The sequence below is a fragment of the Pseudomonas sp. JL27(2026) genome (assembly GCF_056933555.1).
This window is the reverse complement of record NZ_CM167794.1, coordinates 5759439-5817109: the sequence shown is the minus strand read 5'-3', so window position 1 is coordinate 5817109 and position 57671 is coordinate 5759439. Positions and strand designations below refer to the sequence as shown.

General features: G+C 59.1%; 50 protein-coding genes and 2 pseudogenes (2 of these 52 cut by a window edge). 30 read left to right on the top strand and 22 right to left on the bottom strand.

Annotated features, from left to right (window positions below):
- Window positions 1–501, bottom strand: partial view of an aminotransferase-like domain-containing protein gene (locus tag AC1Z1G_RS26675; protein ID WP_483623517.1) — the start only. It extends 933 nt beyond the left edge of the window; 501 of the gene's 1434 nt are visible here — the first part of the coding sequence; its start codon is at window positions 499–501; its stop codon lies beyond the left edge, outside the window.
- Between the two features lie 177 nt (window positions 502–678).
- Here AC1Z1G_RS26675 and AC1Z1G_RS26670 point away from each other — a divergent pair, with 177 nt between their 5' ends.
- Window positions 679–924 (top strand): DUF1127 domain-containing protein, encoded by a 246-nt coding sequence (locus AC1Z1G_RS26670; RefSeq protein ID WP_483623516.1) that lies wholly within the window; start codon window positions 679–681, stop codon window positions 922–924.
- A 158-nt stretch (window positions 925–1082) separates the two neighbouring features.
- On the opposite strand, the gene AC1Z1G_RS26665 is transcribed toward AC1Z1G_RS26670, so the two are convergent.
- Window positions 1083–2396 carry an NAD(P)/FAD-dependent oxidoreductase gene (locus tag AC1Z1G_RS26665; protein WP_483623514.1) on the bottom strand — a complete coding sequence of 438 codons (1314 nt, stop codon included), beginning with the start codon at window positions 2394–2396 and terminating at the stop codon, window positions 1083–1085.
- A 148-nt stretch (window positions 2397–2544) separates the two neighbouring features.
- Here AC1Z1G_RS26665 and AC1Z1G_RS26660 point away from each other — a divergent pair, with 148 nt between their 5' ends.
- Window positions 2545–2898 carry a YkgJ family cysteine cluster protein gene (locus AC1Z1G_RS26660; protein ID WP_347902697.1) on the top strand — a complete coding sequence of 118 codons (354 nt, stop codon included), beginning with the start codon at window positions 2545–2547 and terminating at the stop codon, window positions 2896–2898.
- A 150-nt stretch (window positions 2899–3048) separates the two neighbouring features.
- Here the strand turns inward: AC1Z1G_RS26660 and AC1Z1G_RS26655 are convergent, their stop codons facing one another.
- Entirely contained in the window at window positions 3049–3537 is a 489-nt protein-coding gene (locus AC1Z1G_RS26655; RefSeq protein WP_003177284.1) for an Lrp/AsnC ligand binding domain-containing protein, read from the bottom strand.
- A gap of 156 nt (window positions 3538–3693) precedes the next feature.
- Here AC1Z1G_RS26655 and dadA point away from each other — a divergent pair, with 156 nt between their 5' ends.
- The 6 genes from dadA (at window position 3694) to AC1Z1G_RS26625 (ending at window position 9816) form a co-directional block, all read left to right on the top strand.
- Complete coding sequence (gene dadA / locus AC1Z1G_RS26650) at window positions 3694–4998, top strand: D-amino acid dehydrogenase (protein WP_483623512.1); 1305 nt, start codon at window positions 3694–3696, stop codon at window positions 4996–4998.
- Complete coding sequence (locus AC1Z1G_RS26645; RefSeq protein WP_483623510.1) at window positions 4970–5323, top strand: RidA family protein; 354 nt, start codon at window positions 4970–4972, stop codon at window positions 5321–5323. Before dadA ends, AC1Z1G_RS26645 begins: the two co-directional genes overlap by 29 nt.
- 91 nt (window positions 5324–5414) lie before the next feature.
- Window positions 5415–6488 carry an alanine racemase gene (alr, locus tag AC1Z1G_RS26640; protein WP_483623508.1) on the top strand — a complete coding sequence of 358 codons (1074 nt, stop codon included), beginning with the start codon at window positions 5415–5417 and terminating at the stop codon, window positions 6486–6488.
- Window positions 6489–6616: 128 nt separating this feature from the next.
- Complete coding sequence (locus tag AC1Z1G_RS26635; protein WP_483623507.1) at window positions 6617–7165, top strand: cupin domain-containing protein; 549 nt, start codon at window positions 6617–6619, stop codon at window positions 7163–7165.
- A 182-nt stretch (window positions 7166–7347) separates the two neighbouring features.
- Window positions 7348–7761, top strand: a complete 414-nt coding sequence (locus AC1Z1G_RS26630) for a c-type cytochrome (RefSeq protein ID WP_347902692.1) — start codon at window positions 7348–7350, stop codon at window positions 7759–7761.
- 132 nt (window positions 7762–7893) lie between these two features.
- Entirely contained in the window at window positions 7894–9816 is a 1923-nt protein-coding gene (locus AC1Z1G_RS26625; protein WP_483623505.1) for an acetyl-CoA hydrolase/transferase C-terminal domain-containing protein, read from the top strand.
- Window positions 9817–9946: 130 nt separating this feature from the next.
- On the opposite strand, the gene AC1Z1G_RS26620 is transcribed toward AC1Z1G_RS26625, so the two are convergent.
- Together AC1Z1G_RS26620 and rep are read right to left on the bottom strand one after the other, a co-directional pair.
- Window positions 9947–10519, bottom strand: a complete 573-nt coding sequence (locus tag AC1Z1G_RS26620) for a xanthine phosphoribosyltransferase (protein ID WP_347902691.1) — start codon at window positions 10517–10519, stop codon at window positions 9947–9949.
- A 197-nt stretch (window positions 10520–10716) separates the two neighbouring features.
- Window positions 10717–12726 carry a DNA helicase Rep gene (gene rep, locus AC1Z1G_RS26615; RefSeq protein WP_483623503.1) on the bottom strand — a complete coding sequence of 670 codons (2010 nt, stop codon included), beginning with the start codon at window positions 12724–12726 and terminating at the stop codon, window positions 10717–10719.
- A 263-nt stretch (window positions 12727–12989) separates the two neighbouring features.
- On the opposite strand from rep, the gene AC1Z1G_RS26610 reads away from it, so the two are divergent.
- On the top strand, window positions 12990–14663 hold the full coding sequence (locus AC1Z1G_RS26610; RefSeq protein WP_483623501.1) for a putative bifunctional diguanylate cyclase/phosphodiesterase: 1674 nt from the start codon (window positions 12990–12992) through the stop codon (window positions 14661–14663).
- A gap of 141 nt (window positions 14664–14804) precedes the next feature.
- Here AC1Z1G_RS26610 and AC1Z1G_RS26605 read toward each other — a convergent pair whose 3' ends face one another.
- A complete protein-coding gene (locus AC1Z1G_RS26605; RefSeq protein WP_483623500.1) occupies window positions 14805–16202 on the bottom strand; it encodes a NorM family multidrug efflux MATE transporter in 1398 nt (465 codons plus the stop codon).
- 158 nt (window positions 16203–16360) lie between these two features.
- On the opposite strand from AC1Z1G_RS26605, the gene AC1Z1G_RS26600 reads away from it, so the two are divergent.
- Window positions 16361–17281, top strand: coding sequence for a LysR substrate-binding domain-containing protein (locus tag AC1Z1G_RS26600; RefSeq protein WP_483623498.1), 921 nt, complete (start codon window positions 16361–16363; stop codon window positions 17279–17281).
- Window positions 17282–17470: 189 nt separating this feature from the next.
- Window positions 17471–19447 carry a methyl-accepting chemotaxis protein gene (locus AC1Z1G_RS26595; protein ID WP_483623496.1) on the top strand — a complete coding sequence of 659 codons (1977 nt, stop codon included), beginning with the start codon at window positions 17471–17473 and terminating at the stop codon, window positions 19445–19447.
- Between the two features lie 102 nt (window positions 19448–19549).
- Here AC1Z1G_RS26595 and AC1Z1G_RS26590 read toward each other — a convergent pair whose 3' ends face one another.
- Window positions 19550–20473, bottom strand: a complete 924-nt coding sequence (locus tag AC1Z1G_RS26590) for an ABC transporter six-transmembrane domain-containing protein (RefSeq protein ID WP_483623494.1) — start codon at window positions 20471–20473, stop codon at window positions 19550–19552.
- A gap of 114 nt (window positions 20474–20587) precedes the next feature.
- Here AC1Z1G_RS26590 and AC1Z1G_RS26585 point away from each other — a divergent pair, with 114 nt between their 5' ends.
- Window positions 20588–21226, top strand: a complete 639-nt coding sequence (locus AC1Z1G_RS26585) for a TetR/AcrR family transcriptional regulator (RefSeq protein ID WP_483623492.1) — start codon at window positions 20588–20590, stop codon at window positions 21224–21226.
- On the opposite strand, the gene AC1Z1G_RS26580 is transcribed toward AC1Z1G_RS26585, so the two are convergent.
- Window positions 21174–21908 carry an ATP-binding protein gene (locus AC1Z1G_RS26580; protein WP_483623490.1) on the bottom strand — a complete coding sequence of 245 codons (735 nt, stop codon included), beginning with the start codon at window positions 21906–21908 and terminating at the stop codon, window positions 21174–21176. The two genes, AC1Z1G_RS26585 and AC1Z1G_RS26580, sit on opposite strands and share 53 nt — an antisense overlap.
- A gap of 99 nt (window positions 21909–22007) precedes the next feature.
- Here AC1Z1G_RS26580 and AC1Z1G_RS26575 point away from each other — a divergent pair, with 99 nt between their 5' ends.
- The 5 genes from AC1Z1G_RS26575 (at window position 22008) to AC1Z1G_RS26555 (ending at window position 27924) form a co-directional block, all read left to right on the top strand.
- Entirely contained in the window at window positions 22008–22628 is a 621-nt protein-coding gene (locus AC1Z1G_RS26575) for a TnsA endonuclease N-terminal domain-containing protein (RefSeq protein ID WP_347928337.1), read from the top strand.
- The gene (locus tag AC1Z1G_RS26570; protein ID WP_483623488.1) at window positions 22628–24550 is read left to right on the top strand and encodes a Mu transposase C-terminal domain-containing protein; all 1923 of its coding nucleotides are present in this window, start codon (window positions 22628–22630) and stop codon (window positions 24548–24550) included. Before AC1Z1G_RS26575 ends, AC1Z1G_RS26570 begins: the two co-directional genes overlap by 1 nt.
- On the top strand, window positions 24547–25434 hold the full coding sequence (locus tag AC1Z1G_RS26565; protein ID WP_483623486.1) for a TniB family NTP-binding protein: 888 nt from the start codon (window positions 24547–24549) through the stop codon (window positions 25432–25434). The genes AC1Z1G_RS26570 and AC1Z1G_RS26565 overlap by 4 nt, the downstream gene beginning before the upstream one ends.
- Window positions 25395–26498 carry a TniQ family protein gene (locus tag AC1Z1G_RS26560; protein ID WP_483623484.1) on the top strand — a complete coding sequence of 368 codons (1104 nt, stop codon included), beginning with the start codon at window positions 25395–25397 and terminating at the stop codon, window positions 26496–26498. Before AC1Z1G_RS26565 ends, AC1Z1G_RS26560 begins: the two co-directional genes overlap by 40 nt.
- Window positions 26499–27015: 517 nt before the next feature.
- The gene (locus AC1Z1G_RS26555) at window positions 27016–27924 is read left to right on the top strand and encodes a hypothetical protein (RefSeq protein ID WP_483623482.1); all 909 of its coding nucleotides are present in this window, start codon (window positions 27016–27018) and stop codon (window positions 27922–27924) included.
- On the opposite strand, the gene AC1Z1G_RS26550 is transcribed toward AC1Z1G_RS26555, so the two are convergent.
- From AC1Z1G_RS26550 to AC1Z1G_RS26530, 5 genes are all read right to left on the bottom strand, one after another.
- Window positions 27888–29714, bottom strand: a complete 1827-nt coding sequence (locus AC1Z1G_RS26550) for a hypothetical protein (protein WP_483623480.1) — start codon at window positions 29712–29714, stop codon at window positions 27888–27890. The two genes, AC1Z1G_RS26555 and AC1Z1G_RS26550, sit on opposite strands and share 37 nt — an antisense overlap.
- 118 nt (window positions 29715–29832) lie before the next feature.
- Window positions 29833–30222 carry a hypothetical protein gene (locus AC1Z1G_RS26545; protein ID WP_347928332.1) on the bottom strand — a complete coding sequence of 130 codons (390 nt, stop codon included), beginning with the start codon at window positions 30220–30222 and terminating at the stop codon, window positions 29833–29835.
- Between the two features lie 131 nt (window positions 30223–30353).
- On the bottom strand, window positions 30354–32681 hold the full coding sequence (locus AC1Z1G_RS26540; RefSeq protein ID WP_483623478.1) for a S8 family peptidase: 2328 nt from the start codon (window positions 32679–32681) through the stop codon (window positions 30354–30356).
- Between the two features lie 188 nt (window positions 32682–32869).
- A complete protein-coding gene (locus tag AC1Z1G_RS26535; protein ID WP_483623476.1) occupies window positions 32870–33859 on the bottom strand; it encodes an AAA family ATPase in 990 nt (329 codons plus the stop codon).
- A gap of 66 nt (window positions 33860–33925) precedes the next feature.
- A complete protein-coding gene (locus AC1Z1G_RS26530; protein WP_483623474.1) occupies window positions 33926–34567 on the bottom strand; it encodes a DUF6088 family protein in 642 nt (213 codons plus the stop codon).
- 507 nt (window positions 34568–35074) lie between these two features.
- On the opposite strand from AC1Z1G_RS26530, the gene AC1Z1G_RS26525 reads away from it, so the two are divergent.
- The 8 genes and pseudogenes from AC1Z1G_RS26525 to AC1Z1G_RS26490 all read left to right on the top strand — a co-directional run bounded on the left by AC1Z1G_RS26525 (window position 35075) and on the right by AC1Z1G_RS26490 (window position 46546).
- The gene (locus tag AC1Z1G_RS26525; RefSeq protein WP_483623472.1) at window positions 35075–35494 is read left to right on the top strand and encodes a hypothetical protein; all 420 of its coding nucleotides are present in this window, start codon (window positions 35075–35077) and stop codon (window positions 35492–35494) included.
- Between the two features lie 410 nt (window positions 35495–35904).
- The gene (locus AC1Z1G_RS26520) at window positions 35905–36423 is read left to right on the top strand and encodes an Hcp family type VI secretion system effector (protein WP_347904712.1); all 519 of its coding nucleotides are present in this window, start codon (window positions 35905–35907) and stop codon (window positions 36421–36423) included.
- A 72-nt stretch (window positions 36424–36495) separates the two neighbouring features.
- Window positions 36496–38451, top strand: coding sequence for a type VI secretion system Vgr family protein (locus AC1Z1G_RS26515; protein WP_483623470.1), 1956 nt, complete (start codon window positions 36496–36498; stop codon window positions 38449–38451).
- A 29-nt stretch (window positions 38452–38480) separates the two neighbouring features.
- Window positions 38481–38930 carry a DcrB-related protein gene (locus AC1Z1G_RS26510; protein ID WP_483623469.1) on the top strand — a complete coding sequence of 150 codons (450 nt, stop codon included), beginning with the start codon at window positions 38481–38483 and terminating at the stop codon, window positions 38928–38930.
- 44 nt (window positions 38931–38974) lie between these two features.
- Complete coding sequence (locus tag AC1Z1G_RS26505) at window positions 38975–43192, top strand: RHS repeat-associated core domain-containing protein (protein WP_483623467.1); 4218 nt, start codon at window positions 38975–38977, stop codon at window positions 43190–43192.
- Between the two features lie 12 nt (window positions 43193–43204).
- Window positions 43205–43555, top strand: a complete 351-nt coding sequence (locus tag AC1Z1G_RS26500) for a hypothetical protein (protein ID WP_483623465.1) — start codon at window positions 43205–43207, stop codon at window positions 43553–43555.
- 96 nt (window positions 43556–43651) lie between these two features.
- Window positions 43652–44055: pseudogene (locus AC1Z1G_RS26495) on the top strand (IS5 family transposase); the annotation flags it as partial.
- Between the two features lie 391 nt (window positions 44056–44446).
- Window positions 44447–46546 carry a hypothetical protein gene (locus AC1Z1G_RS26490; protein ID WP_483623463.1) on the top strand — a complete coding sequence of 700 codons (2100 nt, stop codon included), beginning with the start codon at window positions 44447–44449 and terminating at the stop codon, window positions 46544–46546.
- A gap of 300 nt (window positions 46547–46846) precedes the next feature.
- Here the strand turns inward: AC1Z1G_RS26490 and AC1Z1G_RS26485 are convergent, their stop codons facing one another.
- The 3 genes and pseudogenes from AC1Z1G_RS26485 to AC1Z1G_RS26475 all read right to left on the bottom strand — a co-directional run bounded on the left by AC1Z1G_RS26485 (window position 46847) and on the right by AC1Z1G_RS26475 (window position 49075).
- A complete protein-coding gene (locus AC1Z1G_RS26485) occupies window positions 46847–47671 on the bottom strand; it encodes a GIY-YIG nuclease family protein (RefSeq protein WP_483623462.1) in 825 nt (274 codons plus the stop codon).
- A gap of 55 nt (window positions 47672–47726) precedes the next feature.
- Window positions 47727–48572 (bottom strand): annotated as a pseudogene (locus AC1Z1G_RS26480) (YifB family Mg chelatase-like AAA ATPase); the annotation flags it as partial.
- 239 nt (window positions 48573–48811) lie between these two features.
- A complete protein-coding gene (locus AC1Z1G_RS26475) occupies window positions 48812–49075 on the bottom strand; it encodes an accessory factor UbiK family protein (RefSeq protein WP_483623461.1) in 264 nt (87 codons plus the stop codon).
- Window positions 49076–49474: 399 nt separating this feature from the next.
- On the opposite strand from AC1Z1G_RS26475, the gene glnK reads away from it, so the two are divergent.
- The 4 genes from glnK to sutA all read left to right on the top strand — a co-directional run bounded on the left by glnK (window position 49475) and on the right by sutA (window position 52250).
- Window positions 49475–49813 (top strand): P-II family nitrogen regulator, encoded by a 339-nt coding sequence (glnK, locus tag AC1Z1G_RS26470; RefSeq protein ID WP_002555808.1) that lies wholly within the window; start codon window positions 49475–49477, stop codon window positions 49811–49813.
- Between the two features lie 33 nt (window positions 49814–49846).
- Window positions 49847–51184, top strand: coding sequence for an ammonium transporter (locus AC1Z1G_RS26465; protein ID WP_483623459.1), 1338 nt, complete (start codon window positions 49847–49849; stop codon window positions 51182–51184).
- 214 nt (window positions 51185–51398) lie between these two features.
- Window positions 51399–51824, top strand: a complete 426-nt coding sequence (locus AC1Z1G_RS26460; protein WP_483623457.1) for a secondary thiamine-phosphate synthase enzyme YjbQ — start codon at window positions 51399–51401, stop codon at window positions 51822–51824.
- Between the two features lie 102 nt (window positions 51825–51926).
- Entirely contained in the window at window positions 51927–52250 is a 324-nt protein-coding gene (gene sutA, locus AC1Z1G_RS26455; protein ID WP_347902679.1) for a transcriptional regulator SutA, read from the top strand.
- A 183-nt stretch (window positions 52251–52433) separates the two neighbouring features.
- On the opposite strand, the gene AC1Z1G_RS26450 is transcribed toward sutA, so the two are convergent.
- The 6 genes from AC1Z1G_RS26450 to lptM are packed head-to-tail and all read right to left on the bottom strand — an operon-like array spanning window position 52434 to window position 57014.
- A complete protein-coding gene (locus tag AC1Z1G_RS26450; protein WP_483623455.1) occupies window positions 52434–53138 on the bottom strand; it encodes an HAD family hydrolase in 705 nt (234 codons plus the stop codon).
- Window positions 53135–54034 (bottom strand): tyrosine recombinase XerC, encoded by a 900-nt coding sequence (xerC, locus tag AC1Z1G_RS26445; RefSeq protein WP_483623453.1) that lies wholly within the window; start codon window positions 54032–54034, stop codon window positions 53135–53137. Before xerC ends, AC1Z1G_RS26450 begins: the two co-directional genes overlap by 4 nt.
- Before the next feature lie 2 nt (window positions 54035–54036).
- Window positions 54037–54762, bottom strand: a complete 726-nt coding sequence (locus AC1Z1G_RS26440) for a DUF484 family protein (RefSeq protein ID WP_483623451.1) — start codon at window positions 54760–54762, stop codon at window positions 54037–54039.
- 13 nt (window positions 54763–54775) lie between these two features.
- On the bottom strand, window positions 54776–55606 hold the full coding sequence (gene dapF / locus AC1Z1G_RS26435; RefSeq protein WP_483623449.1) for a diaminopimelate epimerase: 831 nt from the start codon (window positions 55604–55606) through the stop codon (window positions 54776–54778).
- Between the two features lie 4 nt (window positions 55607–55610).
- Window positions 55611–56858, bottom strand: coding sequence for a diaminopimelate decarboxylase (lysA, locus tag AC1Z1G_RS26430; protein ID WP_483623447.1), 1248 nt, complete (start codon window positions 56856–56858; stop codon window positions 55611–55613).
- A gap of 9 nt (window positions 56859–56867) precedes the next feature.
- On the bottom strand, window positions 56868–57014 hold the full coding sequence (gene lptM, locus AC1Z1G_RS26425) for an LPS translocon maturation chaperone LptM (RefSeq protein WP_347902674.1): 147 nt from the start codon (window positions 57012–57014) through the stop codon (window positions 56868–56870).
- 334 nt (window positions 57015–57348) lie between these two features.
- Between lptM and cyaY the strand changes: the two genes are divergently transcribed.
- Window positions 57349–57671, top strand: partial view of an iron donor protein CyaY gene (gene cyaY, locus AC1Z1G_RS26420; RefSeq protein WP_347902673.1) — the 5' portion only. 10 nt of this gene lie beyond the right edge of the window; 323 of the gene's 333 nt are visible here — the first part of the coding sequence; the start codon lies at window positions 57349–57351; its stop codon lies off the right edge, out of view.

The window sequence follows — 57671 nt, the reverse complement described above, 5'->3', positions numbered from 1 at the left end:
GCCCAACTGGCAGCCGGAGTCCAGCAGCAGGCGCACCAGTTGTTCACGCAGTTCGAGGGTGCCGTAGATGTTGTCGTAATACAGGCCGGGCATGTCCTGGCGCCGACTGATCCGCGCGAGGCCGCGCAACAGCGGTTTCATGGTCGGCGTGGTGATGTCCGGCATGCCACGGCCCAGTTGCACCACGTCTTTGCGCGGCACGGCGCGGATCAGCTCCAGCACCTGGTCCCATTGGGAGATATCCACCGGGCGCTGGGCCGGCCGGCCAATGACCGGCAGCTCCGGCAACTCGCGCCCGACCGGTACGAAGTAACCGGACTTGGGTTTGGGCGTTGCCAGCCCGCCGTCCTCCAGCACCCGGTAGGCCTGCTGCACCGTACTCAGGCTGACCCCGTGTTCAACGCTCAGCGCCCGCACCGACGGCAGTCGGTCGCCGGGGCGGTAGAAGCCCTGTTCGATGCGTGTGCCGAGCAATTCGGCGAGGTTCACGTAGAGCGTCATGGTACTGCCTCGGCAAGTGAAATCAGGGAACCGGTACAGATGAAGTCGAAACCGATGATTCAGAACGTCAGGCGAGAATCTGTATGGAAATAATGCAGTCTCTTTGAATCTGTAATGCTTTTTGACGTCCGCGCATCATGGAAGCTCTGGTTATCCAAGTAAACAGGAGCGACAAAAATGAACGGCTTGAGCGATGTGCGGCTGACGTTACACAGCCAGGAACTGGTGGCAGGACAGGACAAGGGCTCCAGCGCGACCTGCGCTCGCAACGCCCCGACCGGTCTGGGCCGCTGGGCTCTGCTGTGGCATCACCTGCACACCCGCAAGGCCTTGCTGGAGCTGACGCCCGAGCAGTTGGACGACATCGGCTTGAGCCGTGAGCAGGCGCGGGAGGAGGGCCTGAAGCCGTTTTGGCGAATCTGAGTGTTGTGGTGTTCTTTAGAGCCATTCGCGAGCAAGCCCGCTCTCACATTAGATCTTCAGCGAACACAGATTTTGTGTTCGACAACGATCAAATGTGGGAGCGGGCGGGGCGGTGTGCCGATGCTCGCGAAAGTGTCGGCACAGACATCACAGATCTCTCAGACCCACTCTTTCATCCGGTGCCACAACATCCCCAGCGCCAGCAATGGCGAGCGCAGATGCTTGCCGCCCGGGAAGGTGATGTGCGGCACTTGGGCGAACAGGTCGAAGCCACGGCTTTGCTGGCCGCAGATCGCTTCGGCCAGCAGCTTGCCGGCGAGGTGGGTGGCGTTTACCCCGTGGCCCGAATAAGCCTGGGCGTAATACACGTTCGGATGCTGCTGGAGCCGGCCGATCTGCGGCAGGCGATTGGCGCCAATGCCGATCATCCCGCCCCATTGATAGTCGATCTTCACCCCGGCCAACTGCGGGAACACCTCGAGCATTTTCGGCCGCATGTAGGCGGCGATGTCCTGCGGGTCGCGACCGGAGTAATGGCAGGCACCGCCGAACAGCAAACGCCGATCGGCCGAGAGCCGGTAGTAATCCAGCGCCACGCGTTGATCGCAGACCGCCATGTTCTGCGGCAGCAATGCGTGGGCCTGGGCCTCGCTCAAGGGTTCCGTGGCAATGATGTAGCTGCCGGCGGGCAGCACTTTGCCGCTGAGCTCAGGGTTGAGGTCATTGAGGTAGGCGTTGCAGCCCAGCACCAGAGTCTTGGCGCGGACCGAGCCCTGGGCAGTATGGACCTTGACCTCGCTGCCGTAATCGATGCGTGTTACGGCGGATTGCTCGAACAGTTGCACGCCCAGTTGTTGGGCGGCGGCGGCTTCGCCCAGGGCCAGGTTCAACGGATGCAGATGGCCCGAGCCCATATCGATCAACCCCCCGACATAACGTGTGGAACCCACCACGCTGTGCATTTCGTTGGCTTGCAGCAGCCGGACTTCGTGGCGATAGCCGAGGCTGCGCAGTTCGGCGGCGTCTTCGGCAAAGCCTTCGAGGTCGCGGGGTTTGTTGGCGAGGTCGCAGTAGCCCCAGGTCAGGTCGCAGGCGATCTGAAAGCGTTCGACGCGCTGTCGGACGAGTTCCACCGCTTCCAGGCCCATGAGTTTCATCTCGCGAACGCCGTCGGTGCCGATCACGTTGGCGAACTGGTCGAGGCCATGGCCCACGCCGCGAATCAGTTGTCCGCCGTTGCGGCCACTGGCGCCCCAGCCAATCTTGTGGGCTTCCAGCAGCACTACGCTGAGGCCGCGTTCGGCCAGCTCGATTGCCGTGTTCAACCCGGAGAACCCGCCGCCGACCACGCACACGTCCACGACCCGTTCACCTGTGAGCACCGGATGGTCGGGCTGTGGCAGGCTGCTGGCGGCGTAGTAGGAAGCGGTGTGCTGGTGGCTCGGGACAGGTTGCTGAGCACGGGCATTCATGTGCGTAATCCTGATTATTGTGTGTGAAAAATTTGACGGAGCATAAGCCGGACCTTCTGCCAGGGGCAACACTGGTCGGCCAGCGCTGTCTGCCTTGCGTCTTTTAAGGCAAAATCCCGCCCCGTTCACTTCATCGGTACTTGCTTCAATGAGCTGCAACCGCCAGAAAATTCGTACGCTGCGGCAGCAGATTCCCTCGTTCGAGTGCGTGCCCGGCTGCCATGACTGCTGTGGGCCAGTGACGACGTCACCTGAAGAAATGTCCCGCCTGCCGCGCAAGACCAAGGCCGAGCAGGATGCGGCGATGGATGAACTGAACTGCGTTCACCTGGGCCCCAACGGCTGTACGGTGTACGACGAGCGCCCGCTGATCTGCCGATTGTTCGGCACCACGCCAACCCTGCCATGCCCCAATGGCCGCCGTCCGGTGGAGATGATTCATCCACGGGCCGAAAAACAGATTCATGAGTACATGGCCAGCACCCGGCAAGTATTGGTCTAGAAGCGGATCGAGTCGCTGCTTTCGCGAGCAAGCCCGCTCCCACACTCAAACTCTGTCGTACGCAACTCTGTGCCCACTGAAGATCTAATGTGGGAGCGGGCTTGCTCGCGAAAGCTATCCTCCGGACGACAATTTATTCAAGGCTGGCCCTCAATCCGGAATCGGCAGGCTCAGGCTCTCTTTCACTTCTTCCATCACGATGTAGCTCTTGGATTCACGCACATGCGGCAGCTTGAGCAGGATGTCGCCCAGCAGTTTGCGGTACGAGGCCATCTCGGAAATCCGCGCCTTCACCAGGTAATCGAAGTCCCCTGACACCAGGTGGCATTCCAGCACGTGAGGCAGTTTCAGCACGGCCCGTCGGAATTCTTCGAAGGTGTCGCCGGACTTGTAGTCGAGGCTGATTTCCACGAACACCAGCAGGCTCCCCTTGAGGTGCTGCGGGTTGAGCCGGGCGTTATAGCCCATGATGATTCCCTCGCGCTCCAGGCGCCGGACCCGCTCGGTGCAGGGCGTGGTCGACAACCCGACCTTCTCCCCAAGCTCCGTGAACGAGATCCGACCGTCTGCCTGAAGGATGCGCAGGATGTTGCGGTCGATCTTGTCCAGCTCTCGTTTGGTTTGAGTGTTCGTCCGCATAGGGGATGCTCCTCCGTGAAAAGGTTTTTTGCCGAGAATTGTCGCCAAATATAGGCACTTATATAGTGAAAAGCACTGGCCAATGTTTTTTACACTGCGCGCATCTGTGCTATGAACAATAAACGTCAGCGGTAAGCCGCGATGAGGGATATGAAAATGCGCGTTCTGGTCTTGGGTAGCGGCGTTATCGGTACCGCCAGTGCCTACTATCTGGCTCGGGCCGGTTTTGAAGTGACCGTCATCGACCGTCAACCAGCCGCGGCCATGGAAACCAGCTTCGCCAACGCAGGCCAGGTGTCGCCGGGCTATGCCTCGCCCTGGGCCGCGCCGGGCGTACCGCTCAAGGCCATCAAGTGGCTGTTGCAGCGCCACGCACCGCTGGCGATCAAGGCCACCGCCGATATCGGTCAATACCTGTGGATGGCGCAGATGCTGCGCAACTGCACGGCCAGCCGTTACGCGGTGAACAAGGAGCGCATGGTCCGTCTGTCCGAGTACAGCCGTGACTGCCTCGACGAGTTGCGTGCCGAAACCGGTATTGCCTACGAAGGCCGCAGCCTGGGGACGACCCAATTGTTTCGCACCCAGGCGCAACTCGATGGCGCGGCCAAAGACATCGCCGTCCTCAAGGAGTCCGGCGTACCGTTCGAACTGCTCGACCGCGCCGGCATTGCCCGCGTCGAACCGGCCCTGGCCAGTGTCACCGACATCCTCGCCGGTGCCCTGCGCCTGCCGAACGACCAGACGGGCGACTGCCAGATCTTCACCACGCGCCTGGCCGAAATGGCCACGAAACTGGGTGTGGAGTTCCGTTTTGACCAGGATATCCAGCGCCTCGACTTCGCCGGCGACCGTATCAACGGCGTGTGGATCGACGGCAAGCTGGAAACCGCTGACCGCTACGTCCTGGCACTCGGCAGCTACTCGCCGCAGTTGCTCAAGCCGCTGGGCATCAAGGCGCCGGTGTACCCGCTCAAGGGTTACTCCCTGACTGTGCCGATCACCAACCCGGCGATGGCCCCGACTTCGACCATTCTCGACGAGACCTACAAGGTCGCGATCACCCGTTTCGACAATCGCATTCGTGTGGGCGGCATGGCTGAAATAGCCGGTTTTGACCTGTCGCTTAACCCGCGTCGACGCGAAACCCTGGAGATGATCGTCAACGACCTTTATCCTCAGGGCGGCGATCTGGCCCAGGCGAGTTTCTGGACCGGCCTGCGTCCGACCACGCCGGACGGTACACCGATTGTCGGTGCGACCCCGTTCAGCAACCTGTTCCTGAACACCGGTCACGGCACGCTTGGCTGGACCATGGCGTGTGGTTCCGGTCGCTTGCTGGCCGATCTGATGGCGAAGAAAACGCCGCAGATCAGTGCCGAAGGTCTCGATATTTCCCGTTACGGCAACACCCATCAGGAGTCCGCAAAACATGTCAATCCAGCGCCAGCTCACCAATGAGCGCATGAGCCAGATCGTAGTCCACAACGGTACCGTGTACCTGGCAGGACAGGTCGGCGACGATATGAACGCCGGGATTGAACAGCAGACCCGTGAAACCCTCGCCAACATCGAGCGTTTGCTGGACCTGGCTGGCACCGACAAGAGCCGTCTGCTGTCGGTCACGATCTACCTCAAGGACATCGACGCGCATTTCGAAGGCATGAACAGTGTCTGGGACCAGTGGTTGCCAAAAGGTGTGGCCCCGGCCCGTGCAACGGTCGAGTCGAAACTGTGCGAGCCGCAAATTCTGGTCGAGCTGTCTGTCGTGGCCGCTCTGCCTTAACAACGATCCCTCTCCCGGCGCTACTGGCGGTTCACGCCACCGGTCAGCGCCGGTTTTTCTTCCCTCCATGACCGCCTAGAAGTCTGCCGCCATGCGTCCTGCCCGTGCCCTGATCGACCTTCAAGCCCTGCGTCACAACTACCAACTGGCCCGAGAAGTGACGGGGGCCAAGGCCCTCGCTGTTATCAAGGCCGATGCCTATGGCCATGGCGCGGTGCGCTGCGCCCAGGCCCTGGAGGCCGAGGCGGACGGTTTTGCCGTGGCGTGCATCGAAGAAGCGCTGGAGCTGCGTGCCGCGGGCATTCGTGCGCCGGTTCTGCTGCTCGAAGGTTTTTTCGAGGCCGACGAACTGCCGCTGATCGTTGAGCAGGATTTGTGGTGCGTGGTGCATTCGCTGTGGCAGCTCGAAGCTATCGAGCAGGCTGCGCTGAGCAAACCGATCACGGTCTGGTTGAAGCTCGACTCGGGCATGCACCGTGTCGGCCTGCATCCGGCGGATTATCAGTCGGCGTATCAGCGCCTGCTGGCCAGCGGCAAGGTCTCGAAGATCGTGCTGATGAGCCACTTCGCCCGCGCCGATGAATTGCACAGCAGCAGCGCTGCCGAGCAGGTAGCGGTGTTCGAAGCGGCGCGCCAGGGCTTGTCGGCGCAGGTCAGCCTGCGCAATTCGCCGGCCGTCCTTGGCTGGCCAGACGTGCCCAGCGACTGGGTGCGCCCGGGCATCATGCTCTACGGCGCCACGCCGTTTGAAGAGAGCAACGCCGTGGCTGACCGTTTGCAGCCGGTCATGACCCTGGAGTCAAAAGTCATCTGCGTACGTGAACTGCCGGCGGGCGAGCCGGTGGGGTATGGCGCAACGTTCATCACCCAGAAGCCGATGCGCATCGGCGTAGTGGCCATGGGGTATGCCGACGGCTACCCGCGTCAGGCACCGACCGGCACGCCGGTGCTGGTGGCCGGGCAGCGCAGCCAGTTGCTCGGGCGGGTGTCGATGGACATGTTGTGCGTCGACTTGACCGATGTGCCGCAGGCGGGCCTCGGCTCGACAGTCGAGTTGTGGGGTAAAAACATCCTGGCCAGCGACGTCGCCGCCGCCGCGGGCACTATCCCTTATCAGATTTTCTGCAACCTGCGCCGGGTGCCACTGCTCTATTGCGGGGCTTGAGGCTAAGCGAGCGTTACCGAAAGTTGCCTTCCTGAACAGGATTCAGGACCAAGTGTTGTAAATACTGAACGCTGTCGCCATGATACCGCTCATTATCCCTACAACCTGAATCCTGGGAGGCTAATGCATTGGACGTCGGTGAACGACTGCAATCCATCCGTAAACTGAAAGGTCTTTCCCAGCGTGAACTCGCCAAACGCGCGGGCGTCACCAACAGCACCATTTCGATGATCGAGAAAAACAGCGTCAGCCCCTCGATCAGTTCGCTGAGGAAGGTGCTTGGCGGCATTCCCATGTCCATGGTCGAGTTCTTTTCCGAAGAAATCCTTCAGGAAAAACCGACTCAGATTGTCTACAAGGCCAATGAGCTGATCGACATTTCCGATGGTGCAGTGACCATGAAGCTGGTCGGCAAGGCCCATCCGAGCCGGGCGATTGCATTTCTCAACGAAATCTACCCGCCAGGCGCCGATACCGGTGATGAAATGCTCACCCATGAGGGCGAGGAGACTGGCATTTTGGTGGAAGGCCGGCTGGAATTGGTCGTCGGGCTGGAGACATTCGTGCTCGAAGCCGGTGACAGCTACTATTTCGAGAGCACCAAGCCGCACCGTTTCCGAAATCCGTTCGATGCGCCGGCGCGACTAATCAGCGCAGCCACGCCCGCGAACTTCTAAGAAAGAGGCGTCCTGCAAGGTTTGCAGCGATGCCCGCAGTATTATTTCGCCATACAACAAGACCCCTTCGACTTTAGGGTTGTTTCAGTGTGGCGGGCTAACCGTTATACTTGCGCCCGCCTGCGAAACCGTGGCCGTGGGCGTGACTAGCCACCATTGAGGGTGTACGCGTGAACCTAATTATGAAAATGCTGGCCGCACCAGCAACCGTATTGGCCCTTTGGGCAGTCAGCGCTCAAGCTGCGACCAACGACGATATCGCTAAACGCCTTGAACCAGTCGGCCAGGTCTGTGTGCAAGGTCAAGAGTGCAAAGGGATGGAAGTCGCTGCTTCGGCAGGCGGCGGTGGGGCGAAAACCCCTGACGAAGTGATTGCAAAACATTGCAACGCTTGTCATGGCACTGGCCTGCTGGGCGCACCGAAAATTGGTGACGCTGGCGCCTGGAAAGAGCGTGCCGACCATCAGGGCGGCTTGTCCGGCCTGTTGGCAAAAGCCATCACCGGTCTGAACGCAATGCCGCCGAAAGGCACCTGCGCCGATTGCTCGGATGACGAGCTCAAAGGTGCAATCCAGAAGATGTCTGGCCTGAAATAAGCCTCATCTTCATCGAAAAAGCCGCTTACGAGCGGCTTTTTCGTGCCTGCGATTTGAGCGAAAGGCTGTTCATCGCGGTCAAGACGCGGCAAAGTCGGTCCCACCCCACTCATGGAAAGCCTGGAGGGTCTGATGGTGCAGTCGGTTTCAATCGAGCAAGCGGTCGACGACGTGCTCGCACGTTTGCCCGCACATATTCACCTGGGTATGCCGCTGGGCCTGGGCAAGCCCAACCGCTTCGTCAACGCGCTGTATCAACGCATCGTGCAACTGCCCGAGCGGCGGCTGACGGTGTACACGGCGTTGAGTCTTGGGCGTCCGGCGTTGGGCGACGGTTTGCAGCGGCGCTTTCTCGAGCCCTTCGTCGAGCGGGTGTTCGGTGACTACCCCGAGCTGGATTTTCTCGCGGCCCTGCACCGTGACAGCCTGCCGCCGAACATCCATATCGAGCAGTTTTTCATGCAACCCGGCAGCCTGTTGCACAGCGCCCAGGCCCAGCAGGACTACGTCAGCAGCAACTACAGCCACGCCGCGCGGGACATCAACGCAGCGGGTTTGAACCTGGTGGCGCAACTGGTGGCCCATGATCCGCAACAGCCGGATCGCCTGAGCCTGAGCTGCAACCCGGACATCACCCTCGACCTGTTGCCGATGATCGCCAAGCGCCGGGCCGCCGGGGAAACGATCCTGATGCTCGGGCAGGTCCACAGCGCTTTGCCTTACATGCCGGGCAGCGCTGAAGTCGAGCGTGATGCCTTCGACCTGCTGATCGACGAGCAGGAACACAGCACGCTGTTTTCCACGCCGAACATGCCGGTGGGGTGTCAGGACCATTTCATTGGCCTGCACGCCAGCACGCTGGTGCGCGACGGCGGTACCCTGCAGATCGGCATCGGCTCGATGGGCGATGCGCTGACCGCCGCGTTACTGGCGCGCCAGGCCGACAACGATGGCTATCGTTCGCTGCTGACTGATATGGACGTGCAGCACTGGGCACCCTTGATCAGCCGTGAAGGTGGTGTGGAACCGTTTGCCAAAGGGCTTTATGGTTGCAGCGAGATGTTCGTCAACGGCCTGCTGGCGCTGGCCGATGCCGGGGTCGTGCGGCGCAAGGTCTACCCGAGTGTCGCCCTGCAACAGCAAGCCAATGCCGGCACCCTCGATCCAGCGTCCCAGGCGGGCGGCATCTCGGTGCATGGCGGGTTTTTCCTCGGGCCGCGCAGCTTCTATCAACGACTGCGCGAGCTGCCGAAAAGCAAACTGGCCGAGTTCGACATGACCGCCATCAGCTACATCAACGAGCTCTACGGTCAGGAAGAACTCAAGCGCTTGCAGCGTCTGGACGCGCGTTTCATCAACAGCGCGTTCACCATGACCTTGCTCGGTGCCGGGGTGGCGGATCAACTGGAGGACGGGCGCGTGCTCAGCGGTGTGGGCGGGCAGTACAACTTTGTCGCACAGGGTCATGCGCTGGAAGGTGGGCGGTCGATCCTGATCCTGCGCAGCTGGCGCGAGGCGGGTGGTGACGTGAGTTCGAACATTGTCTGGGAATACGGGCATTGCACCATTCCCCGACACCTGCGCGACATTGTGATTACCGAGTACGGGATTGCCGACTTACGCGGCAAGTCCGATGCGAAGGTGATCGAAGCGCTGCTGAACATCAGCGATTCACGCTTCCAGGCTGGTTTGATCGAGCAGGCGCAGAAGGCCGGTAAGCTGGCCAAGGATTTCGTCCTCGATCCGCGCTTTGCCGACAACACCCCGCAGCGTTTGCAGGCCATTGCAGCGCGTCATCCGCACTTGTTCCCGGAATATCCGTTGGGCAGCGATTTCAGCAGCGAAGAGCGGGATTTGTTGCGGGCGCTGAACTGGCTCAAGAGCAAGTTCAAACTCACGGAGATCCTGGAGCTGGGCAAAGCCGCACTGGATGCCCCCGAACCGTCCGACTATCCGGCTCACCTTGAGCGCATGCAGCTGACCAACCCGCAAGGGCTGAAGGAGGACCTGTATCAGCGATTGCTGCTGGCAGGCTTGAAGGCCACTGCACTTTAACGATCTGCACAAACCAAATGTGGGAGCGGGCTTGCTCGCGAAGGGGCCGTGTCAGCCAACATCGATGTTGACTGATACTCCGCCTTCGCGAGCAAGCCCGCTCCCACAGGGGGATATGCGGTGTGGCGGGTTATTCGATAAAGGTCACAACGCCGCCGGCCAGGGACTTGACCCGTGCCAGGGATTCGACGCGGTAGCCTTGCGAGTCCAGCTCGGCACGGCCGCCCTGAAACGATTTCTCGATGACGATGCCCAGGCCCGCCACGGTTGCGCCAGCCTGCTTGATGATCGAAATCAGCGCCTGCGAGGCCTTACCGTTGGCCAGGAAGTCGTCGATGATCAGCACGCGGTCGCTGCTGGTCAGGTGACGCGGGGAGATGGCCACGGTGCTTTCGGTCTGCTTGGTGAACGAGTACACGGTCGCCGACAGCAGGTTTTCAGTCAGGGTCAGGGACTGGTGCTTGCGGGCGAAGATCACCGGCACGCCCAGGTTCAGACCGGTCATGATTGCAGGTGCAATGCCCGATGCCTCGATGGTGACGATCTTGGTGATACCTGAATCCTTGAACAGCGCGGCGAATTCGTCGCCGATCAGCTTCATCAAGGCCGGGTCGATCTGATGGTTCAGAAAGGCGTCGACCTTCAGGACCTGATCGGAAAGCACGATGCCTTCTTCGCGAATTTTCTTGTGCAGTGCGTCCATGAAGCTTTCCTCTACTGGCGCCCAGGCACTGTGAAAACTACTACGTTCGGTAATCCTGCGTTAAAAACAGGCTCGGAATGCTCATTTACAGCCAGTAAACTCCGCTTCCTCGCCTGTTTTTGCCTTGTCTTACCTTCGCTCGCTACGTTTTCACAGCGCCTGGCGTACGTCGATATTTAGTTAAAAAGTAATCAATTCTAGCGCTTTAGCATCGCGCGGATATCCGCCAATGCGGTATTGCCGCGAACGGCTTTGACTTCGGTCGGTGTGTCGTCGTTGCCTTCCCACGCCAGGTCGTCCGGCGGCAGCTCATCAAGGAAGCGGCTCGGCGCGCAGTCGATGATCTCACCGTACTGTTTGCGCTTGGCCGCGAAGGTGAAGGCCAGGGTCTGACGGGCGCGGGTAATTCCCACGTAGGCCAGGCGGCGTTCTTCTTCGATGGTGTCGGCTTCGATACTGGAGCGGTGCGGGAGGATTTCCTCTTCCATGCCCATGATGAACACGTAGGGGAACTCCAGGCCCTTGGAAGCATGCAAGGTCATCATCTGTACACCTTCGGCGCCGTCTTCCTCTTCCTGCTGACGTTCGAGCATGTCACGCAGAACCAGCTTGCCGATGGCGTCTTCGACGGTCATGTCGCCGTCTTCGTCTTTTTCCAGGGTGTTCTTCAGCGCCTCGATCAGGAACCAGACGTTCCCCATGCGGTAATCGGCGGCTTTGTCGCTGGAGCTGTTGGTGCGCAGCCAGTTCTCGTAGTCGATGTCCATGACCATGCTGCGAAGTGCCGAGATCGGGTCTTCGCCGGCGCACTGCTCGCGCACCTTGTCCATGAAGCGCTTGAAGCGTGACAGGCGATCGGTGAAGCGCGTATCCAGATGCTCGCCCAGGCCGATTTCGTCAGTGGCGGCGTACATCGAGATTTTGCGTTCGGTGGCGTAGTTACCTAGCTTTTCCAGGGTCGTCGAACCGATTTCCCGGCGTGGGACGTTGATCACGCGCAGGAAGGCGTTGTCGTCATCCGGGTTCACGATCAGGCGGAAGTAGGCCATCAGGTCTTTCACCTCCTGACGTCCGAAAAAGCTGTTGCCGCCCGACAGGCGATAAGGAATCTGGTGATGCTGCAGCTTCAGCTCGATCAGCTTGGCCTGGTAGTTACCGCGATACAGGATCGCGAAATCGCTGTACGGGCGGTCGGTACGCAGGTGCAGGGTGAGGATTTCCACGGCCACGCGCTCAGCTTCGGCGTCTTCGTTGCGGCAGCGGATCACCCTGATCTCGTCGCCGTGGCCCATTTCGCTCCACAGTTGTTTTTCGAACTCGTGAGGGTTGTTCGAAATCAGCACGTTGGCACAACGCAGGATACGGCTGGTGGAGCGGTAATTCTGTTCAAGCATGACCACTTTCAAGGACGGATAGTCGTCCTTGAGCAGCATCAGGTTTTCCGGGCGGGCGCCGCGCCAGGCGTAGATCGACTGGTCGTCGTCGCCCACCACGGTGAACTGGTTGCGTGTACCAATCAGCAACTTCACCAGCAGGTATTGGCTGGCGTTGGTGTCCTGGTACTCGTCCACCAGCAGGTAACGGACCTTGTTCTGCCACTTTTCGAGGATGTCGGCGTGTTCCTGGAACAGCTTCACCGGCAGCAGGATCAGGTCGTCGAAGTCCACTGCGTTGAACGCCTTGAGCGTGCGCTGGTAGTGGGTGTAGACGATGGCTGCGGTCTGCTCCTTGGGATTGCGTGCGTTTTCCAGGGCTTCAGGCGGCAGGATCAGGTCGTTTTTCCAGGAGCCGATCATGTTCTTGATTTCGTCGACGCCGTCGTCGCCTGCGTACTCCTTCTGCATGATGTCGGTCATCAGGGCTTTGACGTCGGTCTCGTCGAAGATCGAGAAACCGGGTTTGTAGCCCAGCCGCACATGCTCCTTGCGGATGATGTTCAGCCCCAGGTTGTGGAATGTGCACACCGTCAGCCCGCGTCCTTCACCGCCCTTGAGCAGGGTGCCGACCCGTTCTTTCATCTCGCGCGCGGCCTTGTTGGTAAAGGTCATGGCGACGATGTACTGGGCGCGAATTCCGCAGTTTTGGATCAGGTGGGCGATTTTGCGGGTGATCACGCTGGTTTTGCCGGAGCCTGCACCGGCGAGCACCAAAAGAGGGCCGCCGACGTAGCTCACGGCTTCTTGCTGCCGGGGATTGAGTCGGGACATACGGAAATAGGAAGTCGTTTGCGAAAAGGGCGGGCATTTTAACAGGCTGGACGGATTCTGCCGCCTTCTCCGACTTGTGACGCAGCACGCGATCTAAATTTGCCGGTTTTGATACTTTCCCGCAGGATGCGGGGTGAATTTGCGTCTAATGTTCGATTCAGAGCGGTACAAAATAGTGTTTGATAATCAATAGCATTTGTCATTGTCTATCAGCGCGTCATAATACCCGCCGCCAACCTCTTTGCAGAGTCTAGGGAGCTAGCTTGTCTACGCCTGTCGAACCCTTGCGTTTGCTGCTACTGGCCGAAGAACCAGCGTGGGCAGCGTTGTTGCGCGAGTGTCTGGCTCCAATGGGGAGCTCGGCCGTGTTGATCAGTGCGCCGACCTGGGAGTCGGTCAGCAGTCTGTTTACGGACAACCGCAGTGCGGTTTTGCTGACCACTGCGACACTCCAGCCAGACCCCGGCCGTTGCAGCCTGCCAACGGTATTGTTGCTCAATCACGAACCCGCCACGCCACCGGACGGTGTCAGCGACTGGCTGGTACGCGATGCACTGGATGTGGACACATTGCGTCGGTGCCTGCGCCACGTGCGCGAGCGCGGCGTACTGGAAAACACCTTGCAGCGCCTGGCCGAACAGGACCCGCTCACCGGCATCGCCAACCGCCAGGGTTTCCAGACCCTGCTGGCAGCGCGCCTGGCAGAGAACGAAGGGCGCGGCCTGGCCCTCGGTCACCTCGACCTCGATAACTTTCGCCACGCCAATGATGCCTTGGGTCACCAGGCCGGTGACCGGCTGATCCTGCAAGTGGTCTCGCGGCTCAAGAGCCAGCTGGAGGCCGGCGATCAACTGGCGCGCCTGGGCAGCGACGAGTTTGCCTTGCTGATCGACACCCGCCGCGCCCCGCAACGCGCCGAATGGATGGCCGAGCGCATCACCGAGGCCATGGCCGAACCCTACTGGGTCGACGGCGAAAGCCTGTTGATCGGTTGCAGCCTGGGCATTGCCCACGCACGCGCCCAGGCCGGTGCCGACCCGCTGATGTGGCATGCGCACATTGCGATGCAGCAAGCCAAAAGCACGCAGGGCTGCACCTTTCACATCTTCAATGAACGCATCAATCGCAACGCCCGCAGCCTCGCCGACCTCGAAAGCGAGTTGCGCCGGGCGTTGCGCCGCGATGAGCTGGAGCTGCATTACCAGCCGCGCCTGAACCTGCACGACGGGCAAATCGTCGGCCTTGAAGCGCTGGTGCGTTGGCGCCATGGCGAGCGCGGCTTGTTGCCGCCCAGCGAGTTTGTGCCGTTGGCCGAGCAGAGTGGCTTGATTGTGCCGCTGGGCTATTGGGTGATTTCCCGGGCCCTGCGTGACATGCAGGCGCTACGCGAACGCGGCCTGCCGCCGCTGCACATGGCGGTGAACCTGTCGTTCCGTCAGTTCCAGGACAGTCAGTTGCTCTCGACCCTGAGTCGGCTGATTGCCGAGCGCGGGGTAGAAGCGCAATGGCTGGAGTTCGAACTGACCGAAACCGCCGTGATGCGCCGCAGTGATCTGGTCAAGCAGACCATGGATGCGCTGGGTCGCTTGGGCGTGCGGTTTTCGCTGGACGATTTCGGCACGGGGTTTTCATCCTTTGTGCACCTCAACAGCCTGCCGATTGCCTTGCTGAAGATCGACAAGAGTTTTGTCGGCGGCATGGAGCAGCGTGAAGAGAACCGCAAACTGGTGCACGCGATGATCAACCTGGCCCACAACCTGAACCTGGAAGTGGTCGCCGAGGGCGTCGAGACGCCGGAGCAGCTGGATTTGCTCAGGGGCTATGGCTGCGATCAGGTGCAGGGTTACCTGATCAGCAAACCCTTGCCGTTGGCGGAGCTGGTTGAGTATTTGACCTTTGGTTCCAGCCAGCAGCCGATGCTGGAAATCGTGAGCTGACCACAAACAACCTATGGGAGGCTGTGTGGCGAGGGAGCTTGCTCCCGCTCGGCTGCGAAGCAGTCGCAAAGGTTTTGGGGCCGCTCCGCGACCCAGCGGGAGCAAGCTCCCTCGCCACACAAACCCGCTCCCACAGGTTCATCAATCCGGCTGAGTCATCTGAAAACCAGCCTGCGACGCCGGCTCACGCGTGATCATCCGCTTCACCTTCCACTCAAATGCCAGTGTCAGGCTCACCGCCGCACATGCCAGCCCCAGTGCCAGGCCCCACCAGACGCCGGTTGGGCCCCAGTTGAGGTGGAAGGCCATCCACCATGCGGCCGGTGCGCCGATCAGCCAGTAGCAACCGAGGCCGACCAGGAACGTGGTCTTCGCGTCTTTCAACCCGCGAATGCACCCCATGGCGATGGTCTGGGTGCCGTCGAAAAACTCGAACCACGCCGCCACCATCAACAGGCTCACGGCCAACTCAATGACCTCGCGGAACGCCGGATCATTGTGGTCCAGGAACAGCCCCACCAATTGGTTGGGCAGAAGCCAGAAGACCATCGCGAACCCGAGCATCGCCGCGCCGCCAAAGGCAATTCCGACGCGCCCGGCCAGCCGTGCGTCGAGCAGTTGCCCGGCACCGTAATGCTGGCCGATGCGCATGGTGATCGCATAGGAAAGCCCGGCCGGAATCATGAACGCCACCGAGACGATTTGCAGGGCGATCTGGTGTGCTGCCAATTGCGTGCTGCCCATGGTGCCCATGCACAGTGCGGCAAATGCGAACAACCCGACTTCCACCGCGTAGGTGCCGCCAATCGGCAGGCCCAGGCGCCACAGCTCCCTCAGGTACTGGTGGTTGGGCCGCGACAGGCCTTTGCGCAGTGGATAGGCGTCGTAGGCCGGATGCCGGCGAATATGCCAGGCTAGGCCCAGCGCCATGCAGTTGGCGACGATGGCCGTGACCAGGCCAATCCCCATCAGGCCCATTTTCGGCAGGCCGAACATGCCGGTAATCAGCGCATAGTTGAGCAGGAAGTTGGCCACGGTCCCGACGAGGCTGATGACCATCACCGGAGTCGCCCGGCCGATGGCGCTGGTAAAGCCGCGCAAGGCCATGAAACTCAGGTAGCCGGGCAGGGCGAACGGCAGAATCAGCAGGAACTGGCCGGCTGCCTGCACGTTGGTTTCGGTCTGGCCGAACAGCAGCAACACCGGTTTGAGGTTCCACAGCAACAGGCCCGCCACCAGCGCCATCAGCCATGCCAGCCACAACCCTGCTTGAGTCAGGCGGGCGGCGCCTTCGATGTCACCGGCACCCTGACGGATCGCCACCAGCGTGCCGACCGCCGCGATCACACCGATGCAGAAAATCGACACGAACGAATAGGTCGCCGCGCCCAGACCTCCACCGGCCAACGCCTCCGGGCTGAGTTTGGCCATCATCAAGGTGTCGGTGAGCACCATCAGCATGTGCGCCAACTGCGAGGCGATCAGCGGCCCGGCCAGCCGCAGGATGGCCCAGAGTTCGGTACGTGCCGGATGCTGCATGATCATCACACTCGTAAATTCACAGGGACGGGGAAGGGCTGATTCTCGGCGCTCTGCCGGGATTGCACAAAGGGATAAAAAAGATTGGTGGCATGATTAAAACTCATGCTTGAAGGTTTCTGATAGGGTTTGTGGGTCGCGCTATAGGAGCCTTCCTGATGTCTCGTCGTCTTCCACCGTTGTATGCCCTGCGTGCTTTTGAAGCCGCTGCGCGACACAGTTCGTTTACCCGCGCCGCGGAAGAACTGTCGATTACCCAAAGTGCGGTCAGTCGGCATGTTCGTACGCTCGAAGAGCATTTTGCCTGTCGGCTGTTTCAGCGCAGCGGGCGTAATCTGCAGCTCACCGATGCCGCACGGTTGCTCCTGCCCGGCGTGCGCGAAGGCTTCGGTGCACTGGAGCGTGCCTGCAATACCTTGCGCGCCGAAGATGACATCTTGCGCATGAAGGCCCCGTCGACCCTGACCATGCGCTGGCTGCTGGCGCGGCTCAGTCGCTTCCGGCATTTGCAGCCAGGCAACGAGGTGCAATTGACCAGTGCCTGGATGGATGTCGACTCGGTGGACTTCAACCACGAGCCTTTTGATTGCGCCGTCTTGCTGAGCAACGGCAGCTTTGCGCCGGACTGGGAGGCCAGCTACCTGTTCCCCGAGGAACTGATCCCGGTGGGTGCGCCCAATCTGCTGAACGACCAGCCTTGGGACGTCGCCCGGCTGGCCAGCACCGAGCTGTTACACCCGACCCCGGATCGTCGCGATTGGCGCAGTTGGCTGGAGCGCATGGGGTTGTCGGAGCAGGTGTCGCTCAAGGGTGGGCAGGTGTTTGACACGCTGGAGCTGGGGATGATTGCCGCCGCGCGGGGTTATGGCGTGTCGATGGGCGACCTGCTGATGGTGGCCGAAGATGTGGCGCAGGGTCGCTTGAGCCTGCCGTGGCCGACGGCGGTTGCCAGCGGTTTGAGCTATTACCTGGTCTGGCCGAAAACCCGCCCCGGTGGCGAACGTTTGCGCAGGCTCGGTGACTTCCTCCAGAGCGAAGTCCAGGCTATGGAATTGCCGGATGTGCAGCACCTGAGCTGAATCGATGAAGCCGCCGCAACGGCGGCCTCGGTCGATATCCTTGTAGCGCGCTCAAGTATTCAGCTTTCGCGCCGAACCCTTGAAAGTGGAACCTCCGTTCAGGAAGGTTTAACGCCCCCCCGACTATTAGAAAATTTGCTGAGTGCGCGACGTGATCAGGATGATCCGGTCACTCGGCCAGGAGCCGTCATGCCTCAACCCCGTGCCCGGATCGCCTCGCAGCTTGGTTTAGCCCTTGCCGTGATACTGGCGGTCGTGATCAGCGGCAGCACCGTTTTTGCCCTGCGCTCACTGGACTCCGCCAACCTCGACACCCGCGAAGAGCACCTGGCCAGCGAAGCGCGGCTGCTGGCCGATCAGTTGAATACCTTTCACGGCACCCTGCGCGAGAACACCCAGCGCTTGAGCGGGTTGTTTGAAAAGCGCTTCAGCAACGGGTTGAGCGTGCACCCGGATCAGCCGGTGACCGTGGCGGGCGTGCAGACGCCGGGCCTGCACCTGGGCAGCGAAGTGTTGAACAACAACTTCGACAAGGTCGATGAGTTCAAGCAAATGACCGCCGGGGTGGCCACGTTGTTCGTGCGCAGCGGCGAGGACTTCATCCGGGTCAGCACCTCGTTGACCAAGCAGGACGGGACGCGCGCCATCGGCACGCTGCTCGATCACGCGCACCCGGCGTATCAACGCCTGATGGCGGGCCAGAGCTATGTCGGTCGGGCGTTGTTGTTCGAACGTTCCTACATGACTCAGTACACCCCCGTACGCGACAGCAGCGGCAAGGTGATTGCGGTGCTGTTCGTCGGCTTCGATTACACCGACGCGCAGAACGCTCAGTTCGATAATCTCAAACGTTTCCGCATCGGCCAGACCGGTTCGCTGGCGCTGCTCGACGAGCAAAGCAAATGGCTGGTGCCACCGGCCGGAGTGCAGGCGCTGGATCAAGCGATCCCGACCCTCGTCGGCCTGGCCAAGCAACCAGGCAAAGGCGCGTTCTGGAGCGACAAGTCCGAAGACTTCTACAGCGTGGCGGTGCCTTTCGAAGGCGGGCCATGGTCGGTGGTGGCGAGCATGCCCAAAGCCGAAATCCGTGCCGTGACCTGGAGCGTCGGCCTCCGGTTGGCCATCGGCAGCCTGCTGGCGATGTTGCTGGCGGTCGGCGCGGCGGTCTGGCTGTTGCGCAGCAAGTTGCAGCCGTTGGGCGATCTGGTGCGGCAGGCCGAGGCACTGGGTGCCGGGGATTTGAGCGTGCGCCTGAACGTATCGAGCCATGACGAAATCGGTCAACTGGCCCGCAGCTTCAACCAGATGAGCCAGGCGCTGTCGACCATGGTCGAGCACATCCGCAAGGCCTCGCAAGAGGTCAACAGCCGTGCGCAGGCGCTGTCCGGCCTGTCGGGCGGTGCCTATGACGGCATGGAGCAGCAGTCCGGCGAAATCACCAGCATGGCCGGTGCTGTGGAAGAGTTCAGCGCCACGTCGCTGAACATTGCCGACAACATGGGCAATACCGAGCGTCTGGCTCAGCAAAACGCACAGCAAACGCGGATCGGTCGTACGTCGATGGAAGAAGCGTCGTCGTCCCTTGAGCAAATCGCCGGTGCACTCAATAGCACCGCGAGTGTGATCAATACTTTGGGGCAGCGCTCCCAGGAAATCGGCGGGATTGTCGGGGTGATCACCGCGATTGCCGACCAGACCAACTTGCTGGCGCTGAACGCCGCGATTGAGGCTGCCCGGGCCGGTGAACAGGGTCGCGGTTTTGCGGTGGTGGCGGACGAAGTGCGTAACCTGGCGTCACGCACGCGTGAGGCGACCGACGAAATTTCCGTGATGATCAGCAGCATTCAGCAGGAAACCGGCAACGCGATCAGCACCATGGAACAAGGCAACCTGCTGATGCAGGAGGGCTTGTCGCGTAACGCCAACGTGGCTTCGGCCCTGGCGCAGATCGACGAACAAAGCCGCTCGGCCGGTCAGCAGTTCGCCGCGATCAGCACCGCCACGCAAGAGCAAAGCAGCACCGCGACCCTGCTCAGCAGCAACCTGCAAAGCATTGCCCTGGCCAATAGCGAGCAACGTGAGGTGGTGTCGAACCTGGCCATCACCGCCAAAGAACTGGAAAGCCTGGCGGCGGAGCTGCGCCAAGAGGTTGACCGGTTCCGCTGAGTCGCAGGCTAATTGTGGCGAGGGAGCTTGCTCCCGTTCGGCTGCGAAGTAGTCGGGGGCCGCTTCGCGACCCAGCGGGAGCAAGCTCCCTGGCCACCGATCTCATTCGGCTGGTTGATCACCGAGCCCCGGATCAACCCGCTTGCCGATATCCCGCAGCCGCGCCAGTTGATCCACCATCGATGGCGCCTCATCGAGGCTGCTGACGAACGTCCACAAATACGTCATCACCGCGTACACGTGGCCGGCCTTCACCGCAGGCGACAGTGCTAATTGGCTGATGGCGATCACGAACAGGATCGCCGCCACTGAGCCGACAAACAGATACGCCGTTGCCTCACGGTCCGATAACCCGATGCGCAACCGCGACAGCACGCGGTAGTGCCGTTGCAAGGTTTCGGGGCCGACTTTTTCCACCAGGCCGATCTCTTTCTCCAGCCGATCATTCAGGCGCTCGTGCAGTTCCTGATTACGCCGGGCGAAGCGTGGCAACAAGGTGATGCACAGCAGCAGCGCGCCGAGGCAGGCGAGGCCGATCCACGGTTCGATCACCAGCAGCATCACGGCGGCACCGACAATCGAGACCAGCGCGGTGGCGATGGTCGGCACGTGTTTTTCGAAGAAATCCACAAACTCACGGGCCAGCACCACCCGCGCGGCGGCGGTGGAAGTGCTCTGGTTTTGCAGGCGCTGATTGAGGATCACCGGCACCGCCAGGTCGGCGTAAATCCGCGTGAAGGTTCGGGTATCCACTGCTCGCCGTGCGGCGCCCACCACCCAGAACGCCAAGACCACCACGGCGTAAAACAGCGCGCTGGTGGCATCGCCGCGAATGATCGAGTCCACCGCAAACCCGGCAAACAGCGGGTAGGCCAACAGCAGCGCGTTCTCCAGCGCCACCAGCGACAGGGTGAAAAACAGTTTGCCGGGATAGGCTTTGGCGATGGCCTTGAGGGTCTGGCTGGCGGATTGCTGACCAATCTTCTGGCTTTCATCGATCAGGATTTGCGGGGTAACGGCTGACATGAGTGCACCGAATGGATGATAAACGCTACAATTGAGCGACTGCTCAAGTATCCTTGAGCGATCGCTCAAAATGCAAGCGCCATCCATCTGTGGGCGCGTAGAGGTTATTCGTCCATGTCGCGTATCGACCGCAAAGACCAGATCATCGCCGCCGCCCTGGAACTGTTTCGCAGCAAGGGTTTCGCCGATGTTTCAACCCGTGACCTGGCGGAGCACGCCGGGTTGTCCCGCAGCCACGTCTATCACTACTTCAGCGATTGGAAAGAATTGCGCCGAGAAGCTTTTGTGCGGTTTGCCAACGAGCAGCTTGAAGAGGCCCGTGTCTCGATCGCCGACGTTGCGCCACGTGAGGCGTTGCTGGGGTTTTTGACCGACTGCCTGCCGGCTTCTGCCGATGATGGTTGGGTGTTGTGGCTGGATGCCTGGGATGAGGCGATGCATGACGCGGAGCTCGCGGCGGCGTATCTGCTCGTCAACAGCCAGTGGCAGGGGATGCTGGTCGGGATTATCGAATGTGGTGTGGTCGCCGGGGTGTTTCGCTGTGCGTCACCGGAGCGCGCAGCCCGGCAATTGTTTGCCCAGACCATGGGTTACGCCGATGACCTGTTGTTGCAGCCGTCTGCCGAAGCGGCTGCGGCAGCGCTGGATGAGGTGATGGAAGTGGCGGGGCTGCTATTGGGGATCGACGCGGGCCATGAAGTCAGGGACTTGTCGGCCGATACTGCAACGCCTCCGCCAGATGTTCTCGACTGATTCCCTCCACCTGTTCAAGGTCTGCCAACGTGCGCGCGACTTTGAGCAGGCGATGGGCGGCGCGTAGTGACAAGGTCAGCCGCTCGCACGCGGTTTCCAGCCAGTTTTTGTCGGTTGTGGATAACGTGCAGTGGCGACGCAGGCCCGGCAGGTCGAGGAAGGCATTGGCGCAGCCCTGGCGTTGCTGTTGCCGATCTCGCGCCTTGGCCACAATGATCGCTGCGCTGGCCGTATCATCGCCGGGTTGTGGCGCAGGGTTCAGGGCAGTTGCTTCACGGGCGACGGTCAGGTGCAGGTCGATGCGGTCCAGTAGCGGGCCGGAGAGTTTGTTGCGGTAGCGCTGGATCTGCTCAGGTGTGCAGCGACAGCGCCCACTGGGCTCGCCCAGGTATCCACAGGGGCAGGGGTTCATCGCGGCGACCAATTGAAAGCGCGCCGGAAACCGCACGCGGTCGCGGGCCCGGGCGATCACAATCTGACCGGACTCCAGCGGCTCTCTTAATACCTCCAGCACTTTGCGGTCGAACTCGGGCAACTCATCCAGAAACAGCACGCCATGGTGGGCGAGGGTGATTTCCCCCGGTTGCGGTTTCGAGCCGCTGTAGGATTTAGAAATAGATGAGACAGTGGTGCTCTGGAACCCTTGAAAAATGGCAGCTTTCGTTGGAAATAGCTGAGCCAATATTTCGAATTAGGTGCGACTAAACTCGATATGGACAAAAATAGCTGCGATAAAACTAGACCGCGCCAAACCCGAGCAATCAAGCCCACCAAGCGAAGCATGTCGGGTGTCTTTCCCTTCCGCAAAGAGGAAGGAATCCCCTATGAGTCGATGCTGGAGCGCGACTTTCTTGCGCGTACGGCGTTCTCTTGTAACGTCGAGACGATTGTTCCGCAGCCGGTCCAAATTGATTTCGCCGGTAGAGACGGCCGCACCTTCCAGTACACACCAGACTTCCTGGTTTACTACCGGTTGGGTGGTCGTAATCATGAACAATATCCGAAGCCAACCTTGGTCGAGGTGAAGCCAGAGGCTGACTGGAGAGCGAACTGGAGGAAGTGGCTGCCTAAATGGAAAGCTGCTTGGAGGTACGCGAACGACCAAGGGTGGAATTTCCACATCTATGACGAGAGCCGTATCCGCGACACTGCCTTTGCCAACATTCAGTTCCTGGAACGCTACAAGCGTTATCACTATCCGCCTGAAGACTCCGCGTGGATTCTGGAAACGGTCAGGCAGATGAATGTGGTGCCATTCCACTACCTGTTGGCTCGACACTTTGGGGGCATCTACAAGGCTGAAGGCATCGGACACATCTGGCACCTGGTGGCAACGAGGCAACTGGATTGCGACATCCGACTTCCACTCAATAGCTTTCTAGAACTTTGGATACCCGAGTGATGACTGATCAAGGCGATAGCAACCAAGAGCTCGTTCCGTTCGAGCCTGATCGAGCTCGGGTCGATGCCAACATTGATTCGATGGTGGCCTATGCAGACCACGTGTACCGGGTCTCGCAAGTCTTAGATTTCACGACGGTCATCGGGATCGATGTTGAGTCTGGGCGCGCTGCAGCACTGCCCATCGCAGCCCTCAAGCCTGTAGCCAAGGAAAAGGTCGATGGGCTGTACGCCTACTACGATATCGCGGCGGTTGCGGCCGAAGAATGGGCTATAGCGCAGAAGCGCTATGCAGCTATCCAGCCGCTAATCGGCAATGTTGTGGTCGGGCGTAAAGAAGTTGAGCAGCGAGCGGAAGAAGTTGGCGTTGGGGCGGCCACGCTTTACAGGTGGCTTGGCAAATACAGGGATTGGGGAGAGCTTCTCGCACTGATCCCGCGTAAGCGTGGCTGGCAACAAGGTAACTCTCGTATCTCAGCCGAGGCGGAAGAGATTATTCGATCGGTCATCAAAGGTTTTTACCTGAGCCACCAGCGGCCGACGGCGCAGGAAGCTGTAGAGAGGGTGAAGGAAGCGTGTGAAGCGAAGAACATTGCGTCCCCGAGCCCTTCCGCTATTCGGGCTCGCATCAATCAGGTATCCAAAAAAGAATTCTTTCGTGGTCGAGGTTTCGCTGAAATTGCGCGGAACAAATACACCCCGTCACCAGGCAGTTTTCCTGGCGCTGATTTCCCTTTGTCCGTCGTCCAGATCGACCACACGCCTATCGATGTAATGCTTGTGGACAACGTTCATCGCCTGTCCATAGGTCGAATGTGGCTGACATTGGCGATTTGCGTTCATACGCGAATGATCACCGGGTATTACCTGGCGCTGGATGAGCCTTCTGGTATTTCGGTAGCTATGTGTGTGGCCCACTCGGCACTTCCTAAAGAAGATTGGCTGACCGTTCATGGCGTTGAAGGTGAATGGCCGGTTTGGGGATTTCCGGTGGTTCTGCACTCTGACAATGGCCCTGATTTCCAAGCGGAAACGTTGAAGCGCTCCTGCTTGCTATATGGAATCGAAAACCGGTTTCGTCCTGTCAAACGCCCAAAATTCGGTGGGCATATCGAGCGACTGTTGGGTACCTTCATGAAAAAGGTGCATTCGCTACCAGGCACCACGTTCGGCAATGTCGACGACCGAGACGGCTATGATTCCGAAGGTCAGGCGGCGCTGACGGTCGATGAGTTTGAGGTGTGGCTGGTTCGGGAGATTCTCAAATACCATCAGGAATACCACTCAAAGATTTTTATGAGCCCGGCGCGTAAGTGGCATGTGGGCATTTTTGGAAATCTTGGCGTCGATCCTCTTGTCGGGATGCCGATGCGTCCGACTGATCCGTTCACGATCCAGCGGGATTTTTTACCGTCCTTCGAGCGCACAATCCAGCACTACGGTGTTGAGTTTGATGTGCGTTACTACTCCGAGGCGCTGCGGCCATGGATCAACGCCAAAGATGAGGAAACGGGCAAGACTCGGAAATTCATCTTCCGTCGCGATCCGCGTGATATCAGTGTCATTTGGTTTTTTGACCCAGTGCTCAAGCAATACTTCAAAATCCCCGTCGCGAACCAGGCATTCCCGGCAGCCAGTGTGTGGGAGTATCGAGCGGCCAAGAAGAAAGCAGTAGACGAAGGGCGAGCTCACATCAACGAGGAGCTCATCAAGAGGTATATCATTGAAAACCGGGAACTGGTCGCTTCAGCCCAGGCAAGAACCAAGCAAGCAAGGCGTCAGGTCGAGCGGCATCGTCGTCACTCGAAGAACGTGACGCCGGCCCAGCCTCAGCCCCAACCGGTTCAGGCTCCGCAAGAGCAGCCAGCCTTCGCCACCGGTATGGTTGATTTCGATCTGAATAGCTTTGGAGACGTCTCATGACGCAATATGCGCACGTCCATCCTGAGTTTAGGGCGGTTGTTCAGCTTTCCGATAACGAACGCCTGCATTTCCTTGATCAGCCTCGTTGGATTGGTTATCCCGCTGCTCAAAAAATCTTGGATACGCTGCTGCACCTGATGCAGATGCCTGCGCGGCCCCGGATGCGTAACCTGCTCATCGTCGGCGACTCCAACAACGGGAAGACGACAATCGTCCGCCGGTTTGTTGCCCTGCACGGTGCGGCTTACGTCAACGAAGAGGTCGAGTCTGTTAAGCCGGTCATCTTGACTGAGGCGCCTCCCACTTCAGGCGAAAAGGGGTTGTACATCGCCATCTTGGAGCAGTTCTGGGCTCCGTACCGCGAGTCGGATTCCGTCACCAAGCTTCGCTATCAGGTGATTCATTTGTTCCGCACTTGCAGCGTAAAGCTGCTGATCATCGATGAGTTCCATTCACTGCTGACGGGCTCCGCGATAAAGCAGCGGGAAACGATGAATGCGCTCAAGTTTCTCTGTAACACCTTGGCTATTCCCGTGGTGGGGGTGGGCACACCTGATGCTGTTCGTGTGCTTCATACCGATCCTCAGCATGCCAGTCGCTTTGACGTGATGCCGCTGCGCACTTGGGAGCCCAACGCTGACTTCCAGCGGCTGGTTAAAGACTTCGAATCAGTTCTTCCGCTTCGTGAAGCCTCCGGTCTATCTCGGCCTCACCTGGCTCAATTGCTCTACTCCATATCGGGGGGAAGCACCGGTGACCTGCAGCGCCTGTTACTTGAGTGCGCAACCGAGGCCATCAAATCAGGCAAGGAGCATATCGACCAGTCGATAATCGAGAGCAAATCATGGCTACGGCCTACACGTGGCATCCGCGAGTTGATCTGAATCACTCGGTTTGGCCTAGGACGCAACCCATCATGGAGGATGAGTTGCTTACCTCTTGGCTTGTTCGCACAGCGCTAGCCCATGGGTGTTCTCCCTTGGCGTTGACCAGCATCATTTGGCCGAAATGGCGCGCTTTGAGTGGTGATCTGGATCGGGGGGTGAGCAGTGATCGAGCGAGCAGTCTTGCCAGCCTGGCAGGCTGCTCTGTTTCAGAGGTGTCCAATTGTTGCCTCGGCTCTATTGCCGAAGCGATCAGCGAGAGGCCGATTGGTGAGGCAACTTGGCCTTGGATTCTTGTACGGGGAAGCAGAAACCTGCGCACCGCGGCCGGTCTTCAACTTTGCCCACTGTGCTTTGCTGAAGGCCCGCCTTATTACCGGATCAGTGGACGGTTAGCCTGGCACTTCAGCTGTCCTCGGCATCATGTATGGCTTATCGATCGCTGTCCGAACTGCTGGACCGCGCTGCAACCTCAACGGCTGTCGCCACCGGATCAAGACTGCGGTGCTTGCCACCTGTGCGGGTATCGTTTTGCACTCAGCACGGTTGAAAGCACCTGTGAGACGGACATGCTGTTTCAGCAAGCCGCCGATGAGTGTTTGGGCGGCCACTGTGTTTCTGGCTCTCAATTGATGACCACAGCTGACTGGTTTCTTTGGGCCAGGATGGTTCAGTCATTCATTCGCTGCGCCTCGCTTCACCCCACTCAATCAATCAGTGCCGTCCTCCGTGATTTGGATCTGCAGATGCTCGCGACATGTCCATCAGGGCTTGCACTGGAAGCGCTTTCGGTGAGAGAGCGTGCTGAACTTCTGGCGCAGACTTGGAAGGTCATGTCTTTCGATAATGAGATCTTGGCGCAGGTGTTCAAGACGCATGCATTGTCTCGATCCGCTCTGCCGCTGCCACGAGGATGCCATGCGCCCAGCGGCATTTCAGGCATCTTGGAGGCCCTGCAAAGTGGAGCATCACGACATCGCAAGAACGGTGCTGGGCCTCATGGTGTGCCGAACGTAGCTAAAGCCTGGGCTCGGCTGCAAAGGAAGTTTTCACGAGATGGCTAGCGACGATGGCCCAAGGTCTAGCATGTGCGAAGGCTGCGGAAAGTCGCTGATTAGAACCAAAAAGATACACAAGCAGCTGAAGTTTTGTTCGACCTGTTACGCCCGTCTGTTCAAGCGCCGCCCCTGTCCGCAGTGCGCTGAAATCGCCCGTCTGCCCATATTTGATTTGAAAGCAGTCTGTCAGCGCTGCTTATCTAGCCAACCCTGCGTGCGCTGCCATCGCGTCGGTCGCCCGGTCGGTCGAATGACGGTCTATGGACCTGCGTGTAATTCATGCGCGCATTACTTCCTCCCGCCGCAGTCTTGCGAGATCTGCCAGGTGCTCTCGACTCGACTGGTGAACATGCTTGTTGATGGGCAGGTAGTAAAAGGCTGCCCGAGGTGCGCGCGTCGCGATTTTGAAACCTGTGCGGCGTGCGGGCGCAATCGTCGGCTGATCTTGGGCGCTGATGGACGCAAGCTATGCAGGTTGTGCTCGACGGTGGGCACTACTGCGTGTTCGTTTTGTGGGGTAAATATGCCCGCCGGCAAGGGCGCGAAATGCGCCGAATGCTACTGGGAACACACTTATCGCAAGCGATTGGCCATGGACATTGAGGTGTTCAGCAGCGGCTGGATGAGAGTCGAGTTCGAGCGGTTTGGTGCGTGGCTCCCGTCTCGTACCCATTACAAGAAAGCAGCGCGCTCGATTCACCGGTTTTTGCTGTTCTTCCAAGAGATAGAGAAACACTGGCCGAGTTGGCCTTCGTATACCGATCTCTTGGCGTACTTTGGTGCCGAAGCTCTGCGGCGCATGCAATTGCCCATGGCCTGGTACACCGAAATCAACGCGGTTGTAGTGGATGTTCAAGCGCGAGAGATGGACTCCGAGCACCGTCGGATTTCAACAATCTTGGCGTCTACGGAGCCCGGGCGAAAAAGCGAAGCTTTGAATGGTTACTTCCGGTTGTTGATGAGCCGCGTGAGCATCGGGCGAACGTCCATCCGTTCAGCTCGATTGGCTCTCAGCACAGCGGCGCGCCTGCTCACTGACAAGTGCCGAGGAGCGGACGAGCTGCCAAGCACGGCCAAAATCTCCCGCTTCTTAGGTGATGCACCAGGGCGGATGGCATCGATAACGGGGTTTATCCACTACCTGAACGCCGAGTGTGGCTCGGGGATCAACCTCGGACGGGTCAAGCGTCAATCGAAGATTCTTGAAAAAAGAAGGCTAGAGAAAGAGCTCTTCGCGTTGCTCAGGCGGTCGCGCGCGGGTGAAGACGTTGAAACGCTTTGGCTCGTCGTCGGGCTCAAGTATTTCCACGGTGTTTCGCGGCTCAATACGCGCGATTTGACCTTTGCTCCTGATGCCAGTGGAAAAGGTTTACGAGTATCGATTGGATATCGAGACTATTGGATGCCTTCTCCGTACATGACGACACCCTGACAATTGACGACTTTTGTCTCCAGCTTGAGATTCAGTTCAGCAAGCTTTGAGACTAGAACGCCCTCGAACAGAAATTCGCCCGGTGCTCGCTTTGAATGGTTAAAGGTGATCTTTGGAAAGCCGGCGTCGAGCCTTATGTTTCTCACCTGGCCCTGGACGTAGCGAATGTTCGAGCAAATCTCTTTGAGCGCATGCCTTGTGTCATTTTCGCCGGCACTGATTTCAAGCAATAGGCACTGATGGCCGGCAGCGTCCTCCGTCTCGGCGTTCGAAGCATTTTCTGCGTCTCGAGCTTGGGCGACGTAGCGCGGTCGTCGTTGAGACTCGATGATGTAGAAGCTGCGCAGACCGGCCCGTATCCTGATGATCAACAGGCCTCGCATGACTCTCTCGCGAACATCCAGGTATGGCCAATTGCGGACTTTCGGCGACAAGCTCGCGTTCTCAAGTGGGCGCAAGAGTTCCAGTTCAGGTGGGCCAATAGTCTGGTAGCCACGCTCAAAGGTGAACCATTCAACGCTGCTGATGATGTCGGCGTACTTTTCCGCGAGAAGTCCGCACGCCGCCCACATGGCTTTCAGGTCGCCTTGGGATTCCCAATTTAGTTGAGTCTGAAACTCCACCGAGCCCACGCCTTTGCTCGAGCCTTGCCCCTCACCGGGTGCGTGTAGAGCGTGTCCATTGGACGACGCGAGGACGTTTCCATTAGAGCCTTTGTGAGTTCGTTGTGTAGTTCTGATTCGCCGTCTGTCACCCAGTTGATGAATTGGATAGTTGGGCACCCGTAGCGTTTCGGAATCCACGTCGGGCGGCTCTGCGTCAGTCAATGACACCCTTTGGTTTTCCGGTAGTTCCTTGACTCGTTTTTGCCTGTGCCAGCCGCCGTCGTGAGTGCCATCAGTCACAAAACTGGAGCGTTCGATATCGATGACGGGGCCCTTCGGATCGCTGAAGCCCGTTAACTGCAAACAGAGAAAGGTCTTGCCATCGGCCAGCCATCTTCCCTTTCCCATAAGGAGCGCCGTCCCCTCAAACCATGGCCCTGCTTTGAGGTACGCTTTTGTAGAGTGTTTGGTGGCAGGGCCGAACTGTGCGTCGAGTTCTGCATAGATTCTTTTGCACGCGTCCCTCGTAGTTGGGTCGTGCAGCAGGTGCCACAAGAACACTCCTTCACTGCTGGATACCCAGTTTTTCAACTGGATTCGTTGGTCGCTTGGCTCGGTAGGAAAATCGTAGAAAAACCGCTGTAAGACCATGTCCCATGGGTAGGTGGCGAGAATCCGCGCTGACTCGGAGTTGCGGCCATAACAGCGGATGAAAAACTCGACGCAGGGTATGAGAATCTTTTCTTCATTCCAACCATCAACCTCCACAAGCCAAACGGGCCACTCACGTGACTTGAGCCCATATTCTTCGTCGTCCACGAGAAGAGTGTCGCGTAGTTGGACAAACCGCCAGGTCACGTTCTCGCGAAGGTTCACGGCGGTCACGCCTAGATCCTCCAACTGAATCTCCCCCGCCCACCGACCTGCCCGCCAACAGGTTCCAATCCTTAATTGACCGAGGAACGACAGCGCGACTGGAATGACCTCCGTGCTATGCAGCGTGCCGTCTGGGTCCAACCGACGAAATACGACGTCGACCAAGGGTTCGTGTGAGGCATTAGGACTTTTCCAGACGCCACCGTAGAGCCAGATGACGAGGTCGTAGTCTTTCTTCTCAAGAGCGCCGCCAAAGCTTGTCCGGGGCTTAAAATTTGAACGGAATGAACGTCGGGCGATGAAGGACAACGGAACACCAGCTTTGGGGGTAAGGGCTAACAGATAGCACACGGCAATATCGTTGTGCCATCTGTTAAGGTGCCTCTTTCATTGCATTACGGTCGAAATGCTATCGATTCCGCCTGCGTCAAAGGTCTTTCTCGAACTTCGCCGAAAGCCATTTGATTTTCCCGTTTGCAGCCTTGCCGACCTCTAGCTGAAAAATCTGCCCATCGAGTCCTGGGCGCGAAAAGTCGATGCCGTCATCTGTCGGTGAGTAGCATCGTGAGGTGGACCGATACGGACGGAAGGCAGAGAGCTGATACTGGCGGCCATCAGCAAGTGATGTGAAATAACAGCCAAGAGAGCCGGCGGATGTCTTGTTTGACCATATTTTGAAGTCGAGGCGAGCAAGCCACGTTCCCGTCGGGACATCTGCCCAAGAATAGGATTTAGGATCGAAACCTGCCTCTATTGCACCGTTGTAACTCCACGCTCGCCGCTTATCGTCGGTCTGCGCCTCAAGCGTTTCTTCCATATCTCATCATCCTCAGTGATCGCCGGCCTGTTGTCGCCGAGCATTTCTGCTTTCTCTGCATGATTGAGCTGAAAGGTCCTGGATGCCCCTTCAGCTCTCACTACTACGCACGTAGGGCGAGGGCGCCTTGCTCACGTCACGATTGCTGCAGCGTTGGCGATTGCCACATCGACAGCGTTGTAGAGGTCTACTTCAGTCTGCTGTGTCTTTATCGACACAACCAGGCTGTACCTCACTTCATCATTGAAGCGCTGCTGTTTGACCAAGGTTTTCCACCACCCTGGCGCAGGGTAAATCCCGATCATCCCCAACCCCGCCAGATCGGAAGCCGGTCCGCGCCAGATGTCAGAGTGCAGAGACCCTTTATGCCGACCACGTGTACCTATCAGCCAGCGTGTGTCCGAGGGGCTGCTGAGGTAAGGGGTGTCATCGTCATCTTCCTCTCGGGCACGTCTGTTGATCCGTTGACGGAACACTGTTGCATCCTCGCCAGACCGGCTGACCTCAAAGCGCAGCCCATGAGATTCATATCGATAGCGCCCTTTGAGCCCGCGTTCTGCGACACCTGGATTCGGCTCAACAAAATAAGACAGGGTGACGCGCATCTCGACGTCCTCGTTGCCGAGGTTCAGCAACTCCTGCTGAGGCCAGGGAAGTAGGTGAAGATGCATGTCACGGGCGGTTGCCGGTTTAGATCCCTGTCGGGTGAACGGGCGAAGAGAATCCTCCACCACCAGGGTCAAAGAGTTGGATGCGCTCCACAGTGCCCGACCAATATCGGGAACACCGAAACCACAGGTGCGAACCAGGGCTTCATAGTCGGCCTTTGAGTCGCCGGCCAGAAACTCGGCCTTCATCCGCTCTGTCCACTCGGCGGAGTGCACCACTAGCGCACGTACCGTTTCCGGCCAGAGTTGGGGGTAGGCCGAAGAAATTTGCGCGGCCATGCGAGACGCGAGTGCCGAGGCGGCGCTGGTCGCCCACGTGGTAGTGAACAGGCGCTGCTGCGGCTCGTGTGACGTAGTCAGTAGTGAAAGCGAGGTATGGCTGAAAATGCCGTAGGCGTCCTGAACCAGGTTGCCACCCTCGAAGACGACATCTGGTTTCAACGGCCACGGCGTCCTCGTCCAGGTACAAGATGTCGTGCTGTAAGGGCTGAGACTGCCATTGGTGGCAAGAACAGACTCTCCAGCAACGACGGGATCCAGCGTGACTTTCTGGGTATACGCCCCCACGCATATCGCGTTCCATGACTGGCCCGGATCATGAATACCGTCAGTCTGATTGCTGAAGGGGTAATTGGCGTATTTCTCCGTATCGGCATTTCCCGCAGAGACGATCATCAGACGTGGCTGTGTCCGCCCGCCCAGAGCGTCTGAGGTCAGAAGATCCACGGCTGCTGACCAAGCCGAAGGCCGGCCTCTGTCACGGTCATCGAGGCTTGTAATCGCCATGCTGAAAACGCGTTGCTTGTCGGGCTGAATAATTTCTGGCCGCGCTACCGCATTCATCGTCAACGAACCGTATGTCTCGCGCTGGTAGCCTCTCGCGCTCGGTAGCAGCTTCACGGACTCGATGCGGTGGGAAATGCTCACTGGGCCTGGTGCTGACAGTGGATCAACCAGATCGCCGTAGAGGGCGACCCCGGCCAGACCGGTGCCATGGCCTACATCATCTTGAACTCCCCACTCGGCATCAACGGTATGCAGGTCCGCCATTGCAATGTGGTTGGCCAGCAGGGGATGGCCGTGGTTCACGCCGGTATCGATCAGGCAAATACGAACGCTGTTGTCATCCCCGCCTGAAGTACGCCCGAGCAGATCATCTGCCCATTCGCGCTGCTCCGTTGGTGTCAGCGCATCGAAGAATTCCGCTGTTTCCTTGGCGCGGCGAATCTCTGCAACCTCGTTGAGCAGTGCCATTGACGCGGTGATGGCTGTTTGGGTGCCGAAGACGTTGACGACTGTTCGCTCTGGGAAGGTCAACGCATCTGTCGATACTTGGAACTCAAGCACTCCCGCGATCGTTCGGAATCGCTGCAGTACAGCGGCTTGGTTATCGCGGACAGGCAACCAGAATTCCCACCAAATCGGCTCATCAGGATTGCTGGGCAGAGCGTCTTGGCTATCAGTCCATAGGGCACTGAAAGTCGCTGTTCGAATTTCAAGGATGGGGTTTAAAAGGGGGGTATTTCGAGGAACACCTTTACTGGTGTTTACGTGCATGTACTGCGTGACCAATCCTTCAAACGCATTTAGTTTTCCGTCGGGAACGAAAACCGTCGCAAAGTGAGTTTGGGTCGCCCCGTCGTAACGCACATTCAACAACTCAATTCGTTGCTGACCTCGGGCCAGTCCTTCAAATGCCAGTTCAAAGCCAGGCTCACTTACAAACTCAAGCTGCAAGCCAAAGCCGCCGTCCTGACCTTGAGAGCGTTGCAGTTGAACGGCTTGCGCCATTCGTGTTCTGAAGTGTTCCAGTTGTCCGAGCAGCCGCTCACCATGCCTTGTTTTGTCGCGAGGCGGAAAAACGGGATCTCGGGTGGGAGATGCCGTCGATTGGTATCGTTCCGGCCGCCCTGTACGTTGTAGATGAAAGTGTCGTCGCTGCCCTGCGTTTGGTTCCGTCATCGAAAAGCTCTACCGGCTTATAATCGTTGTCTTCCGTGGAAAGCTTTACGCTCTTCAAGATGCTTTGCCACGTCCCTAGCGTCTACCGCACCACGATCATGAATGATCGCGTCTTTAATCGCGTCATCTGCTGCCCGTACCAGCTCTGCGTAGCTCAGGCCACTTGCTACTGTGGTGAGCTCTTCCCAGCTTTTAATCGATTTTGAAAAGTTTACGAGCCGGTTTTTCAGCACGTCACGAATCTGTTCCGGGTTGGGCAGCCCATATTCGATAACATCATCAAAGCGTCGGAACAAGGCATAGTCGAGAATTTCTGGATGGTTCGTGGCAGCAATGATCAAGCTGTTGGACTGATCCTGCTCAATCATCTGAAGAAAGCTGTTGAGCACACGACGAATCTCACCGACGTCATTGGCCAGGCCACGTTGAGATCCAATCGCGTCGAACTCGTCGAAGAAGTAGATTCCCCGAGTGTCTCTAATGGCGTCGAACACCTGCCGAAGCTTGGCCGCAGTTTCACCCATGAACTTGGTAATCAGGCTATCAAGGCGAACGATATACAGCGGGATACCGAGCTCTCCGGCCAAAGCCGAAGCGGTCATGGTCTTACCCGTTCCGGGTGGGCCGACCAAAAGCAACTTGCGGCGGGGCGAGAGGCCGTGTGCACGTATTTTTTCGAAATTGCGCTGTTCGCTGATAATGCGGGCGAGTCGGCCGTGGGTAGCGTCGTCCAGGATCATTTCAGAGAAGCGTGTTTGAGGAAGAGTAACGGAGAGCAGATTGCTCAATTCGCCTCTGGGCTGGCCAATGGGAACCGGTTGGCCAGATGGCAGCGGCTTTCGCTTGGATTGGGCAGAATCAATCAGGGTACGTAGATCCTCAGCAAGCTTTCCGTGTCCTTGCTTGGCTTCGTGTGCGGCCATCTGCATAGCAACGGCAAGGAAATGACTGTCATCTCCTTTGATGTGTGAGCGCAAAAGCGCCTTTAAATGCTCGCCGCTAGCCATGGTTCTCTACCTTTTTCATCCCGTTAGTTTAATCGCTATGACCTGTTGATACCCTTAAGTTCGCCGTTAAATGCGTGGCCGTTGGTCAGTAGCGCCGCCTCCATTGCGTAATCCACCGTAGATGCCAGCCTTGCTTACTGCAATAGCCATCCAGGTGGGTAGACTAGCCCTAACAGCAGAAAGAGCCTCCCATTGGCCTACTGAAAGCTGGCTGTGAAGCTGTGATGCAGTCTTTTCGGCACGCTCTGCTCCCATCCAAGCCATTGCTCTGACGGCATCGCCGGCTCTGGACTTTCCTAATGCCAGCATCCAATAAGGTGCATGTTGCAGTGAGGCCCTGTCCGAGCCCACGGTCAGCTGTTTGCTACGGCCTGTCGTGAGAAAAGTCACTTCGTCCGGAGCTTGTGAAATCAGCCCAAATGATTTGGCCGCTACAGCACCACAGTTTGTGATCACGCCCTTCGCCTGCGCAACGATGGACAGTGCGACAGCCTCTGCTTGCGGAGCTTGCGTTTCGTCTTGTCCCCGCGCGCAAGCAACGTAGATGCCCCGAGCGACGCGTAACAGGTTTCCTGCTTTAGTCAGGCGCGAAAATGCCTGATCCACTGCGGCCCGGCTACCCAAGTGCAAAAACTCCTTGGGACTCAGAACGTAGCCTTTAGGGACAGCCAGACTTTTTTCCACAATTGCTACAGGTAGGGAGGGCATCGATAGACTCGCTGAAAGCTATGTCAGATATTTAATGCTTTATCTGACATTTATTCAAGGCGTTGCTGCTGGTCTTCAGTCACTTGAAAATTGTGAAAGAGATGCAGAAGCGGGCTCCGGGAGTCCGTCATCAGATCAGAATGAAATAGGAATCTAGCGCGCTGTCTGAAGGGAGTACCGCCGATGTGGCGGGCAGATCACGGCTATCTGAGACTTATCAGGTCACTGACTGTGATTCTTTGTCTCGTGCCATTTCCGAGCAGGACATACGCCGTGTTTTTGGTTAAGTGTGTAATTGCATGGACTTGACCACCTAATTGCATCGCCGCTGACCAGTCATTTGCATTCGCACTGACCAATCAATTGCATTGGACTTGACCAGTGGTTGAGTTACTCGGGCTACCCGAGCCCCGCATTGGTCTAAAAAGCTTGTTCACCCTGAGATTGCGCGGCTTGCCTCTGAAATTGATAGGCATGTGTGGTTTGCCGTCCAGTCATGAGTGGGATGTGAAGATCGAAGAGCCATCACTTCGTTTCAAAGCCTTCGTGGTCATGCGGCTGACGGCTAAAAACGCCGCTGTTGAGGCAGAGCTATGGCCACGTTGTTTGGTCGCGGGAGGCCCGCCTGAGGCTTTGGCTGTCACCATTGCAGCCATCCCCGTGATACATGGGCGTACACAACCTGAGTTGGAGGACACCACCATGTGGCCGAAAGAAATCAAGGCTGATCGGGAATTCCTCAGAGACGGTTCCGTCGCTTACAACCTGCACCATGTCGAAGTGGGTGAACTGGGACGCATTCTGTGTGGTCCGCCCATCAGGGATGGCTGCAATGTCACATACGAAGTGATTGACCATACCGATGGCCGTTTCGAAGAGAGGAAAGCAATTCTGGAAGCCCTCATCAATACGGTCATGGCAGCCTAAATATGGCCTGCCGCTAGCGCCCGAAAGTCTCAGTGACCGTTTTTTTCCGAATTCTGCGGGCTTCCCATTACGCGGTACAGATTTGAGATCCAGCGAATGATGGCCTTTTGCCTTCATGCGCAACTTCTTGCGCACTCAAATGTGGATAACTGTGTGCACACATCGCTGTAGACCATATATGACGTTCTGTACAGGCGAGTGCGCAACTTCTTGCACAGTACTGCGCAACTTCTTGCGCACTTTGACAACCTTTCCCAGGCGAGCGAAGGAAAAATCTTGCGTAGATAATATCTAACTCATTGATTTAACTAACAATTATCATACATGGCACAAATCTTGATACATAAAGATCACCCACCGGGCGATTTCGCCCCCGGGCTATCTCATTTATGTAAGCAAGGAGAGCATCCATGGCAACACCAGCGTATATGTCCGTCACCGGCGAAAAACAAGGCCTGATCACCGCCGGCGCCTTCACCGCTGACTCCGTTGGCAACACCTACCAGGAAGGTCACGAAGACCAGGTCATGGTTCAGGGCTTCAGCCACGAAGTGATCATCCCGCGTGACCCGCAGTCCGGCCAACCCACCGGCCAACGCGTTCACAAACCCGTGGTCATCACCAAAGTCTTCGACAAGGCTTCCCCACTGCTGCTGGCTGCCCTGACCTCGGGCGAGCGCATGACCACGATCGAAATCAAGTGGTACCGCACCTCCGCTGCCGGCACCCAAGAGCACTACTACACCACCAAACTTGAAGACGCGATCATCGTGGACATCAAGGACTACATGCACAACTGCCAGGACCCGGCGAACTCGCACTTCACCCACCTGGAAGACGTGCATTTCACCTACCGCAAAATCACCTGGACCCACGAAGTATCCGGTACTTCGGGTTCCGATGACTGGCGTTCCCCGGTCGCTGGCTAAGTCTGGCCGACCGTTACAACACATCGGCCAGCCTTGCTGGTCGATGTCACTTCGGCGCTTGAGGAACAATGGATGTTCAGCCCTGCCCACCAGACGCATTTCAGCCTGTCTATCGACGACCTTGCGCATGACCTTCAAGTGCTCTCCTTTACCGGCAAGGAGGCGCTCAGCACGCCGTTTGCCTTCGAAGTGGAACTGGTCAGCGAACGCCCGGACCTGGACCTCGAAAGCCTGCTGCACAAGCAAGCCTTTCTGGCCTTCAACGACACCGACAGCGGCATTCACGGGCAAGTCTACCGAGTCGCCCAAGGGGCCAGCGGTAAACGCCTGACCCGCTATAGCGTGACGCTGAGGCCGCAACTCGCCTACCTGAGCCAGCGCCACAACCAACGTATTTTTCAGCAGTTGCCGGTCAACCGCATCATTGCGCAGATCCTCGAAGAGCATGGCCTGCTGGGCAATGCCTATCGGTTTGCGCTGAGTACGCCGCTGCCCCCGCGCGACTACTGCGTGCAGTACGATGAATCGGACCTGCAATTCATCCAGCGCCTGTGCGAGGAAGAAGGTATCCACTACCACTTCCAGCACAGTCGCACCGGGCATGTGCTGGTGTTTGGCGACGACCAGACCGTGTTCCCCAAACTCGGCCGCCCCACCGCCTATCAACCGGACAGCGGCATGGCTGCCACCGAACCGGTGATCAAGGCGTTCGACCTGCGCCTGGAAGCGCGCACCAGCCGCACCACCCGCCGCGACTACGACTTCAAGAAACCGCGGATGCTGCTGGAGTCTGACTACGAGCCGGAAAAGGACGCCAAACAGCCTGACCTGGAAGACTACGACTATCCAGGCCTGTTCACCGATCGCGAGCGAGGCAAGTTGCTCAGCCAGCACGCCCTGGAACGTCATCGCGCCGACTACCGCCAGGTCGCCGGTAAAAGCGACCAGCCGACCCTGGTCTGCGGTCACTTTCTGCAACTGGGCGAGCACCCGCGCACCGAGTGGAACGACCTGTGGCTGCTGACCGAGGTGTGTCATGAAGGCAAGCAACCGCAAGTCCTCGAAGAGTCCATCACCAGCGACGTGCAACTCTCGGACGGCTTTGTCCAGGGCTATCGCAACACGTTCAACGCCATCCCCTGGGCCACTTTCTACCGGCCACCGCTGCCACCCCGCAAACCCGTGCTGGCCAGCCAGACCGCCATCGTGACCGGACCCAAGGGCGAAGAGATCTACTGCGACGAACACGGTCGGGTCAAAGTGCAGTTTCACTGGGACCGCGACGGCCGCTACGACGACCAAAGCAGTTGCTGGGTGCGCGTGGCGTCCAGTTGGGCAGGCCCCGGTTACGGCCAGGTGGTCATCCCGCGCATCGGCATGGAGGTGTTCATTACCTTCCTGGAAGGCGACCCGGACAAACCGCTGATCACCGGTTGTGTGCCGAACAAAGTCACCCCCGTGCCCTACCCGCTGCCGGCGAACAAAACCCGCAGCGTGTTCAAGACCAACAGCAGCCTGGGCGGCAACGGCTCCAACGAACTGCGCATCGAAGACCGCGCCGGCCAGGAGCAAATCTTCATCCATGCCCAGCGCAACCAGGACTGCACCGTCGAGAACAACGAGAGCCATTGGGTCGGCGTCAACCGCGTCCACTCGGTGGGCCAGAACGAAACCGTGACCATCGGGCAAAACCGGATCAGGACGGTCAAGGTCGATGACACCTTGCAGGTCGGCGGCACGAAACTGGACAGCATCGGCACCCAATACCTGATCGAGGCCGGTGAAAAACTGCGGCTGGTGTGTGGCCAGAGCGTCATCGAGATGACGGCTGACGGGGCGATCAACCTCTATGGCACCTCATTCAATTTTTCGGTGACGGGCGATGCGCAAATCAATACCGGTGGACAACTCGACATCAACATGCCTGGAGGCGCGGCGGCCACTGCACCGGGTGCCGATGGCGCCCAAGGCACGATCGAGGCGAAGGTCGATGGAGTGTTCTCCAGCCCACCTGCGCCCGCTATCTGAATAACCTCCCCACGGACGAGATGACGTAAATGGATTACTTGCTACAGGAAGGCAGCCTCACTCTGCCCGCTGGCTTTCATGACCGCAGCGTCAACATGTTTGTCCCCAGTGTCGCCCTGCCGGCACCGTTCAGTCTGACGGTCTCACGCGACAACACGCTGCCGGGCGAGGCCCTCACTGACTACGTCGAACGTCAGGTCAGCCTGATTGCGGCCAAGCTGCGCAAGTACAAACACCAGGGCCTCAGCGCGGTCGTGCTGTCGGCGCAGGCGCCGATAGCGGGCCAGCAAGTCGATGCTCATTACCAAAGCGATGGCCGCCCGGTGTACCAGCGCCAGGCCGCGTTCATCGTGGCGCCCGAACGCGTGCTGGTGTTCACCGCCACCTGCCAGGTGCCGTTCGACGATCCGTTGAACCAGCTCTGGGCGGACGTATTGGCCAGCTTCAAGGCCCATCCGCCTGTGACCGCCACCCCTTGAGCCCACTCCGGCCTTGAAGGGTCGACGCGACAGAGAGACTTCGCATGTTCGAAGCAGCACGGCTTAATGACGAGATTGCCCACAGCAACGCCCTCGTCGGTTTCCTGGTGGGCGCGGCACTGGGGCTGGCCCTGATTGCAGCGGCGTCGATCTTTACGCTCGCGACTTGCGGTCTTGGGGCCGGCTTAGTGGTGGGTTTGATAGCAGGCCTGGGAGGTATGGGGCTGGCCGCCGGAGGGGAAGCCATAGGACGAATGTCGAAGGCCCCCGCCGGGGGCATCGAAAGTGGCTCCCCCGATGTGTTCATCAACGGCCTCAAGGCCGCTCAGGCCGAAGGCAGCACGGGGATTTGCAAGAAGCACCCGAACCCGTTGCCATTGGTGGCCGAAGGTTCAGCCAAAGTCTTCTACAACGGTTTGGCCGCTGCGCGCAAAGGCGACAAACTGACCTGCGGCAGTGCCATCGACAGCGGTTCGGACAACGTCTTTGTTGGCGCCGACGCCGAGCAATACCTGCCGATAGACGATGAAATCCCGCCATGGCTGCGCACCACCGTCGACATCCTCATGGCCGTGGCCGGTGCGGCCGGTGGCCTGCTGAAACTGGGCTTGATGGCCGGGAAGGTGGGCCTCAAGCAAGTGGCACCCTGCGCCATGAAATTTGCGGCGGGGTTCGTTGCCGGAGAGCTGGCTGGACAGTTTGTCATCGGTCCCGCCATCGGCCGCGTCGCCGGCGCCTTGTTCGGCAATCCGGTGGATGCCATCAGCGGGCGTAAGTTGCTTCTGGAAGACGGCGAAACCGACTTCAGCCTGCCGGGGCTGATGCCCATCAGTTGGGCGCGTTTTTACGCCAGCGACCTCACCCACGAAGGCCTGCTCGGGCGCGGCTGGGTGCTGCCGTGGGAGCAAAGCCTGCGCCTGGAAGACGGCCAGCTCTACCTGCGCGACAACCAGGGCCGTGACCTGCCGCTGCCGTCGCTTGAGCCGGGCGAACGCCTGTACCTGACCGACGAGCAACTGTTTGTGGTGCGCTCCGAAGGCGGTCACTACCTGCTTCACAGCCTCGACAACACCTTCTTCTACTTCGGTGAATTACCGGAAAATGGCCAACCTGCACCCCTGCGGCGGATCGAAAATGCCCTCGGTCATTTCCTCACGTTCAGCTACGACAACCAGCAGCGTCTGAGTGACATCTGCGCCACTGGCGGCATTCGTCTGCATCTGTGTTACGACCATCACCCCCGGCGCCTGAGCCGCGTCGAGCGTGTGGTCGACAACCGGCCGGTGGAAACCCTGGTGCATTACCAGTACAACGCCCACGGCCAGTTGCAACAGGTGATCAACCGCAACGGCGACCGGGTGCGCAACTTCGCCTATGAGCGCGGGTTGATGGTCGCCCACGAGAACGCTCTCGGGCTGGTTTGCCACTACCGCTGGTCAACGACCTTCAGCGACAACGAACCACGCGTGGTCGAGCACTGGACCAACGACGGCGAGCACTTCCACTTTCACTACGACCTTGCGCAACGGCAAACCGATGTTCGCGACGTGCTCGGGCGTGTCGCCCAAATCCACTACAACGAAGGTCGGCGCGTGGTGGCCAGCCGTGACTTCGGTGGCGAGCAGTACCGCTTCGATTTGGATGATTCGGGCAACATGACAGGCCTGGAATTACCCGACGGCAACCGGCTCAAGTTCGCCTACGACGACTTTTCCCGACTGGTCGAAGAAACCGATCCGCTGGGCCGCTCGACCTGCTACAGCTATCACCTGAACACCGACCTCGTCACCAGCATCGAGCGCCCGGATGGCAGCAGCGCGAGCTGGACCTATGACCGCAGCGGCAACTTGCTCGACAGCACCGACCCACTGGGCCAGGTCACTCAGTTTTTCAACAGCGACGCCGGCCTGCCACACACCTCCGTCGACCCGCTCGGCAACACCACCCACCTGTGGTGGAACAACCTCGGCCAGCTCGAGCAATACCAGGACTGCACCGGCAACCGCAGCCAGTACGCGTATGACGAACGCCTGCATCTGGTCAGCATCAAGGATGCCCTGGAACGCACCACCCGCCTGACCCGCAAACCCGACGGCGAACTGCTGCGCATCGAACACCCCGACGGCAGCCACGACGCCTACACCTACAACGCCCTCGGCCAGTTGCTCAGCCACACCGACGCCGACGACCATACCGTTTACCTGTCGCGCACCGCTCGCGGTTTGCCGAGCAAGCGCAAGGATGCCCGGGGCCAGCAGGTGCATTACCAGTACGACAAAACCCAGCGGCTGGTGGCGCTGATCAACGAGAACCAGGCGGCCTATCGGTTCAGCTACGACGCCAGCGACCGTCTGCAAGAAGAAGTGCGGGTCGATGGCTTGCGTCGACGCTTCAGCTACAGCGTCGGCGGCTACCTGACCCAGCTGGACGAAATCGCTGCGCAGTCGTTCAACGAAGTCTCGCGTCAGCAGCAATTCGAACACGACGCCGCAGGCCGTGTGCTCGCCCGCATGACCGAAGATGCGCGCCTCGACTATCAATACGACGATGTCGACCGGGTGATTGCCATCGACCGCCTACCCACGGCGGCCGGTAAAGCGCTGGGCATCGGCGACGACCATCTGGCGTTCAGCTACGACGCGGCCGGCCAGTTGCTCAGCGAAACCAGCAGCAGCGGCGAGTTGCATTACCGCTATGACGTGCTGGGCAACCTCACCGGCCTGGAACTGCCGGACGGCCGCCAGCTCAATCAGCTTTACTACGGCAGCGGTCACCTGCACCAGATCAACCTCGACGGTCATCTGATCAGCGACTTCGAACGCGACGCCCTGCACCGCGAAACCCTGCGTACCCAAGGCAAACTCACCAGCCGCTTCGGCTACGACACCAAGGGCCGCAAACTCTGGCAAGCCGCCATCCAGTTGCCCCACGAGCAGCTCAGCCGGTTCAGCGACACCACCGACAGCCTGCTCGGCCACCCACAACACCCGGCCACCGCCCTGCACCGTCGCTATCACTACAGCCCCGGCGGCGAAGTGCTGCGGGTGGTCGACAAGCAGCGCGACGTCACCGACTACAGCTATGACGCCAGCGGCCAGTTGCGCAGCCGTCAACCGCAACACCCGCAACTGCAAGTCGAGGACTTCTCGTACGACCCGGCCGGTAACCTCAGCGGCAGCGGCAAATGGCAATTCGACAACCGCCCGGACAACCGCATCCTGGCCTTCAAAGACCTGCGTTTCAGCTACGACACCTGGGGCAACCTCAGCGAAAAAACCAGCGCCAGCGGCGCGATGCAACGGTTCCACTACGACAGTGAAAACCGCCTCATCCACGCCCAGACCTGGCAAGGCACCACCCTGAGCAGCGAGGCTCGTTACCAGTACGACGCCGTCGGCCGACGCATCGGCAAACAGGTCACCCAGAACGAGCAAACCCAACACACCCGCTTCCTCTGGCAAGGCCTGCGCCTGCTCCAGGAACAACACGCCGAGCGCCACAGCCTCTACATTTACGAACCCGGCAGCTACGCCCCATTGGCCCGCGTCGACAACAACCCCGAACACCCGGAACAGGAGGCCCGGCACTACTACTTCCACACCGACCAGATCGGCACCCCCCAAGAAATGACCGACGCCGACGGCCACGTGGTGTGGCGCGCGTACTACAAGGCGTGGGGTGGTTTGGAAGCGTTGTCACCGAACGTGGTGGAACAGAACCTGCGTTTCCAGGGGCAATACCACGACCGCGAAACCGGGCTGTACTACAACACATTCCGGTACTACGATCCGGCGGTGGGGAGGTTTACCACGCAGGACCCGATTGGGTTGATGGGAGGGGATAATCTCTATCGGTATGCGCCGAATGCGATGGGGTGGATCGACCCATTGGGTCTTGCGTGTAATAAATGGGATGTAAACTCGCATAAAGCTAATAAAAGTGCTGTAAAAGGTAAAAATCTGGAATTAGACTCTCACCACGTCGGGCAAAAAACACTCATGAAAGATTTAGTTGAGGGCTATGATCCGGCTACTGCTCCTGCAATGCTGGTTCCACGCGTGGGGCATACTACTTCTAAAGAGGGAGTAGGAATAGTGTCTAGGAGCAGTACGAACAGGAGGACTGGCTTGCCTTTTACTAGCGCGCGCGATGTAGTAGCTCGTGACATAAGAGAGCTTAGGCGGGTTTATCCCGACGTGCCAAATGCTAAGCTTAAAGAGCTGATAACACTCAATAAATCCATGTATCCAGAAATGCGTTAATGAGGACACATCATGAAGCCAGATCAAAAATTTGTGCATGCTATATTTAATGAGTTATTTGAGAAAAACTTTGAGCAGTATAAGGAGTCTCTAAGCAAATCTGCTAATAGCGATAGCGACCCTTATGCGAAAGCTAGAAATGCCTTGGCGGCGTTGAGCAATGATGAAAGGGCTGATGTATTTGCTTTTTTTAATGTCATAATCGCAGACAGCGCTTCTGTAGTGTTGGGCACATTAGATGGAGTCCATTTCCCTAATGATATAGATGGGGATTTTGTCGTCGTTTATGACGGGGAAGAAATTCAAGGTGACCTCCAGGATATATTTATTGAAAAAGCTCAAGAAAAAAATATTTATGGCTAGCTGTTAGGCTCTGTACGAAATCCGCCGAAACTCATTTGACTCCCACAAACGTCAGGAATCAGTAGAGTCCGCGTCCATCAAAGGCAGGAGCCCACGATGGCCAAACGCTACGAACTTCCCGACGCAGCCTGGGATTTGGTTGCAGACATCTTCAGTGAAACGCGCCGTAACGGACGCCCACGGGCAAATGATCGGCTGATGCTCAACGGCGTGCTATGGGTGCTCTGTTCAGGCGCCGCCTGGCGTGACATGCCCGAGCGTTTCGGCCCGTGGTCAACGGTCTATCAACGCTTTCGCGACTGGCGTAATCGCGGGGCTTTCGACCAGATGCTCAAGCGACTTCACATCCGGTTGAATGAGCAAGGCCTGATCGACCTGGAAACCTGGATGATCGACTCCGCTGCCGTTCGTGCAACCCGAGCCTCATCAGGCGCCGGGAAAAAAGGGGGCCTGAAGAGCCGCAAGACCATGCACTCGGGCGCAGTCGGGGTGGCCTGACGTGGGCTAACTTTGGTTGACCGTTACAGTGAGGAGGGCAATTACCAGTAGTCGCGTTAATTCCATAAAATCATTTATTTCGTAAACCGAAACCTAGGTCGCAGCGGGCAACTTCACGCATTTCACGTACGCGCGCCTATTGCGTGCCCTCCTTCAAGCCCCGCAGCGCGTGGCTTGGGTAGATCCTGCTTGACATTACTTTTTTGCGCCCTAACATTTGCGGCATCCGGACTGGTTTCGTTCGGTGCTGCTGGCCTCGCGCGAATTCTCTGGAAACGAAACCACCCGCTTCACCTGTAAACCCCAATTCTTTATACGAAACTTGATCCATAGTCAGGTGCACACCGGCCCGCCAGCTACCACGAACACTGTGCCCCTGCCTGAGGAGTTCACATGCTTCGTATTACTTCGGCTGACTTCGACAGCGGCCGCATCAAACAATCCATTTCCAAACTGCGTAAGCACCCACTTGCCCCGCAAGAACCACGGCCGTCTCTTTCGTCTACGCAAGAGACGTTCGCCCAGGTAGTGGGGTTCGGTAAATATGCCGAGCTTCACAGCTCGGCCAAGCAGTACGGGCCGGCCTACACCGGACAACCGTTGCAGTTGGATCACGTCATCGACTTCGTTGGTCAGCGCATTGCGCAGTACCTCGATCTGTCACTCGAACACGCGATGGCCATCGCGGCCGCGATCAACCTTGAACATCTGGATGCCTGCCGGGCTACTGCACGTACCCTCCCGCCGTCGACGTTGCGCGATGATCGTCTGCGCCCGGCCGTGCACGTGGCCAACCTTGGACTCGCACAGCTGACCGCTTCGGATCTGATAGGTCTCGGCGCTCCGGCTTTTAGCTACGCCATCACAGATTCCGGTGACACCTTTGTGTGGGGTGGTCTGGTCGACGCGGTTGGTCAACTGCAACCGTCCACGCTTGAAGCGCTGAAATCCAATCCGAAGTTTTCGGCCATCCCCAACATGAGCGCATTGCGCGATGCTTATGTCAGGGACGTGCTCATTCCTGCATCACACAAAACATTGCTCGATGCAGTGCGCCAACACGATCTGTTGCCACCAGGCTACGAGATCATTTCGCTGTTCAACGAGGCTGGGGTGTTTCGCGGCCGCAGCATCATCAACCGGCAACTTCGCGGGATGGTTCCAGTCATCAGCCGCGACGGTGGGATCTACGAAGCGATGGCAGCCCTGTTGTGTGGTCGACAACCTCAGCACAGCGGAATGGTGCGCAACATCAAGCCAGGCGAAGGCAATGATCGGCTTATCCACTTCGCTGAGAACGGCGGCATGGTCGTGTTCGGGTACGTTGACGACGAGCAACCTCGACACCCCGACCGTACCTACATCGAGTATGCCGGTGCCGAGCAAATGTACTCTCTCGCGCCAGGCGCTTTGCACCGGGAAGCGGAGATTGGCCGTCTGCTCGCCAATGGACAACCTGAGCTGGTGAATGCTTCCCAGAATGACCTCGTGGCCATCAATGGCCTCGTGCTCGACGATGGTCGTTTCCCCGGTGACGCCATGGACGTTCCAACTGGCCCGATCATCGTTGATGGCCAGCTGCGTCCCCGGTCGGCAATGACGGATAACCTCAGTGGGCCGAGTTTCTACGAGCGCCAAATCACCTACGTCCGTCTCCATGAGTGGTTGACGGTCGATGACGTCCCGCCAATGGTGCTGGCGGCTATGGATACGCCCAAGGTTAAGGTAGAGCGGGATCACATGATGACCGAGGCGCTTCCGCGCTATCGGTTGGATTTACACTACCAGATCGATGAGTCAGTTATGGGCGGGACTCATCAAGCTCAGCGCTTCATCGCGTCCACTGCCGGCATCGAAAAGGTGTTGGGCCTTGTGAAACGTTTTGCGACCCCCGACCAATTGCACGTTCGAATCGTACAAACCTACGGTGCGGTGATGATTCGGCGAAACAGCGTTGAACAGCTACAAAGCGCCGGCCAAATCACCAAGGCTGCGATGCCTGAATTGGACGAGTACGACGACTATGTAGTTGGTGTGTCTCTCGCCATGTCCAACCCTGGGCAACCTTTGATGGCACCAAGTATTCGCGATTTCCGGGCAAAGGCGGATCTACTCACTTGGCTGGCCATTTTCAGCATGCAAACCCATGATAGCGCACGCCTGACCGCGCGCTTCTCTTCGCAAGCACGTGCGCTACTCATCAGCGCAATCCTGTTGGATGGGATGAGCCCGGAAGACGTGATCCCGCGAGGCCAAGATCTCATGGCGTTCTTGGATAAGCTGGCTGACGAGGGAAGTTACATTGGCGACGTCAAGAAATGGCGTGAGGAAAGCTCAAGACGCTGGGCCGCAGCTCGCAAGACCGATTATTGGGCCGTCGGAGACGCTGTTGCTCAAGTCACCAACGTAGAACCGGCGAAAGATGCACCCCACCCGCCTGCTTTCAAGGTAGTTCAGGAGTCTGAAAACCACTATCGTTTGGACGCGCTGTAGTTCTCCCTAGGCACCCAGTCCCAGTCAGAGCGCCAGGCTGGGCTGGGGCCGTATAATTTGTGATCGCAACGCGAAGTTTGACCTTCAGGGCGCAAGTTTCTACTGGTCAGAGGGGCTAGCAAGCTCAGTATGCGCGCCAAACTCAGGGCTTTACGGCGTACTTCTTGCGGCCGGTCCTCGCGAAATTCGTTAAAGCCCTGAGCCTTCATACTAGTTTGAGTTAATTGCTTATTAAAGCGGGTTGGCCTTTGAATCCTTCGAAAAGACCAAGTGTCTTGCGATGTTAGTTTAGGTTGGCAATCAGGTCTCAATTGGACCTTCGGGTTCCGATCCATGGTAGAGAACCTGAGGAATGAGTTTCTGTGTGACGACTTCGATAAGGGATATCGAATTGGACTGGACGGTTTCAGTTGGCCAGTGGATCGGCTGATCTGGAAGGCTGTCAGGTCTTGGTAGCCTGCCCCAGTTATGCACGTCGGGCGCCTCGAAATCGGCGTTTTGGGCACGTTGAAGCCAGTATCCTTCGTAGTGAGTGGCGTTGCTTTGGGAGCCGGCTGCCCAAGTGAGCACGGCTGCCTGAACGTCAACCTTCTCACGTGCTGCCCATTGAAACAGTGCGTACGAGCCACATCCTTCCCTTTGTCGGTTAAGGTGCTCTCGAAACCGCTTGCGCAGATCGGCAGCTTGACCGATGTAACAAGCTTTACGATCACCATCATTGCTGTGAGCAACCAGAGCGTAGATCCAAAATCCAGCTTTTATCCTGCGTGGCTTCGGTCCTTTTATTCTAGGTTCTTCCGGGGGACGGTCGTTAAAATCGAAGCGAACCCGCAATCGCCTTCCACTTTTGCACTGAAAGCCAGCGTAGTCTCTGCTGTTCCTTGTCACGGACAATTCGTGGTGAGCCGCCAGCGCCATCAATTGCTCGCGATCTTTGATTTCGCCTGAGTCGATAGCCGATTGTAATGCGCTCTTCAATTCAAATGCGTGCTCGATTGCTTCCCGATTCATACCTATTCCCTGACGGCTTGCATCACCTTTCGTAGAGGGAGCGTACGGGTAATCCTGGGAGTGAGGCAACGCAGATTGAGTAATCAGATAAGCAGAGTTTGCTTCTTCTTTCAATTTGATGTGCGTCTCATTTATTTCGAATTTATCGCATCTATTTCGAAAAACTACAGCCGCCGCCGACCAGCGCCGGGCCTGAGGCCGAGTGGTGCGGTTGGCGAAACGGTCGCTGCGGCCAGTGGCTCAGCGGCACATGGCTGGCCACCGATAAAATGGCCGCCACCTCCAGCGCTTCCTGTTCTGCCAGCGGCGGCAACAGCCCCGGCAAGCGGCTGGCCAGCAGGGTTTTGCCGGTTCCGGGAGGGCCGCTGAACAAGAGGTTGTGGGCACCCGCCGCAGCGATCAGCAAGGCGCGTTTGGCCGCGAACTGCCCCTGAACTTCACTCAAGTCGGGATAAGGCTTGCTGGCGTGCAACAAGCCGCTGGACACATAAGGCTCAAGGGGCGTGTGACCGTTGAAGTGGGCGACCACTTCCAGCAGATGGTCGACTGCGATGACCTTCAGCCCCGAGGCCAGGCAGGCCTCCTCGGCATTGGCACGAGGCACCACCAGCGTACGCCCGGCCTTGCGCGCCGCCAGTGCCGCGGGCAACACGCCACGCACCGGTCGCACCGCGCCGGAGAGCGCCAACTCCCCCAGAAACTCCACGTCCTCCAGTGTCAGGGTTGGCACCTGCACACTGGCTGCCAGCAGCCCCATCGCGATCGCCAAATCGAATCGCCCACCGTCCTTGGGTAAATCCGCGGGTGCGAGGTTCAACGTGATGCGCCGTGCGGGGAACTGGAAACCCGAGTTGAGAATTGCACTGCGCACCCGGTCCTTGCTTTCCTTGACCGCTGCTTCGGGCAACCCGACCAGGGTCAGCGCCGGCAAGCCGTTGGCCAGATGCACTTCGACGGTAACGGCAGGCGCCTCCACGCCAACCTGGGCGCGGCTGTGGACAATGGCCAGAGACATGATCATTCCTTGATGGGGCGAGAGCCGCTTCCTGCGGTTTTTGAAGGGTAGTTGCGAGGCGGCGGTTCAGTGCCGAGGGCGTACAGCGAAATTTGCGCAGGATGTTGCGAACGGGTGTTCGAGAAGACCGATTGTTCGGTGTACGGGTATTAACCGTTGTGGGGCACGGCCTGGATGGAACGGCTTGAAAGTCGTTCCGACGTTATCGCGGGCGAGCCTTGCTCCCACAACGAAAAGGCTTACTCGGCAGCCGGCGGATTCAATTTCGCTTCCAGCTCAGCGACCTTCGCCTCAAGGCTTTCCAGGCGTGCCCGGGTGCGCGCCAGGACGACCATCTGGCTGTCGAACTCTTCCCGACTCACCAGATCGAGTTTGCTGAAGCCGCTTTGCAGCAGGGCCTTGAACTGGCTTTCGATTTCGCTCTTTGGCAGCGGGGTTTCGCCGCTGAACAGGCGGGAGGCGTGGCCGCTCAGGGCATCGAGGAGGTCTTTGGGCGCGAGCATGGGAAATGTCCTGGAAACAATGGCCGGCAGTGTATCACGCAGTGTCTATAGTCATTGACGCAGGCGCGGTTGCACGTTTTTCGCGCATGTTGTCCGGCGCTGGCGCACCGTTGTTGTGCGTATCGGCGCAAGCGTTTGGGTGATGACGAGGGTGGCAGCGACCAAGGGATTGAAAACAGAGGTTTTTCGCGAGATGGCAAGCTTTCTGCTTAGTCGCTAGTGACCCATGCACTGATGCAGCCGCTGCGACAAATGCAGTGCGGCGCACGGAGGGGAAGTGTTTCGTCAGGAGCGGTTAACGGGCGTTGGCGACGACGCGTTACAAAGCCAGGCACTGCGCTTAGACTTGAGTCGGGTTTGTTTTCCTGGGGCAAGTCCACCAATTCGGGAGAGAGTTTCATGAAGCTAGTCACTGCCATCATCAAGCCGTTCAAGCTGGACGATGTACGCGAGTCGTTGTCCGAGATCGGCGTGCAGGGCATTACCGTTACTGAAGTCAAGGGCTTCGGCCGGCAGAAGGGTCACACCGAGCTGTATCGCGGCGCGGAATACGTGGTCGATTTCCTGCCTAAGGTGAAGATCGATGTCGCCATTGACGACAAGGATCTTGATCGGGTGATCGAGGCGATAACCAAGGCGGCCAACACCGGCAAGATCGGTGACGGCAAGATCTTCGTGGTCAATCTGGAACAGGCTATTCGCATCCGTACCGGCGAAACCGATACCGACGCAATCTAAGCCGCCAAACCCAACGCCCCAGGAGAAAACAATATGACTCTGCGTAAATTCGCAGGGCTAGGAGCCCTGTTGTCCATCGTAATGCCCAGCCTGGCCATGGCGGCAGATCCGGTGGCGCCTCCAGTCCTCAACTCCGGCGATACTGCCTGGATGTTGACCTCTACTGCCCTTGTGCTGTTCATGACCATTCCTGGCCTGGCGTTGTTCTACGGCGGTATGGTGCGGTCCAAAAACATTCTTTCGGTGATGATGCAGTGTTTCGCCATAACCGGTCTGGTCACCATCCTGTGGTTCCTTTATGGCTACAGCATGGCGTTTGACACGACTGGCATGGAAGCGAACGTCGTCAACCTCAATTCCTTTGTCGGCAGTTTCTCCAAGGCGTTCCTTGCCGGCATCACGCCTGCCAGCATTACCGGCCCTGCGGCGCTGTTTCCCGAGGCGGTATTCGTCACCTACCAGATGACTTTCGCGATCATCACCCCGGCGCTGATCGTCGGTGCGTTCGCCGAGCGGATGAAGTTCTCCGCGATGCTGGTGTTCATGGGGGTGTGGTTCACCCTGGTTTATGCGCCGATTGCTCACATGGTCTGGAGCGGTCCGGGTTCGCTGTTGGGCGACTGGGGCGTGCTCGACTTCGCGGGCGGCACAGTGGTGCACATCAATGCCGGTATCGCAGGGCTGGTGGCGTGCCTGGTGCTGGGCAAGCGTAAAGGCTTCCCGACCACGCCGATGGCCCCGCATAACCTCGGTTACACCCTGATGGGCGCCGCCATGTTGTGGGTCGGCTGGTTCGGCTTCAACGCCGGTTCCGCCGCCGCCGCCAACGGCACTGCCGGGATGGCCATGCTGGTGACTCAGATCGCCACCGCCGCCGCTGCCCTGGGCTGGATGTTTGCCGAGTGGCTGACCCACGGCAAACCGAGTGCGCTGGGTATCGCCTCGGGCGTGGTTGCCGGTCTGGTGGCGATCACCCCGGCTGCCGGTACCGTGGGCCCGATGGGCGCACTGATCATCGGCCTGGCGGCAGGCGTGGTGTGCTTCTTCTGCGCCACAACCCTGAAACGCAAAATGGGTTACGACGATTCACTGGACGCCTTTGGCGTGCACGGTATCGGCGGCATTCTCGGCGCCATCCTTACGGGTGTGTTCGCCGCCCCGGCGCTGGGTGGCTTCGGCACCGTGACCGACATCGCCGCGCAAGTCTGGATCCAGTGCAAAGGCGTGGGCTTTACGGTGATCTACACCGCGATTGTCACCTTCATCATTCTCAAGGTGCTGGATGCCGTCATGGGCCTGCGCATTACCGAAGAAGAAGAGGCGGTGGGCCTGGACCTGGCTCAACACAACGAGCGCGGCTACAACCTGTAAGCGCGCGTAAAAAAATCATGCCCGGTTCGCCGGGCATTTTTTCGCCTGTGATTTGTCACTGAAGAAGCCACTGAAAGGTTTTTCCCCGCACCTTATGGCGTGTTTGCGGCAGGCACATTTCATGGGTCAATGGCTTACACCATTGCAGGAATATTAGGCCCTTTGTTTTTTCCCAGAGCGCGCTAGAATGCGCGCCGAACGTGCGGAGAACTGTATGTGGCAACAGACTCTGATAACCCTGCGGGCACGGCCCCGGGGCTTTCATCTGGTAACGGACGAGTTACTCGCCGGCCTGCCTGAACTCAAGGCATGTCGGGTCGGTCTGTTGCATTTGTGTCTGCAGCATACCTCGGCGTCGTTGACCATCAACGAGAACGCCGATCCGGCGGTACGTCGCGACTTCGAACGGTTTTTCAATCGGCTGATCCCACAAGGTTCGGCTGGCTATGAGCATAACGACGAAGGCCTGGACGACCTCCCGGCGCACTTCAAGGCCAGTTTGCTGGGCTGTCAGTTGAGCTTGCCGATTACGGCGGGCCGACTGGCGTTAGGCAGTTGGCAAGGTGTTTATCTGGGCGAGCATCGTGATCGAGGCGGTGCTCGTAAAGTCCTCGCCACCGTGCACGGTGAAGGGGCATAAACCGCTGGTCACCAGTGGTTGTTGAATTTTTTCCGGCAGCCGTCGACAGACGGCGAAGCTGGGCTATAACTAATCTGCTTTTCGCAAGTCATGAGGTACAACATGAGCGACGATGATCTGGAAAACGACGACCTCGAAGTAGGCGACGAAGACGAAGCCGAGGAAGGTCTGGAAGCAGCAGCGGAAGACGTTGCTGAAGACGATGGTGGCGATGCCCCGGCACCGACCGCCAAAGGCAAGGCCAAGGCTGCGGTATCGGTCGATGAGCTGCCGAGCGTCGAAGCCAAGAACAAGGAGCGTGATGCTCTGGCACGAGCCATGGAAGAGTTCCTGGCCAAAGGCGGCAAGGTGCAGGAAGTGGAGGCCAATGTGGTCGCCGATCCTCCCAAGAAGCCTGATAACAAGTACGGCAGCCGACCTATCTGAGTGTCCGCTACTTGCTTGCTGAAAAAGCCCGCCGTCGCTGCGGGCTTTTTCATGGGTGAAACAAAAGCCTGGGAATTGCGGTGATCCCCTGTGGGAGCGGGCTTGCTCGCGAAAGCGGAGTGTCAGCCAACATCAATTTTGAATGTGAGGCCCTCTTCGCGAGCAAGCCCGCTCCCACAGGTTTTAGTGTTGGCAGTTCCACTGCGCCAACAACTCTGGCAGTTCGGTCAAACTGCGAATCTCGGCATCTGGCGCCTTGTCCGCCTCCCACACTTTGCCCGTCGGGTTGAACCAGATTGCCCGCAACCCGGCCTGTTGTGCGCCGGCAATGTCATCGCCGGGATGATCGCCGATGTGCACTGCGGTTTCGGCGCTTGCACCGCCGCGCCGCAACGCCTCATGAAAGAGTCGCGCATCGGGTTTGGCAATGCCGATGTCCTCGGCGCACAGCGCGAACTTGAAGTAGTCCGCCAGCCCCAGGCGACGCACATCCGCGTTGCCGTTGGTGACCACGCCCAAGGCGTACTGGTTGGCGAGAATCTCCAGGGTCGGCTGCACCTCGGGGAAAATTTTGAGCTGGTGCCGTGCCTGCAAAAACACTTCAAAGCCTTGCTCGGCCAGATCCGACGCCTGATGGTGGTCGTAACCGGCCTCTTCCAGTGCATGGAACAACACCCGTCGGCGTAGGGCACTGATGCGGTGCTTGAGGCTCGGCTCGTGGGCCAGTACCCGTTCGCGAATCGCCCACAAGTGCTCCACTGGCACGCCGCCCAGGTTTACCGCGTGTTCGGTCAGCCACTGGCGCAGCACGGCCTCGGCGCTGACGATCACAGGCGCGGTGTCCCACAAGGTGTCGTCGAGGTCGAACGTGATCAGTTGGAGGGTCATTGGTCACCGCCCTTGATGCGTTTGGCCCGTGGGTGGGCGTTGTCGTAGACCGTCGCCAGGTGCTGGAAATCCAGGTGGGTGTAGATCTGCGTGGTCTTGATGTCCGCGTGGCCGAGCAGTTCCTGCACCGCTCGCAGGTCCTGGGAGGACTCAAGCAAGTGGCTGGCAAAGGAGTGCCGGAGCATGTGCGGGTGCAGGTTCTGCCCCAGTTCACGCTCGCCCGCCGCCTTGACCCGAACCTGAATCGCCCGTGGCCCAAGGCGCCTGCCTTGCAGGCTGACAAACACCGCGTCGTCTGCAGGGTTGGTCATGGCCCGCAGCGGCAGCCACAGGTCGAGGGCTTCGCGGGCCTTTTTGCCGATCGGCAGCACGCGGGTCTTGCTGCCTTTGCCGAGCACTTGCACCAGGCCGTCGGCCAGGTCGAGCTGATCGAGGTTCAACCCGGTCAGCTCGGAAAGGCGCAGGCCCGAGGAATAGAACAGTTCCAGGATGGCTTGATCGCGACGGGCCAGAAAGTCGTCTTCCACGGCGCCGTCGAGCAGTTGCAGGGCGCGGTCGGTGTCGAGGGTTTTGGGCAGGCGTCGTTCACCCTTGGGCGGCGCCAGGCCGTTGGCCGGGTCGTGGTCGCAGAGGCCTTCGCGGTTCAGATAGTGATAGAGCCCGCGCACCGCCGAAAGCAGTCGCGCCAGGCTGCGCGAGGATTGGCCCTGGGCATGCAGGCGAGCGATCAGGCTGCGCAGGCGCTGGATGTCCAGCGCGGCCCAACTGGCGATGTTCTGTTTTTCGCACCACGCCAGCACTTTGTCCAGGTCGCGTCGGTAAGCGTAAAGCGTGTGCGGCGACACCTGACGCTCACTGCGCAGGTGCTCGCAGTAGGCATCCAGGTGCCGTTCCACGGTCAGCGTACCGAGCGCAGCGAGGTGTTGACCCGTGGCAGCACGCGGCCCATGACTTCGGCGATGTAACTCAGGAACAGCGTGCCCACCGAGCTTTTGTAGTGCTGTGGATCGCGACTGGCGATGGCCAGCACGCCGTACAAACCCTGGTGGCTGAGGGTGACCACGGCGGTGGAGCCGATCTGCTGGCGTTGTTCTTCGCCAAACAGAAAGTCCAGCTCATGTTCACGCAGGCTGCCGCTGACGCTTTTGCCCTCCGACAGCAAGCCACCGATGGCTTTGTGCGCGTCGGCGCTGCTGACCCAGCGACCGACCGGCATGGCCTCGTCGCTGAACAGGATCAGGCTGACGAAGGGCACCTGGAAGTCCTGGCGCAGGCTGTCTTCGACGCTGATGACCACATCTTCAAGGCTGTTGGCGTCCATCAGCGCGAGAATCAGGCGGCGAGTCTTGTCAAAGAGCCGGTCGTTGTCCCGCGCCACGTCCATCAGGTGCGAGAGGCGATGGCGCATCTCGATGTTGCGCTCGCGCAGGATTTTCATCTGCCGCTCCACCAGCGACACGGTGTCACCGCGCTGATGCGGAAGGCGCAACGTTGCGAGCAGGTCTTCGTGGTTGACGAAGAAATCCGGATGAGCCTCCAGGTACGCGGCAACGGCCGCCGCCTCCAGGCTTTCGCCAAGGAGTTCGTCGGGCTGTGGGGCTGGAACCTGAGGCTGATCAGTCATGGATTTCGCTCACTCAAAGACGCACCTGTCCTTCGTATACGCGCATTGCCGGGCCGGTCATCATCACCGGTTGGCCAGGGCCCGCCCACTCAATGGACAGGCGCCCGCCAGGCAGGTCGATCAATAGCGGCGAATCCATCCACCCCTGGCTGATCGCGGCCACTGCCGCTGCACAGGCACCGGTCCCGCAGGCCTGGGTTTCCCCGGCGCCGCGTTCCCACACACGCAATTGTGCACGGCTTCGGTCGATGACCTGGAGAAAGCCGACATTGACCCGCGCCGGGAAGCGCGGGTGGTGTTCGATTTTCGGCCCCAGCTCATGCACCGGCGCCGTGTTGATGTCGTCGACGCGCAGCACGGCGTGCGGGTTGCCCATGGACACCGCCGCCAGTTCGACGGTCTGGCCGTCGACCTCGACCGGGTAGCTCAAGGCTTGTGCGTCGGCCACGAAGGGAATGTCGACCGGCACCAGGCGCGGCGCGCCCATGTTGACGCTGATCTGCCCGTCGCTGCGAACATCCAGCTCGATCACACCGCTTTTGGTTTCGACGCGGATCTGCCGTTTGGTGGTCAGGCGTTTGTCGAGTACGAAGCGCGCAAAGCAGCGCGCACCGTTGCCGCACTGTTCGACTTCGGAACCGTCGGAGTTGAAGATCCGGTAACGGAAATCCACGTCCGGGTTGCTCGGCGCTTCGACGATCAACAATTGGTCGAAACCGATACCGGTGTGGCGGTCGCCCCAAAGCTTTGCGTGCTTGGGCAGGATGTGCGCGTGCTGGCTGACCAGGTCGAGAACCATGAAGTCATTGCCCAGGCCGTGCATCTTGGTAAAACGCAGCAGCATGGTTTTACTCCGGCAGCAGGCTTTCGCCAGCAAACAACTCGGCTACCGTCTCGCGGCGACGCACTTCAAACGCTTGGTCACCGTCCACCAGCACTTCGGCGGCACGGCCGCGCGTGTTGTAGTTGGAACTCATGACAAACCCGTAGGCACCGGCCGAATGCACGGCCAGCAAGTCGCCCTCTTCCAGCGCCAACTGACGATCCTTGGCAAGGAAATCACCGGTCTCGCAGATCGGCCCGACGATGTCGTAGGCGCGAGCTTGCGTCTCACGGGGGCGCACGGCGGTGACGTCCATCCAGGCTTGATACAGCGCCGGGCGGATCAGGTCGTTCATGGCCGCGTCGACGATGGCGAAGTCTTTGTGTTCGGTGTGCTTGAGGTACTCGACCTGGGTCAGCAACACGCCGGCGTTGGCAACGATGAAGCGGCCCGGCTCGAACACCAGCGCCAGGTCGCGGCCGTCGATGCGCTCGCGCACGGCTTTGATGTAGTCGCCAGCCAATGGCGGCTCTTCATCGCGATAACGTACGCCCAAGCCACCACCCAGATCGATGTGGCGCAGGTAGATGCCGCAATCGCCGAGGCGGTCGATCAGTGCCAGCAAGCGGTCGAGGGCATCGATGAACGGAGGCAGGGTGGTCAGTTGTGAGCCGATGTGGCAATCCACGCCCACGACTTCCAGGTTCGGCAGTTGTGCGGCGCGGATGTACACGTCTTCAGCGTCGGCGATGGCAATGCCGAACTTGTTTTCTTTAAGGCCGGTAGAAATGTACGGGTGGGTGCCAGCATCGACGTCCGGGTTCACACGCAGGGAAATCGGAGCGCGAACACCCAGCTCGGCAGCCACGAGTTGCAGGCGCTCGAGTTCGTCGGTGGATTCGACGTTGAAGCAGTGCACGCCGACTTCAAGCGCCCGGCGCATGTCGTCACGGGTCTTGCCGACACCGGAGAACACGATCTTGTCGGGCTGGCCGCCAGCGGCCAGAACACGTTCCAGCTCGCCACGGGAAACGATGTCGAAACCGGCGCCCAAACGCGCCAGGACATTCAGTACGCCCAGGTTGGAGTTGGCCTTGACCGCGTAGCACACCAGGTGCGGTGTGCCGGCCAGGGCATCGGCGTACGCCAGGTACTGGGCTTCGATGTGGGCGCGGGAGTAAACATAGGTCGGCGTGCCGAAGCGCTCAGCGATGGCGGACAGGGCAACCCCTTCCGCGAACAGCTCACCGCCACGGTAGTTAAAAGCGTCCATGGTGTTCCCTTAAGCGTGTTTGTGCGATTGCGACTTCGCCTGGTCATTTGGGGATTTGCTGTCATCTGGAAGAAACAGCGGGCCTTTTTGACCACAGGCAGTGACAAGGCAAGCAACCGCGACAAGCGCAGCAAGGGAAGAGATCAGGCGCTTCATGGCGAAATCCTTGAAAATGCGTTAATTGCGCCGGAGTATACCGGCCACCCGTCAGCTTGCCTATGTGACGGGGTTCCCGTCCAGCGGGGCTTTGCTTCTTTGCTGAGTAAGTCGAGGGCTGAACTGCAACCCCTGTGGGAGCAAGCCTGCTCGCGAAGGCGGAGTGTCGGCCAACATTGATGTTGAAGATGATGGCCTCATCGCGAGCAGGCTCGCTCCCACAGGTTTCGTGCCCTGTCGGACGGGCGCCTGGTCGGTATCCTTTGCAATCGCCGGGGCTCGGCCGTATCTTGCGGCGCTTGAGCGTAAGTAGACACTTTTTGAGGTTCCTGCAATGAGTTTGACTGAAGCCCGTTTCCACGATCTGGTCGATGCTACCCAGCAAATGCTGGAGGATATTTTCGATGAGAGTGGCCTGGATATCGATCTGGAAAGCTCGGCCGGTGTACTCACCGTCAAGTTCGACAGCGGCAGCCAGCTGATCTTCAGTCGTCAGGAGCCGTTGCGTCAGTTGTGGCTGGCGGCGGTGTCCGGCGGTTTCCACTTCGACTACGACGAAGAAAGCGAACGCTGGATGTGCGACAAGAGCGAAGAGCAACTGGGCGAGATGCTTGAGCGCATCGTCGGTCAGCAGGCCGGTGCCAAACTCGATTTCGA

Coding starts and splice junctions, on each gene's coding strand:
- AC1Z1G_RS26475 (WP_483623461.1), bottom strand. CDS start 49,075: ATGCTCGCGCCCAAAGACCTCCTCGATGCCCTGAGCGGCCACGCCTCC.
- AC1Z1G_RS26450 (WP_483623455.1), bottom strand. CDS start 53,138: ATGACCCTCCAACTGATCACGTTCGACCTCGACGACACCTTGTGGGAC.
- AC1Z1G_RS26505 (WP_483623467.1), top strand. CDS start 38,975: ATGTTCGAAGCAGCACGGCTTAATGACGAGATTGCCCACAGCAACGCC.
- AC1Z1G_RS26645 (WP_483623510.1), top strand. CDS start 4,970: ATGTCAATCCAGCGCCAGCTCACCAATGAGCGCATGAGCCAGATCGTA.
- AC1Z1G_RS26585 (WP_483623492.1), top strand. CDS start 20,588: ATGTCGCGTATCGACCGCAAAGACCAGATCATCGCCGCCGCCCTGGAA.
- AC1Z1G_RS26565 (WP_483623486.1), top strand. CDS start 24,547: ATGACGCAATATGCGCACGTCCATCCTGAGTTTAGGGCGGTTGTTCAG.
- rep (WP_483623503.1), bottom strand. CDS start 12,726: ATGTCCCGACTCAATCCCCGGCAGCAAGAAGCCGTGAGCTACGTCGGC.
- AC1Z1G_RS26590 (WP_483623494.1), bottom strand. CDS start 20,473: ATGTCAGCCGTTACCCCGCAAATCCTGATCGATGAAAGCCAGAAGATT.
- AC1Z1G_RS26655 (WP_003177284.1), bottom strand. CDS start 3,537: ATGCGGACGAACACTCAAACCAAACGAGAGCTGGACAAGATCGACCGC.
- AC1Z1G_RS26520 (WP_347904712.1), top strand. CDS start 35,905: ATGGCAACACCAGCGTATATGTCCGTCACCGGCGAAAAACAAGGCCTG.
- AC1Z1G_RS26570 (WP_483623488.1), top strand. CDS start 22,628: ATGACTGATCAAGGCGATAGCAACCAAGAGCTCGTTCCGTTCGAGCCT.
- AC1Z1G_RS26530 (WP_483623474.1), bottom strand. CDS start 34,567: ATGCCCTCCCTACCTGTAGCAATTGTGGAAAAAAGTCTGGCTGTCCCT.
- AC1Z1G_RS26605 (WP_483623500.1), bottom strand. CDS start 16,202: ATGCAGCATCCGGCACGTACCGAACTCTGGGCCATCCTGCGGCTGGCC.
- dadA (WP_483623512.1), top strand. CDS start 3,694: ATGCGCGTTCTGGTCTTGGGTAGCGGCGTTATCGGTACCGCCAGTGCC.
- lptM (WP_347902674.1), bottom strand. CDS start 57,014: ATGAAGCGCCTGATCTCTTCCCTTGCTGCGCTTGTCGCGGTTGCTTGC.
- AC1Z1G_RS26560 (WP_483623484.1), top strand. CDS start 25,395: ATGGCTACGGCCTACACGTGGCATCCGCGAGTTGATCTGAATCACTCG.
- AC1Z1G_RS26620 (WP_347902691.1), bottom strand. CDS start 10,519: ATGGACGCACTGCACAAGAAAATTCGCGAAGAAGGCATCGTGCTTTCC.
- AC1Z1G_RS26665 (WP_483623514.1), bottom strand. CDS start 2,396: ATGAATGCCCGTGCTCAGCAACCTGTCCCGAGCCACCAGCACACCGCT.
- AC1Z1G_RS26440 (WP_483623451.1), bottom strand. CDS start 54,762: ATGACTGATCAGCCTCAGGTTCCAGCCCCACAGCCCGACGAACTCCTT.
- AC1Z1G_RS26555 (WP_483623482.1), top strand. CDS start 27,016: ATGCCCGCCGGCAAGGGCGCGAAATGCGCCGAATGCTACTGGGAACAC.
- AC1Z1G_RS26460 (WP_483623457.1), top strand. CDS start 51,399: ATGTGGCAACAGACTCTGATAACCCTGCGGGCACGGCCCCGGGGCTTT.
- sutA (WP_347902679.1), top strand. CDS start 51,927: ATGAGCGACGATGATCTGGAAAACGACGACCTCGAAGTAGGCGACGAA.
- AC1Z1G_RS26465 (WP_483623459.1), top strand. CDS start 49,847: ATGACTCTGCGTAAATTCGCAGGGCTAGGAGCCCTGTTGTCCATCGTA.
- dapF (WP_483623449.1), bottom strand. CDS start 55,606: ATGCTGCTGCGTTTTACCAAGATGCACGGCCTGGGCAATGACTTCATG.
- AC1Z1G_RS26630 (WP_347902692.1), top strand. CDS start 7,348: ATGAAAATGCTGGCCGCACCAGCAACCGTATTGGCCCTTTGGGCAGTC.
- AC1Z1G_RS26490 (WP_483623463.1), top strand. CDS start 44,447: ATGCTTCGTATTACTTCGGCTGACTTCGACAGCGGCCGCATCAAACAA.
- AC1Z1G_RS26535 (WP_483623476.1), bottom strand. CDS start 33,859: ATGGCTAGCGGCGAGCATTTAAAGGCGCTTTTGCGCTCACACATCAAA.
- AC1Z1G_RS26660 (WP_347902697.1), top strand. CDS start 2,545: ATGAGCTGCAACCGCCAGAAAATTCGTACGCTGCGGCAGCAGATTCCC.
- AC1Z1G_RS26670 (WP_483623516.1), top strand. CDS start 679: ATGAACGGCTTGAGCGATGTGCGGCTGACGTTACACAGCCAGGAACTG.
- AC1Z1G_RS26595 (WP_483623496.1), top strand. CDS start 17,471: ATGCCTCAACCCCGTGCCCGGATCGCCTCGCAGCTTGGTTTAGCCCTT.
- glnK (WP_002555808.1), top strand. CDS start 49,475: ATGAAGCTAGTCACTGCCATCATCAAGCCGTTCAAGCTGGACGATGTA.
- AC1Z1G_RS26500 (WP_483623465.1), top strand. CDS start 43,205: ATGAAGCCAGATCAAAAATTTGTGCATGCTATATTTAATGAGTTATTT.
- AC1Z1G_RS26625 (WP_483623505.1), top strand. CDS start 7,894: ATGGTGCAGTCGGTTTCAATCGAGCAAGCGGTCGACGACGTGCTCGCA.
- lysA (WP_483623447.1), bottom strand. CDS start 56,858: ATGGACGCTTTTAACTACCGTGGCGGTGAGCTGTTCGCGGAAGGGGTT.
- AC1Z1G_RS26600 (WP_483623498.1), top strand. CDS start 16,361: ATGTCTCGTCGTCTTCCACCGTTGTATGCCCTGCGTGCTTTTGAAGCC.
- AC1Z1G_RS26575 (WP_347928337.1), top strand. CDS start 22,008: ATGTCGGGTGTCTTTCCCTTCCGCAAAGAGGAAGGAATCCCCTATGAG.
- AC1Z1G_RS26545 (WP_347928332.1), bottom strand. CDS start 30,222: ATGGAAGAAACGCTTGAGGCGCAGACCGACGATAAGCGGCGAGCGTGG.
- alr (WP_483623508.1), top strand. CDS start 5,415: ATGCGTCCTGCCCGTGCCCTGATCGACCTTCAAGCCCTGCGTCACAAC.
- AC1Z1G_RS26515 (WP_483623470.1), top strand. CDS start 36,496: ATGTTCAGCCCTGCCCACCAGACGCATTTCAGCCTGTCTATCGACGAC.
- AC1Z1G_RS26540 (WP_483623478.1), bottom strand. CDS start 32,681: ATGGCGCAAGCCGTTCAACTGCAACGCTCTCAAGGTCAGGACGGCGGC.
- AC1Z1G_RS26510 (WP_483623469.1), top strand. CDS start 38,481: ATGGATTACTTGCTACAGGAAGGCAGCCTCACTCTGCCCGCTGGCTTT.